Source organism: Arthrobacter sp. M2012083 (genome assembly GCF_000281065.1).
In the GTDB taxonomy this organism is placed as follows: domain Bacteria; phylum Actinomycetota; class Actinomycetes; order Actinomycetales; family Micrococcaceae; genus Arthrobacter.
In genome coordinates this window covers 57672-105935 of sequence record NZ_AKKK01000066.1, presented here as the reverse complement: position 1 = coordinate 105935, position 48264 = coordinate 57672, and the positions used below count along the sequence as shown (strand labels likewise).

Below are 48264 nucleotides of genomic sequence, written 5' to 3'. Positions count from 1 at the left end.
AAGAAGCCCCCCGCCACTCCCTGAGGAAGTGGCGGGGCTCTTCTGTGCCCACTTGCTTATGAACCTTTTTGGGGACGCGAGGGTAGTGGCGCCGGCCGGACCTTGCGGTAGCCCTCACGCATTGGAGGGCGGTCGGTGGGCAGCTCCTGGATCATTTCTTTGAGCGCACCAATTCCGTACTCCAGTTGCGGGTCCGTACCGGCTGCGTAAGCGTGCGGCGGAAACAGTACCTCAATGTCCGGCTCCACCCCGCGGTTTTCAACGTCCCAACCAATCCCGCCACTGAACCAAGTGGCGTATCGAGGCTGGGTGACCCCTGTGCCATCGGCTAGTGAGAAGCGGTTGTCAATACCCACTACGCCACCCCAGGTCCGCGTACCAATGACAGGGCCAATTCCCCGCAACTTGGACACTTGGGTGATGATGTCGCCGTCGGATCCCGCGAATTCATCCGCCAGGATGATCACCGGTCCACGTGGCGCGTGGTGAGGGTATGTCCTCGGCTTTTCGCCGCGCGGCATACTCCAGCCTGTGACCTTGCGTCCGATCAGTTCGGCAACCAACTGGGATGTATGTCCGCCGCGGTTGCGCCGCACATCCACAATCAGACCGTCCAATGCAGTCTCTGTATCCAGGTCGCGGTGAAGCTGCGCCCAACCGTTGGCCATCATGTCCGGGACATGCAGGTAACCGAAGGTGCCGTCCGAGGCCTCACGGACTGTCCGCCGGTTGGCCCGGACCCAGTCCTGGTACCGCAACCGCTCCTCGTCGCGGACAGGAACCACGGCAACGCGCCGCTGGACACCGGCAGCCCCACCATGTCCATCCCCGTTCAAGAGGGTCAGCTCCACCGTCCTGCCTGCGGAACCCACCAGTTGCATGGCCGGCGTCAAGACCGCGGAAAGCTCGACGCCGTCGATCGCCAAGAGCACGTCACCCGCCTTGGCGTCCACGCCAGGACGGGTTAGGGGCGAAGTGGCCAGCGGATCCGACGACTCACCTGCGAGGATCCGGGTAATTTCCCAACCGTTGGTGCCGAGCTGGAACTCAGCTCCAAGCCTGCCCTGGCCGTTTCGTCCGGGCTCCGTTACAGCGGCCGGCTTGACGTAGGCATGCGACGTTCCCAGCTCGCCGTGGATTTCCCACAGGAGGTCAACCAGGTCATCGTGGGAACCGAGCCTGTCCACGATGGGACGGTAGCGCTTGTACACGGAGTCCCAATCCTGTCCTGCCATGTCGGCGGTCCAGAAGAAGTCCCGCTGCAGCCTCCAGGCCTCGTCGAATGCCTGGCCCCAAGCGGCCACGGGGTCCAGGATGACGCGGACCCTGTTGAGTTCCACCTTCACTAGTTCTGCAGAGTCCTCCTCCACCTTGTTATCAGCGGGAATGGACGTGATTTGCTTGTCGTGAACGTAGATGATGCGGCTAAGGTCCCCCGACAAACGGTAACTGTCCACTGCCTTGACGAGCGTGGCCTGCTTGCGTTTGGCAAGGTCGTAGCGGACCAGGGACGGCGCCGTCTTCTTGTCCTGGAGGGTGCCTCGCCCATCGCCCATGACACCTGAAAGTTCAGTATCGAGCCACAACAGTGCACCGTCACCAACGGCAAGGTCTGAATAGTTCCCCTGAGGTACGGGGACAGTGATCACCCTGTGGGCAAGCCCCTCCGGGTCAACACGCACGACCGGCGCTTCGCCGTCGTCGAACGTTGTCGCGGCGGGTGATGCGTCCTCCAGCGTGTCCACGGAAGGGCCAAACGGTGAGGGCGTGTCCGCTGCCAAGGCAACCAGGTACGGCTTGATGGGGCTCGGGAAGGACAGGTCGAACGAATGACCGTCGTACACAGGATCGAAGCTCCTGTTGGACAGGAACGCCAGGAATTTTCCGTCAGGGGTGAACCTCGGAGACTCGTCGCAGAACCGGCCGTCGGTGACGTCGATGATTCCTGACTCAGGCTCTGCCGGGCGGGCGATCCTGAGCTTGCTCCGCGAACCGAAGGACGTTACCGGCTCCGACCAGACGAGCCACTGGGAGTCGCTGGACCACGACAATTCGTCGATGCTGCCGTCACCGACGCTCACAAGCCGGGTCAGATTTCCGGCAGTGGTGTCCGCAACGAAGACATCGCCGAAGGACGTGCCGACGGCAAGCCAGCGGCCATCCGGGCTGGCTTCCAGAGCACTCGTCCGGGTAGGTGCAGGAAATTCAATGCGGAGATCAGCGGATTCTTCCGCTTGAGCGGGAACTGTAGTTGCCGCCGCACCACCCACGGTATCTGCGGATGGCTCGCCCTTGACCGTCTCCACCGCTGTTGTCCGGGCCTGGTCTTCGGACGCCCGAGTGGCGCTGGTACTCACCTGCGCCGAAGCGGCCCCCTGTCCCAGAACGTTCGACGCCGAGACCGGCTTGGGAAGCGGAGCTGATTCTTCGATGGCAGGAGCGGGTTGTTCCACAACAATTTTGGGAATCTCCACCACGGCCGAAAGGCGGGCGGCGATGCGCTTGATATACAGCGCTTCCACTCCCCCGTGGTCGGCGACGTACGCTATACGACCGTCAGTAAGTGGCCGGGGCAGGCGGGCACGGACTCCCGGGGTCGCTTCAACCACACGGGAAGGTCCGTCCTTGTGCCGGAGCCAGTGGATAGTGCCGTGTGATTCCACTGCGCTGGCAGTTCCGGGAACGTTGGGGAAGACATCCCCCAAATGGGCAGAAGCCTTGAGCGGTGCGGGACGACGTCCCGGTGAGGCCGACCCAAGGGTGATGGTCAATTTGACCGACTCAGCATCTGCGTCCAGTGAAGGGAGCATCCAGATCTCGCCTGCCGACTCAAAGACCACCCGTGTGCCATCCGTGCTTGCGTGCCGGACGTAGAAGTCCTCATGGTCCGTGTGCCGGCGCAGTCCGGAACCATCAGGAAGAACGGAATAAAGGTTTCCGTAGCCCTCGTGGTCCGACAGGAAGGCAATCCGTCCCTGAATCCACATTGGGCCGGTGAGGTTTCCATCGATCTCCGCCGCCAGCCGCTCGAACTCTCCGTTGCCGTCGGCGTCGATCCAAAGCTTCCCGGCAGTTCCACCGCGGTAGCGCTTCCACCAGGCGGGCTCGCGTGAGAGGACGCTTGCCAGGACTACCGGCTTTTCGTCACCGATTTCCGGACCAAAGGCAACAGCCTCCACCGGGCCGAACGGAAGTTCGACGGCGGCGCCGCCGTCCATCGGAAGGCTGTAGGCGTGCGTGTGACGGCTTTCGGCTTGTTGGAAGGCGCTCGTTACCACCACGTTCCCTGACGGAGTGAAGCCTTTGACCTTAGTGGTGCTGTGCCCGAAGTAACTCAGCTGCCTGTACCCGCCGCCGTCGACGTTGGCCGTGACCACCTCCGGTGACGTGCCCACCACCGTGGTCCACACCAGCCCCTTGCCGTCCGGCGTGAACCTTGGATTCCTTGCCGGCAGTTGCTGGGAGGATACCCGCCACGCGCGGCCTCCTGAAAGGGGTGCGATCCAGATGTCGTCTTCGGCCACAAAAGTGACCAGATCGCCGTGCACATGCGGGAAACGGAGGTAGCTGGAGGAGGTCATTGTTCGATCATAGTCAAGAGGCACCCTTCAGTTGCGGCATCCGGTGTCGTTTCCACCACAAGCGTTCGCCATGGTGAGATGGGTCATGAGAATCGTGATGTCCGGAGCTTCGGGAATGATCGGGACGGCCCTGTCCGAGCAGCTGATTGCTGACGGCGATGAGGTCATCCGGCTGGTGCGGCGCCCAGCCACGTCGGCACTTGAATGGACGTGGGACCCAGCCAAGGGCGAGCTGGACGAGGCTGTCCTGGACGGTGCCGACGCCGTGGTCAACCTCTCAGGCGCAGGCATAGGCGACCGTCCATGGACAAAACATCGGATCCAGGTCCTCACGGAATCCCGCCTCCGGACCACTCAAACCCTGACCGCCGCCATGCGACGACTCGGCAAACCCCCCGCCACATTCATCAGCCAATCCGCTTCCGGCTACTACGGTGCCTCACGCGATGGGACGCTGAGTGAGGACTCCGGTCCCGGCGACGGCGTGTTAGGCCGCCTGTCCGTTGAATGGGAGCGCACGGCACGGACTGCTCCGGCCGGGGTTCGGGTGGTGACGCCCCGGACAGGCGTCGTGCTCAGCACCTCCGGTGGCGCGCTCGGGCCGCTGCTTCCCTTGTTGAAGCTCGGCCTGGGTGGACCTTTTGGGAACGGCCGTCAGTATTGGCCGTGGATCACTTTGGCCGACGAAGCCAGGGCCCTTGCGTACCTTCTTACGGCACCAATTGACGGTCCGGTGAATGTCTGCGCCCCGGAGAGCGCGGATGTGAACACGATCGTTGCGAGCCTCGCCAAGGCCTTCAAGAGGCCGGCCTTCTTCCGAGTACCCCGGCCCGCCCTGCGACTGGTTCTGGGAGGTCTGGCAGATGAACTCGTGATGGCCAATCAGCGGATGGTCCCCGAGCGGTTGCAGGAGGCCGGCTTCCAATGGCTGCATCCCTCCCTCCCTGATGCCATGTCGTGGCTGCGCCAGGAAAAGGCCCGCTGAACATGTGCTTGGCCTTCAGTGGCCGTCACCGGGCCGGACCGGCGTCGAGAATTCCGGAAATCCGCCAGCGCCCGTCCGAACGAACCAGGTCCAGCCGAAGCTGCTGCGGTGTCCCGGCGCCCCCGGTCCTGACAACTGCCCCTGATGCAAGGCGTTCCTCATAGCCGGACGTGGTGGCCGTAACCTGCACCAGCACATGATCTGGCTGGGAGGCTCCTTCCACGGTCAAGCCTGTCAACGCGGTATGGAGTCCAACAAACGCTGATCCGGAGTCCCGCAGGTAATCTCCCACCTGCTTGTCGGTCGCTTCGGCCTGCGAACCAGGCGCGTTAACCAAATCCAAAAGGCCGAGGCGCCGTTCTCCCAAGGCAAGGTCCCGTACGGCTGACAGTGCAGTCACGGCCACTAAGGGATCCTCTGATTGGAGCCCTGCGGCAAGTGCAGCCGGCAGATCCGGTGCCTCAGCTGGATCCAGGCCGTGTGGAAGTTCCGCCGGCTCGCCGGGGTCGGCAACGCCGCTTTCCATCGCCGCTTGCTGCACCATCGCCGTCGTCGTGCTGCTCTGCTGCCACAGAATCCATAATCCAGTGCCAATTAGCGCGCCAATCAGCGCCACAAGAAGTAAGCGACGGCCAAGCCCACCACCGCGCCTACGGCTCATCCGACGCACACGTTCAATTGTGGGCACCGTTCGCCCGGGCAGGAACGGCAGCGATCTCAACCAGATCTTCAACCATCGCGTTGTCCGGCCTAAGGAACGGGTTGCGCGGCGCGGTGAACGTCCCAATATCTCGCGCCGCGTCAGCAGTTCAGGAATAACGGAAGAATGCACGGCACCGGATAAGTCCAAGGCCTCGGGAGCGGCACTCCTGAAAATCGCCGTGCCCAGCTCCCTGGCTGAGGGACGCTTCCGGGGATCTGCGCTGAGAGCAGCTTCCAAAGCCGCGGCCAGGGCTTTGGGTACCTCGGGAACGAGCAGTGACAGGGGTGGACGATCCTGTTCCTGCTCCGGCGTGGTCCCGGTCAGGCAGTACCAGCCGACCGCGCCGAGGGCATAGACGTCCCGCTGCGGTTGGATGGTGTTCCGGGAAATATCGCCGTTCAGCAACGGTTCAGATACTGGTTCCATGAATCCGGGCGTTCCGACGCCGAGATGTGGTGTGTCGCCTACCTTGGCGGCGACGCCAAAGTCCGCCAGCAATGGCATCCCAACGGCTGTAAACAAGACGTTTCCGGGTGATACATCTCCGTGCTCCGTGCCGTTGCCATGCAGATAGTCCAGTGCTTGGGCTATGGGAGTCAAGACAGTGACGGCTTCTCCGACGGTGAGCTTCCCCCTCGCGGTCATCAGGTTGGCGAGTGAGCCTCCCGCTGCATAGTCCATGACGATCCCCAGTGTTCCCTCAGCCGCGCCACCCAGGCCGATGATGTCGTGAACACCTATGAGGTGCTTGTGCTTGAGTTCCGAAAGGAGCCTCATCTCGCGGTTTGCGTCCGCAAGGACTCCGGCTTGTGACGTTGCCAGGCCACCAGCGGCACCGGCTGTGGCACATTTGACCGCGAACCGGGCACCGTCCTTATCCCTCGTGGCAAGCCAAACGGTGGAACTACCGCCGTGGCCTAGTAGGCGGGATATCGCGTAGCCCGGAATGTGGGGAGCCACGGCTGCGGGAGTGTCCAGAGTTTCCATAAACAAGGTGTACCCGACTGCCGGATTTTCCGCAGAAGTTATCCACAGGCAGTGTCGTGACCACCCCCTGCTTCAACGGGCCGGGATGCGACTGAGAGCTTCACCACAAAACCATGGCCAGCCTCCTGCTGGGTCTAAGCTTGAACCCATGACTCTTGAGTTTTCACAACTGGGTCTTGCCCCGGATTTCGTGGATTACATGCAGGGCTGGGACCTGCAACGCGAAATCCACAACAAAGTTGTTGCGGGCGAGAAGAACAGCACCGTCTTGATCCTTGAGCACGCCGCCGTCTACACGGCCGGCAAACTCACGGAGGATCACGAGCGACCCTTCGACGGCACTCCCGTTGTTCCCGTGGACCGCGGAGGGAAGCTGACGTGGCATGGCCCAGGGCAGCTCATCGCTTATCCGATCCTCAAACTCAAGAACCGTGCCGGTATCCGGGATTATGTGGAACGGCTTGAGGCCATCATGATCGCCGTCATGCAGGACTACGGCATCAAGGCCGTCACCGTGAAGGGCCGGGCCGGAGTCTGGATCCTTGCCGATGACAAGGGACCCGACCGCAAGATTGCCGCGATCGGCATTCGTGTCCTGGACGGCGTCACCATGCACGGCGTGGCCATCAACTGCAGCAATGACCTCGCGCCCTATGCGCAGATCATCGCCTGTGGCATCACCGACGCCAGCGTCACCACCATGTCGCTGGAAACCGGCCGGACCATCAATCCCGCCGACATCGTTGACCGCTTCGTTGAAGAATTCAGCAAGCACGAAGAAGCACTCGTTTCCACACCCGAAGGAGCACTCCAGTGACCTTGGCACCTGAAGGCCGTAAGTTGCTGCGCGTTGAGCAGCGTAACTCGGCGGTCCCGGTTGAACGTAAGCCTGAATGGATCAAGGCCAAGGTCCAGATGGGGCCGGAGTTCGTCCAGCTCAAGAACCTGGTGAAGAAGGAAGGCCTGCACACGGTGTGTGAAGAGGCCGGTTGCCCGAACATTTTTGAGTGCTGGGAAGACAAGGAAGCGACGTTCCTGATCGGCGGGTCCGAGTGCACCCGGCGCTGTGATTTCTGCCAGATCGATACCGGTAAGCCTTCCCCGGTGGATATGTTCGAGCCCACCAAGGTGGCCCGGAGCGTCCAGGCGATGCAGCTACGCTACGCGACCGTGACCGGGGTGGCCCGTGATGACCTGGCCGATGAGGGCGTGTGGTTGTACGCCGAAACGGTCCGGAAGATCCACGAACTGAACCCGGGCACCGGGGTGGAGCTGCTGATCCCGGACTTCTCCGGCAAACCTGAGCACATCGCGGCGATCTGTGATTCAAAGCCGGAGGTGTTCGCGCACAACGTCGAGACCGTGCCGAGGATTTTCAAGCGGATCCGTCCGGCGTTCCGGTATGAGCGGTCTTTGGATGTGATCACGCAGGGCCGGGATCTGGGCATGGTGACCAAGTCCAACCTGATCCTGGGCATGGGTGAGACCCGCGAGGAAATTTCCGAAGCGCTCCGGGACCTGCACCAGGCCGGGTGTGACCTGATCACGATCACCCAGTACCTGCGTCCGTCCGAGCGGCACTTGCCGGTGGACCGGTGGGTCAAGCCGCAGGAGTTCGTGGACCTCCAGAACGAGGCCGAGGAGATCGGTTTCCTGGGTGTCATGTCGGGTCCGTTGGTGCGGTCCTCGTACCGGGCCGGGCGTTTGTGGGCCACCGCGATGCGGAAGAAGGGCTGGGAAATCCCGGCCGCCCTGTCCCACATCGAGTCCTCCGGCACCACCCGCCAGGAAGCCTCCACCATCCTCGCCGCCCACGGCTAACCACCCCACACAGCATCACCAAGAAGCACCACCAATCAGTACTGAAGGACCGGATGCCCCCCGCGTAACGGCGTCCGGTCCTTCTGCGTACATCACGTAGAATTAAGGCACTATGGCGAACTCCTCTGATTCCAGCAATTCGACCCCCTCGGCCGACGCACCCAAGCGTGGGCTGTTCCAGCGCAAGCCCAAGGAAGCGAAGGCCAAGAAGCCGAGCCAGCTGAAGCAGATCGCTGAAGTCTTCAAGATGACCCGGCGAAATGATCCACAGGTTGTCTGGATCATGGTGCTGGCATTCCTTGCAGTGGTTGCCGTAGCCTTCCTCATTGGCTTCTTGCTGGAGAACTGGGTTACGGGCCTGATCATTGGTATCCCGCTGGGCCTGCTCGCCGCCGTCTTTATTCTTTCCCGCAGAGCTGAGAAGGCCGCCTTCGCGCAGATTGAGAACCAGCCCGGCGCTTCCGGCGCAGCTCTTGGTACGCTGCGCCGTGGTTGGGTGACCCAGGACCAGCCTGTTGCCGTCAACCCCCGCACCCAGGATGCTGTGTTCATGGCCATTGGCCGCCCCGGCGTCGTCCTGGTCAGTGAAGGTCCTACGCACCGGGTCAAGCCTTTGGTGGACGCTGAACGCAAGCGCCTTGCGCGCATCCTGCCCAACGTAACCATCCATGTTCTGGAATCCGGTCGCGGCGAAGGCCAGGTGCCCCTGAACAAGTTGGCCAAGACCATGGGCAAGCTGAAGAACGAACTCACCAAAGTGGAGGTCAATGCAGTCTCCAAGCGCATCAACTCCCTTGGAAACCGTCTGCCGATCCCCAAGGGCATCGATCCCTACAAGGCCCGCCCGGACCGTAAGGCCGCACGCGGACGCTAATTCCGAAGAGAAAACCGCCCCTGTCGTTTGTTGGAGACAGGGGCGGTTTTTCGTTTGATTGCGCGAAAGGCAGAGAAAGTTCTCAGTGCGAAGGACAACTACATCCTGATGAGGATGGTGTTCATCGCTTTGTCGTGCAGGCCTCGGTGGTCGGGATCGAAGACGACCGCAGGGATGACGAGGCACAGAAGGAGGGTCCGCACCACGGCGGCCAACGGACCCGCGGGGCCGCCACCCAGTCGAACCACGTGGATTCCGGCAATCCTGTGACCGATGCTGTAACCCAACGTTCCAATCAGCAGGATCTGTTCCGCGGCAAAAATGGCCAATGTTGCCCATGGGTTGCCACCAAAGGCGAAATTGCTGATCACCAAGGCGATCGTCCAGTCCACCATGATGCCCAGGATGCGCCTTCCGGCGCGTGCCATGGAGCCGGGCCCGGACTCGGGCAACCCGAGCCGTTCACCAGGATATTTGGAGATTCCGGAAGTGTCCGGGCCGCTCAGCCAAGAGCCAATGTCTTTACGATCTACCACCCTCCAAGCCTAACGGCTGGCATGCCTGGTGATCGACCGCACGCGGATCGAACCTGGCCGCTTAGCGACCGGATCTTCGCCCCGGTGTTCGCCCATCGGACCGACATGGACCGGACACCGGGAAGCCGACTACCGTTTACACGACAGATGATTCTGTAACCTGCCGGAAACAATACTGACACCCCCGGGAAATCCCATCTCCCTATGGTGGTATGAGTTGCCAGCCACCATGGCACGGGGAACTTTTTGTGTCTCCGGACCCTTGGAATGGGCTGCACCACGCGGCCTTCCGGGCCTGTTACTTGATATGCATAAGGAGCATAGATGTTCAAGACTGCGGACGAAGTCCTCAAGTTCATCAAAGACGAAGACGTCAAATTCGTCGATATCCGCTTCACCGACCTCCCTGGTGTCCAGCAGCACTTCAACGTGCCGGCCAAGAGTGTCGACCTCGATTTCTTCGTCCACGGCCAGCTCTTCGACGGATCTTCCATCCGCGGCTTCCAGGGCATCGCCGAGTCGGACATGCAGCTCATCCCGGATGTGACCTCGGCCTTCATCGACACGTTCCGCATCGAGAAGACGCTTGCGCTGAACTTCTCCATCGTGAACCCCCGCACGGGTGACCCCTACCACCGCGACCCCCGCGGCGTGGCGGAGAAGGCTGAAGCGTACCTGGCATCCACCGGTATCGCAGACACCGCATTCTTCGCTCCCGAAGCCGAGTTCTTCGTCTTCGACAACGTCCAGTACGAGTCCTCTCCGCAGGGCAGCTTCTACAAGATCGACTCTGAGGAAGCCCACTGGAACACTGGCCGCAAGGAAGAGGGCGGAAACCTCGGTTACAAGACCCCCGTCAAGGGCGGTTACTTCCCGGTCTCCCCCACCGACAAGCAGGCCGACCTGCGCGATGCCATGTGCATCGAACTGGACAAGGCCGGCCTTGAGGTCGAGCGCTCCCACCACGAAGTTGGATCCGCCGGCCAGGCTGAGATCAACTACAAGTTCACCACGCTGACCGCGGCTGCTGATGACCTGCAGAAGTTCAAGTACATCATCAAGAACACCGCAGATGCCTGGGGCAAGTCCGTCACCTTCATGCCGAAGCCTGTCTTCGGAGACAACGGCTCGGGCATGCACTGCCACCAGTCGCTGTGGAGCAACGGCGACCCCCTGTTCTATGACGAGAAGGGCTACGCAGGCCTCTCCGACACCGCTCGCTGGTACATCGGCGGCCTGCTGAAGCACTCTTCGGCAGTCCTCGCCTTCACCAACCCGACGGTCAACTCCTACCGCCGCCTGGTCAAGGGCTTCGAAGCTCCCGTGAACATGGTCTACTCGCAGGGCAACCGCTCCGCCGGTATCCGTATCCCGATCACGGGCACCAACCCGAAGGCCAAGCGCATCGAGTTTCGCGCTCCGGACCCCTCGTCCAACCCGTACCTGGCCTTCGCCGCCCAGCTGATGGCCGGCATCGACGGCATCCGCAACCGCATTGAACCCCCGGCTCCCATCGACAAGGACCTCTACGAGCTCCCGGCCGAGGAAGCCAAGGACATCCCCAAGGCTCCGGGCTCCCTGGAAGAAGCTCTTGAGGCCCTGCGCGAGGACAACGAGTTCCTGCAGGCCGGCGGCGTCTTCACCCAGGACCTCATCGACACTTGGATTGAGTACAAGTACGAGAATGAGATCCGCCCGCTGTCACTGCGCCCGAACCCGTACGAGTTCGAGCTCTACTACGGCGTCTAATTTCGACACGTAACAAAGAGGCCAGCCTCGGTCCGTTCGGACTGAGGCTGGCCTCTTTTTTGCGGGTGCGAACTACTCGGACTTGCTTTGGTCGCGGTCCCTGAGGTTTTTGGTAATCTCATCCAGCTTGTCCTTGACGAAACTGGCGGCCTCCGAAAGCCCCTTTTCCGCGCTGCCCAACGGGTCCAGCTGAAGGTACACGTTCTTGTCGATAGGCAGGTCGTATTCGTCCTTCAGATGAGTACCACCGGCGACCCCGTCGAGGGACAGGTATACAAGGGCCTCGGTCCTTGCTATGCCCGCGATTGTACCGAAGACGACCGTGAAGTCATTGGGCTGAAAGCTCACAGAATGGCCCACGTGACGCCGGTCCAGTTCTCCGGCAGGAATGGCCTTCTCGGACGGATTTCCGTTGTATTCCATGTACTTCCCCTATGCGTTGAGATCAGATACATAAGAAGTCTATAAGGATACTTAGAGTCGTGGGTGGGCAGATACCGCCAAGGCCCCCACGTAACGGGTGCCCCGCTACCGGTTTCCGTATTTTTTATGTACTGCCTGCTTGCTCACGCCCAGGCACAGCGCAATCGCCTCGGGTCCCGGCGATCAGGCGAAGGCCTTGTACATGGTCCGCTGCGGACCCGCATTTCCGCCCAGATACCGCCCCGAGTCCACGAATCCCGATTTCGAGTAGGCTGCCATCGCGGCCGGATTGAGTTCGTTGACGGAAAGCACGACGCCGGCCTGCCCGCCGCCGAGCCTGGCCGTCAGCTTGCGCGCTTCTTCCACTGCGGCCCGCGCCGCCAAGGTACCGAGGCCACGCCCTTGGCTTCTTGAGTCGATAAGGAAGCCTCTCAACAACCACACCGACTCGTCATCGGGCCAGCCTGCCAGCGTCGCCGCGCCGCACTGGAGGGTCAACACACCAACAGCTACTCCCCCTGACTCAATAACGTACGGGAGCCGTGATTCTTCTTCCAAGGAAATCAGCATCATACGTAGGGGATCCCCAACGAAATCCCGCTGTTTGGCTTCAACGGCCAACTCCGCTACCGCGCCAAGCTGAATGGCGCGGGCGTCGTCGTCGAGCATTTTGAGGGGGATGAGCCAGATGTCACCTCGCTCGTGACGACTACCCTCGGTCAATGGTTCTTCTTCTGATTCATCTTCAAGCATTCCCGGCATTTCCCACGCCTCAGTGGCCGTAGAACTCGTTCTCAAAAACACCCCTGGCCCGACGGCTAAGCCGCAAGTAGTCCTCTTCGAAGTGTCCCGCGTTCCCGGGTTCATATCCACACCAGCGTGCCACAGCCTCAAGGTCTTTCCTCGATGATGGAAGGAGATCCGAGGCACGCCCCGTGACGATGACGTTTGCGGAGCGAATGCGGCTGGCGAGTCGCCACGCCTCCCTCAGCAAGGCAGCGTCGTCTTCAGCGATAAATTCCAACTTCTCCGCCGCGGCCAAGGCATCCAGGGTTGACGTTGTCCGCAGCTCGGGATGTTCTCCGGCGTGCTGGAGTTGAATCAGCTGCACCAACCATTCAACGTCGCTCAAACCGCCCCGGCCAAGCTTGACGTGCCGGGCCGGGTCAGCACCACGAGGCAGGCGCTCCGACTCCACGCGGGCCTTAACGCGGCGGATCTCCCGGACATCCTGCTCCGCGAGTTGCTCCGGGTACCGGATGGGGTCAATGAGACGTACAAAGTCGGCAGCAAGCTCGTCTGAGCCGGCCATCGGGCGGGCACGCAGAAGCGCCTGCGCCTCCCAAATCAGCGACCATCGTCGGTAGTACTCCGCATACGACTCCAGCGACCGCACCATGGCACCGTTTTTGCCCTCCGGCCGGAGGTCGGCATCCACCATGAGCACTCGTTCGGCCATGATCGCCGGCTTGAGGGGCTGGGTGAGGAAGCTGGAAACCTTGGCTACTATCGCCGTCGCCTGCTCTTGGGCCTCAGCATCGGTGAAACCCGGACGGGCACGGTGCACGTAGATGACGTCCGCGTCCGAGCCGTAGCCGATCTCGCGGCCACCCTGCCGCCCCATCGCCACCACCAGGACATCGGTTTTCAAGGGGCCCGCCGCTGCAACCACGGACTCCGCTACGTGCAGCGCCCCGAGAACCGCTGCCCGGTCCGTCTCGGCCAGGGCCAGTCCGACGGCGTCCTGGTCCAGCAGTCCAGCGCTATCCGCGATCGCGGTGCGCAGGATCTCACGACGCCGGATCAGCCGGATCAGCCTCATGGCACTCTCGGGATCCGCATGGCGGGAAAGCTTGGACCTGATTTCCTGCCACTGGGCTTCGAAGGGAACAGGCGTCAGTTCCTTGTCGCTGCCTAACCAGGCAACGGACTCCGGTGAAACTTCCAACAAGTCCGAGATCAGGCGGGAATTAGCCAGCACCTGGCAAAGTCGCTCGGCTGCCGCTTGGGAATCGCGGAGGAGCCCCAAGTACCAGTGGGTGGTTCCGAGGGCTTCGCTAACCCTGCGGAAGGCCAGCAGTCCGGCGTCGGGATCCACGCCCTCGGCGAGCCATCCCAAGAGGATCGGCAGGAGCTGCCTCTGCAGTGCGGCTCTCCGGCTGACACCCGCGGTCAGCGCTTCGATATGCCGCATGGCGCCTTGGGGATCCAGATAACCAAGTGCGGCGAGGCGACCCTGGGCGGCTTCCGGGCTGAGCTTCGCGTCTTCGCTGCTCAGCTTCGCGGCAGTGTTGAGCAACGGCCGGTAGAAGATCCGCTCGTGAAGCTCACGAACGGATTTCTTGGTCTTTTGCCAGGTGGCCATCAGCTGGTCAGGATGTGGACGCTCCAGGGAAAACGGACCGAGGACGGCCTTGGCGAGGAAGCGCTGGGCATCCTCAGCCACAGGCATGAGGTGGGTCCGACGCAACTGGAAAAGCTGAATCCTGTGTTCCAACAGGCGCAGGTAGCGGTAGGCGTTGTCGAAGGCCGCCGCGTCTGTGCGACCGATATAACCGCCGGCAGATAATGCCGCAATGGCAGAAGTGGTGTCTCTGCACCGCAGTGACTCATCAGACTTTCCATGCACCAGTTGCAGCAACTGGACCGTGAATTCAACGTCGCGGAGCCCGCCGCGTCCCAGCTTGATTTGGCGCTGTTCCTCGGCGGCCGGGATGTAATCGGTCACCCTGCGGCGCATGGCCTGGACCGACTCCACAAAACCCTCACGTCCTGCGGATGCCCAGACAAGCGGTTCAACGGCCTTCTCGTAGCGCTGGCCCAGTTCCCGGTCGCCGGCAATAGTCCTTGCCTTCAGCAGTGCCTGGAATTCCCAACTTTCGGCCCACCGGGCGTAATAGCTCAAATGTGAGGGAAGGGTACGAACCAAGGGGCCGGATTTACCCTCCGGACGGAGATTGGCATCAACTTCCCACAACCCGGGTTCGGGCGCGGAGGACGAAATCGCCCTGGAAATGCCGGAGGCGAGGGCCGTACCGATCGTGGAGGCGAGGGCGTCGTCCAACTCCCCTGACTCGATGACATAGATGACGTCGACGTCGGAAATGTAGTTCAGCTCACGGGCGCCACACTTACCCATACCAATGACGGCAAGCCCAACATCGGCGATCTCCGCGGCGTCGAACTGGGCTGCTGCTTCGGCCCGGGAGACCGCCAGGGCGGCTTCAATGGCAGCACCGGCGAGGTCGGCCAACTCGGCACCGACTGCAGGCATGAAGTCCGTTGGTGATGCAGCGCAAATGTCCTTGATGGCGAGCTCAGTCAAACCTCGGCGGTAAGCGCTCCGCAAGGCCGCGTACGCCGGGAGACCGGTGATTCCGGCAACCGGGCGCTGAGCACCCGGTTCGGCTTTCACAGAGCGAAGCAGCAAAGCCCGCAGCTCCTCGTGGGAAGCTTGGAGCGGCTCCGGACTGACCCGGACATTGAAAACATCCAGATGTTCCGGGCGCCTCATGAGGAACTCCCCCAAAGCCTCCGAGGCACCCAGGAGCCGGTACATGGGCTCGCTGGTGTCCGGGTCAGCCGCGGCCAGCTTTTTCAGCTCCGGGTTTTTTTCAATGAGCCGGACCAGTGACTGGAGAGCCGTGTCCGGACTCGCTGACAAGGACAACCCGGCGAACAGGGCATCCTCGTCGATCCCGTCAAGTTCCGGAGCACCAAGGAACCGTTCGCCCTTTTCGAGGTCACTGAATCCGGCTGAGATGAGCCGACGCGCAAGGCTCATTGGCCCGGCCTAGAGAATGCCGAGGTTGCGCTGCAACTCATACGGGGTGACCTGGAGGCGGTAGTCCTGCCACTCCGCACGCTTGTTGCGCAGGAAGTGCTCGAACACCTGCTCTCCCAGGATCTGGGCTACCAGCTCGGATTCCTCCATGGCACGGATGGCATCGTGGAGGCTCGCAGGCAATGGCGCATGTCCCATGGCCCTGCGCTCCGCAGTGGTCAATGACCACACGTCGTCTTCGGCGGCGGCCGGAAGTTCGTAGCCTTCCTCGATGCCCTTCAAGCCGGCGCCGAGCAGCACGGCGTAGGCCAGGTAGGGGTTGGTTGCGCTGTCGATGCCCCGGTATTCGATGCGTGCCGACTGGCCCTTGCCGGGCTTGTACAGCGGGACACGCACCAATGCTGAGCGGTTGTTGTGGCCCCAGCTCAAGTAGCTGGGGGCCTCGCCGCCGCCCCAGAGGCGCTTGTAGGAGTTGACGAACTGGTTGGTGACGGCCGTGAACTCGGGAGCGTGCTTGAGGATTCCGGCAATGAACTGCCGCGCCGTCTTGGACAACTGGAACTCGGCCCCGGCTTCGAAGAACGCGTTGGTGTCGCCTTCGAAGAGCGAGAAGTGGGTATGCATGCCTGAACCGGGGTGGTCCGTGAACGGCTTGGGCATGAACGTCGCGTAGGTGCCTTGCTGGAGGGCGACTTCCTTGATGACCGTGCGGAAAGTCATGATGTTATCCGCGGTCTGAAGGGCATCTGCATAACGGAGGTCAATCTCGTTTTGGCCCGGGCCACCCTCGTGATGGCTGAACTCCACCGAGATGCCCACGGATTCGAGCATGGTCACGGCGGTGCGGCGGAAGTCCTGAGCTACGCCGCCCGGTACGTGGTCAAAGTAGCCGCCTTCGTCCACAGGAATCGGAGCGCCGTCCGGGCCCAGGTCTTTGGACTTCAAGAGGTAGAACTCGATCTCGGGGTGGGTGTAGCAGGTGAAGCCCATGTCAGCGGCCTTCGCAAGGGTCCGTTTGAGGACGTTGCGGGGGTCGGCGGCAGACGGTTCACCATCTGGAGTGAGGACGTCACAGAACATGCGCGACGTCTGCTCGGTCTCTCCACGCCACGGCAGGATCTGGAAGGTGGAAGGGTCCGGCTGCGCGAGCATGTCCGACTCGAACACGCGGGCAAGGCCCTCGATGGCCGAACCGTCAAAGCCAAGGCCCTCTTCAAAGGCGCCTTCAACTTCGGCAGGCGCCAGCGCCACCGATTTCAAGGACCCCACGACGTCGGTGAACCACAAGCGTACGAAGCGCACGTCACGCTCTTCGATCGTTCGCAGGACGAACTCTTGCTGGCGGTCCATAGGGCCTCTTTTCCGATTCAGTGTCCATGCCGCTGGTTTCAATGGAGAGAAGCCACGGCAGCTCAGCCTTCACTCTACTAAGAGTTCCGTGCTAATGCCGCAGCAGTAGCTGCGCGTAACACAGCGTTTACATAAAGTGACGCCGGGCACACTGGTGGCAGCCGCCGTCGGCACCGCTTAGGCTCTATCCATGGCCCCGAGCAACCTCCCTGAGTCCACCACGCCCGCCGAAGTTCCCGCACCTTACGGCAGCGGCCCCGCAGCAACGGCCCCAGCGCAATCGGCGGCAGGCAGGAAGCCCATCAGCCGGGTCCGGATACACCATCTTCAGCAGGCCAAGGACAACGGCGAGCACTTCGCCATGCTGACGGCATATGAGCAGTACACCGCCGAGATTTTTGACCAGGCGGGAATCGAAGTCCTCCTGGTGGGTGACTCCGCTTCCAACAACGTGTTCGGCAACGAGACGAGCCTTCCTGTCACAGTGGATGAACTTCTTCCCCTGACCCGGGCAGTCAGCAGGGCGGCCAAGCGGGCGCTGATCGTGGCGGACCTGCCTTTCGGGAGCTATGAAGTATCGCCTGGTCAGGCAGTGGCCACAGGCGTCCGGTTCCTCAAGGAGGGACTGGCGCACGCCGTCAAAATCGAAGGGACCGCGTACTACGCGGACACCGTCAAGGCCATGGTCCAGGCAGGCATTCCCGTCATGGCCCACATCGGCTTTACCCCGCAAAGCGAACATTCCCTCGGTGGATACCGCGTGCAAGGCCGCGGCGACGACGCTCAGCGGCTCGTTGATGACGCCGTGGCCCTGCAGGATGCAGGCGCCTTCAGTGTCCTCATGGAAATGGTCCCTGCCGAAACCGCGGCCGTCGTCGACGCCGCCTTGCGGGTCCCGACTGTCGGCATCGGCGCCGGCAAGAGCACCACGGGACAGGTCCTTGTGTGGCAGGACATGGCCGGCTTGCGCGGCGGCAAAATGGCCAAATTCGTCAAGCAATACGCAGACCTTCGCACCACTCTGAGTGATGCCGCCGCCGCTTACGGGGAGGATGTCCGGTCCGGTCAGTTCCCCGGACCGGAGCACTCATTCTAAGAAGCGTCCTGGCTAGTCGTCGTCCTGGGCATCCCAGGCGTCATTGCGTGCTTTGACCTTTTCCAAGGCATGCTCGGCTTCTTCCCTGGTTTTATAGGGGCCAATGAGCTGGGTCCAATCGGACAAGGCGTCCTCTTCGATCTCGTGCGTCTTGACGTTGTACCAGTACTCCGTCACGTCTCCTCCTCAGTCTTCGGGCCCTTCGACGCGTAACGTTGGCGGGGTCACAGGAACCCGGCCACACTTTGTTACTTACGTCTCTTGTGTGCCTTATATGATCAATCTATGCCTTCTCTTGCTTCGACTGCACCCATTGGCGCCCTCACCCCGGGAACCATCACCCCTGAACGACCCGTCCCGGCGTCGATTCCCAGGCCGGAGTATGTCGGCAAGAAGGCACCCGCCAAGTTCACGGGCTCCGAGGTGAAGTCAGCCGAGACCATCGAGAAGATCCGGATCGCCGGAAAGATCGCTGCGCAAGCGATCGTCGAGGTCGGCAAACATATCCAGCCCGGCGTCACCACGGACCAACTGGACAAGGTGGGGCACGAGTTCCTCCTGGACCACAACGCGTACCCGTCCACCCTCGGCTACCGGGGCTTTCCCAAGTCCCTGTGTTCATCCCTCAATGAGGTCATTTGCCACGGGATCCCGGACTCGACCGTGGTGCAGGATGGCGACATCCTGAACATTGACATCACTGCCTTCATCAACGGCGTGCATGGGGATACCAACTACACTTTCCTGGTTGGCGACGTGGACGAAGAATCCCGTCTGCTGGTTGAGCGTACGCAGGAGTCGCTCAACCGGGCCATCAAGGCCGTGGCCCCTGGCCGCGAAATCAACGTAATCGGCCGTGCCATCCAGTCCTACGCAAAACGCTTCGGCTATGGCGTAGTCCGGGATTTCACCGGCCACGGCGTGGGCGAGGCCTTTCACACCGGCCTCATCATTCCGCATTACGACGCAGCCCCGGCGTACAACACCGTGATCGAGGCAGGCATGGTCTTCACTATCGAACCCATGCTGACCCTCGGCACCATCGAATGGGAAATGTGGGCCGACGACTGGACGGTTGTCACCAAGGACCACAAACGCACGGCCCAGTTCGAACACACCCTGCTGGTCACCGAGACCGGCGCGGAAATCCTTACCCTTCCCTGAGCTCTCCGGAAGGTCCACGCAGCCCGGGCGGCTGCGCCATGCCCATCCCCTCCTGCCATGATCGGAAATGCATTGTCCAAGAAGGATGAGAAGACCCACAAGAACGCCCCGTTGATCGGTATCGACATCGGTGGTACCGGCATCAAGGGCGGCATCGTCGACCTGAAGAAGGGCAAGTTGATTGGCGACCGCTTCCGCGTTCCCACTCCGCAGCCCGCCACGCCTGAGGCTGTAGCTGAGGTTGTCGCCCAAATCGTTGAGGAACTCTCCAGCCGTCCCGACGCACCGGCAGCGGACTCCCCCGTGGGTGTGACGTTCCCCGGCATCATCCAGCACGGCGTGGTCAACTCCGCGGCCAACGTGGACAAGACCTGGCTGGGTACCAACATCGATGCCGCCTTCACCAAACGCCTCGGCCGTCCCGTAGAGGTCATCAATGATGCCGATGCGGCCGGCCTCGCCGAAGCCCGTTACGGCGCAGGCGAGGGCGTGGACGGCACCGTACTGGTGATCACCCTGGGCACAGGCATCGGATCGGCATTCATCTTCAATGGACAGCTGGTCCCCAATGCCGAGCTCGGTCATCTTGAGGTGGACGGGCACGACGCCGAGACCAAGGCCTCCGCGGTGGCCCGCGAACGCGACGGCCTGAGCTGGGACGAGTACGGGGTCCTGCTGAACCGCTACCTCCAGCACGTGGAGTTCCTGTTCTCCCCCGAACTGTTCATTGTGGGTGGCGGCATTTCCAAGCGCTCCGACGAGTACTTCCCGCACCTAAAGCTGCGGACCAAAATCGTCACGGCAAAGTTGAAGAACGATGCCGGTATTGTGGGCGCGGCACTCGAGGTTGCCTTGCACCACAAGCTCGCAAAGTAGCCGCGGCATGACAAAGGCCGAAATGGCCGACCAGCACGGTGAACGCGGAGTCGCCATCGTTACCGGCGCCAGTCGCGGGATCGGAGCCGCCGTGGCACTTGCCTCGGCGGCTGCCGGCTATCACGTGATGGTCAATTACTCTGCAGACGCTGAAGGGGCACGGAAGGTTGTCAACCGCATTCTGGCCCAAGGCGGCAAGGCACATGCCGTGCAGGCCGACGTCAGCCAACCAGCCGCCGTCGGACGTCTGTTCGACGAAGCCGCTGGTTGGGGCCCTGTGACCGCCGTCATCAACAACGCGGCGATCACTGGAAACTTGATCGGTAGCCTCGTGGAAGTACCAGCCGAAACTGTCCAACGGGTTGTTGATGTCAATGTGGCCGGAATGATCTTCATGTGCCAGGAAGCAGTTCGGCGACTTTCCACGGACAACGGTGGCAGCGGCGGCTCAATCGTTAACATCTCCTCCACAGCCACCAAGGCGGGCTCTCCCGGGACCTGGGTCCACTACGCAGCCACCAAGGGGGCAGTGGATGTGTTGACTGTTGGCCTCGCCGCAGAAGTCGCCAAACAGGGCATCCGCGTCAACGCCGTAGCCCCGGGCAGCACCAATACCGGCCTTCACGCAGCAGCTGGAATGCCGGACCGGGTGGAGAGACTAAACCCGACCATTCCCATGGGCCGCGGCGCGGAACCGGAGGAGGTGGCTGCAGCGGTGATGTGGCTGATGTCGGATGAGGCCGGTTACATTACCGGAGCCGTGCTCCCTGTGTCCGGCGGGCGCTGATCCCGGTCAGGATCGATGCCGGTGGCGGCTGCGGCTTCCCCTCCGCTGCCGCCACCGGAGCTATAGTTGGCTCTTCTCCGAACCCTTGGCTTCCTTGACGCCCGCCTTCGCCGTTTCTGCCTCATGGCGTAGGAGCGAGATGGCTGACTCGAAGTCCTCCAAGGACTCAAACGCCTGATACACGCTGGCAAAACGAAGGTAGGCCACTTCGTCAAGCTTCCGGAGTGGGCCCAGAATCGCCAGGCCCACCTCATGGGCATCGATCTCCGCTGCGCCCGAGGAACGAATATTCTCCTCGACTTCCTGGGCGAGCATTGCAAGATCGTCCTCAGTGACCGGACGTCCCTGGCATGCCTTGCGGACTCCGCTGATGACTTTGATGCGGCTGAAAGGTTCGCCGACTCCGGACCTCTTGATCACCGACAAGCTGGTGGTTTCCACTGTGGTGAAGCGGCGTCCACATTCCGGGCACTGGCGGCGGCGGCGGATGGATGAACCGTCGTCAGCCATTCGGCTGTCGACGACGCGGGAGTCGGGATTCCGGCAGAACGGACAATACACGCTGGGCCTCCCCTGACAGCTCCGGCACGGAACTCGTAGGCGGCAGGACGCCGGATACGCAAAGGTGCCGGAAGATTCACTTCCGGCACCAGTTTACGGTCCGCCACACCGTAATGACAAGCGTGTAATTACTACATGTAGTGGTGTGCACCCTTATATGTAGTGGTTACTGCCCTGACGCGAAGCGGATTCGGACAGCGTCTCCGTGACCCGGAAGGTCCTCTGCACCCGCCAGGCTAACGATGTGTCCGCTGACTTGCTCCAAGGCAGAGCGATCATAGTTGATGACTTGAACCGCGCGGAGGAACGTGGTGACGTTGAGACCTGACGAAAAAGCTGCCGTCCCACTGGTGGGCAGCACGTGGTTGGAACCTGCGCAGTAGTCCCCCAGGCTTACCGGGCTGAAGTCGCCCACGAAGATCGCGCCCGCGTTACGAATCCGCGATGCCACCGTGGCAGCGTCCGCCGTCATGATCTCCAGGTGCTCAGCGGCGTAGGCGTTGCAGACGGCGATTCCCTGCTCAAGATCATCCACCAACACCACACCGGACTGTGGTCCGGACAGCGCTTCAAGAACGCGGGCACTGTGCTTTGTGGCGGCGGCCTGCTGCGCCAGTTCAAGCACGACGGCGTCAGCCAACTCCGCTGAGTCCGTCACCAGGACGGAAGCTGCTTTGGGATCGTGCTCCGCCTGGCTTATGAGGTCGGCGGCTACCAACGGGGCCTGTGCGGTGGAATCGGCAAGGATGGCGATCTCCGTGGTTCCGGCCTCCGAATCGATGCCCACCACACCCTTGACGAGACGCTTGGCTGTGGCCACAAAAATGTTGCCCGGGCCCGTGACAACGTCAACGGGCTCAATAGACAGTTCATCACCTGTGCCAGGGATGCCGTAAGCAAACGAAACAATGGCCTGTGCGCCGCCGATGGCGTACACCTCGTCAATGCCCAGGAGCTTCGCCGCGGCCAGGATGGTGGGGTGCGGGAGGCCCCCAAAGTCTTTCTGCGGCGGGGAGGCAAGCGCAATGGATTCCACGCCGGCGGCAACCGCGGGGACCACGTTCATGATGACAGATGACGCCAAAGGGGCGAGTCCACCGGGAACGTACAGCCCAACACGCCCCACGGGAATCCAATTTTGGCTGACAACGGCGCCGTCACCAAGTTGTACATCAACGTTGGCGGGGCGCTGCTGGTCCGCAAACTGCCGGGCCCGGTTGATGGACTCCTCCAAGGCTGCGCGGACCTTTGGGTCGAGTCCGGCCAACGCCTGGGTGAGCGCCTCAGCCGGGACCCTGGGGTGGGACTGTTCCACGCCGTCGAACCTCCTGGCCAGTTCGCCCAGGGCGGCAAAGCCACGGCTACGGACGTCGGAAATGATGTCCAGGACCTTCTGTTCGGCGTCCGCCATCGTCTGATGCTGCGCCCTTGGCACAGCTGCGCGCAGCTCAGCCAGGGAAAGGTGGCGGCCCCGGAAATCGATGCTCCGGAAGTTGAGGGCGTCAGTGGGGAGGGCGGAAGTATCCGAGGAAGTGGTCACTCCGCTATTTTACGGGCTTCTTCGACAGAACCCCGAACAGCGCCAGTACGAACGTGATAAAGGCGATGGCAGCGGGCCACAGGACCAGCACAGCATAGGAGCGCAACGTGAAGCCAAACCCGGGGCCAAGGGCCGGGTCCGGGGCCGGCCCCAGCAACTGGGCGGCAAGCAGCCCCGCCAACCAAGCGAAAAGCGCGCCCAAAGCACCCCCAAGGAGAGCGAAGGCAAAGCGCCGTGTGGCACCAACGCCGTTTAGCTTTCCGTCCAGCATGACGCCGGTGAGGCACCCTGCCAACAGCATCAGGGCTGCGAGGACCAAGTCCCGGGGCAACCAGGAATCAGGATTCGCCGCATTCGCCAAATCCGGATTGCCCGAGACAAGGTTCAGTCCGCCCGGAGCAAGGAGCCACCAGAGGAGTCCAGCCACCACACCCACAGCCGCCGGAAGGACCAGCCAAAGGACGTCCTTGGAGCGCCGCGGTTTGGAGGCAGGCAACTGTTCTGCGACGGCGGTGACGTGCACGGTGGAATCGGTCATGCAACTCACATTAACAAAGGTTCACGCCGACCCGACAAAAATGTGGGGCTCGCAGTCCGGGAGGAATACTCTGAAGGAGAGATCCATGGCCCCGATTCAGGAGTAAAACCGACGTGCCCAGCGAACCATCCGGCTTCGAGCAGACATTCAGGGAGATGTTCCGTCGGCACGCCGCTGGAGTCGCCATCATCACTGCAAATCTCAACGGCAGGCCCTTCGGCTTCACTGCCACGTCTGTGGCCTCGCTGTCTGCCGAGCCGCCCCGATTTACCTTCAACATGGCCAGGAGCTCCAGTTCCTGGCCCGCTGTGGCCAACGCGGAGTACATCGGAGTCCATATGCTGGGGCTTGAAAACCAGGCCCTCGCCAATCGCTTCGCGCGGACACGCGATCGATTCGAAGGCGACCATTGGGAGCCCGGCCCCCACGACGTGCCCATTCTCAAGGACGTCAGCGGCTGGCTTGTGGGTAGGATCCAGATGCGCCTGTCTTTCGAGAACAACGCTGTGGTGGTGGTCGAGGTCATAGATGGCCAGGTGGGCGAGGACGGCACTCCCCTGCTGTACCACAGCGGCGGATACAGCAAGCCCGCGCCGCTCGATTACGAAATCTGACCGAGCAGCCGCGAGCCTGCTAGTTATCCAGGCAGGCAGGACCCAGCAGGACCTTCAAGTCACCAAAAAGCGAAGGACTGGGGTTGACCCGCATATGAACGGGCAAGCCCATGACCTCCACCTTCGTGTCGCCCATCAGCTTGAGCCGGACTTCTGAATTTCCGCGGTGGGTTCGCAGCACGTCACGCAGGTCGGTCACCACTGCCTCGGTGGCCTTGAACGTGGGAATCGTGATGACGACGGGACCGTTCACGCTTTCACTGAGATCCGGCACGGAAAGCTCCATGCAGTTCAAAGTGACCGCTCCGTCATCCCGGCGCTGCAGGCGGCCCTTGACCACCACGATCAAGTCCTCAGCCAGGACCGAAGCGATGGGCCCGTACACCTGGCCAAAGAACATGACCTCCATGGAAGCGCCGAGGTCTTCGATTTCCGCCCGGGCATAGGCGTTTCCGCTGGCCTTGGCGATCCTGCGGCTCAGTGAGGTGATCATCCCCGCAATGGTGACTATTGCGCCGTCGTGCGGTCCATCCTCGGCGATGATCGACGTAATGGACTGTTCGGCGTGTTGGCTGAGGACGCCTTCCAATCCCTGCAGGGGATGGTCAGAAACGTAAAGGCCAAGCATGTCCCGTTCAAAGGAGAGTTTGTCCTTCTTCTCCCACTCAGGCAGGTCGGGGATTTCCGTCGTCAACGACGCTTCAGGCTCCTGGTCTTCAAAGCCCGCGAAAAGGTCGAACTGGCCAATGGCCTCGTTGCGCTTGAGCGTGATCACGGAGTCGATTGCTTCTTCATGGATCATCGCCAAAGCACGCCGATGGTGGCCCAGTGAATCGAACGCTCCGGCCTTGATCAACGATTCGATGGTGCGCTTGTTACACACCACGGCAGGCACCTTCAAGAGGAAGTCCTTGAACGAGGTGTATTTGCCCTCGGAAGTGCGGGCGGCCACCATGGCATCCACCACGTTGACGCCGACATTGCGGATGGCTCCCATGCCGAACCGGATATCCGTTCCCACAGGGGTGAAGTTCAGCGAGGATTCGTTGACGTCCGGCGGGAGGACCGTGATGCCCATTCGACGGCACTCGTTGAGGTAGATGGCGGACTTGTCCTTGTCATCACCCACGGACGTCAGCAGGGCGGCCATGTACTCCGGCGCGTAGTGCGCCTTCAAGTAGGCCGTCCAATAGGAGATCACGCCGTAGGCTGCCGAGTGGGCCTTGTTGAAGGCGTAGTCGGAGAACGGGAGCAGAATGTCCCAGAGCGTCTTCACGGCGGCCATTGAGTAGCCATTGTCCTGCATGCCTTGGGAGAAGCCAGCGAACTGCTTGTCCAGCTCGGACTTCTTCTTCTTACCCATGGCGCGGCGGAGGATATCGGCTTGGCCGAGCGAGTAGCCGGCCAGCTTCTGGGCCACGGCCATAACCTGCTCCTGATACACGATCAGGCCAAAGGTGCCGCCCAGGATTTCCTTCAGTGGCTCTTCCAGCTCCGGGTGGATGGGGATTACTTCCTGGATCCCGTTTTTGCGCAGGGCGTAGTCGGTGTGGGCGTTGGCGCCCATGGGTCCCGGCCGATACAGCGCAAGAACAGCGGAGATGTCTTCGAAGTTGTCGGGCTTCATCAGCTTGAGCAGGGACCGCATGGGCCCGCCGTCGAGCTGGAACACGCCCAAGGTGTCACCGCGCGCCAGGAGCTCGTAGGACGCAGCGTCGTCGAGCTCCAGGTTTTCCAGATCCAGGTCAACGCCGCGGTTCATCTTGATGTTTTCCAGGGCATCCGAAATGATCGTCAGGTTTCGGAGACCCAGGAAGTCCATCTTGATCAGGCCGAGGCCTTCGGACGTCGGATAGTCGAACTGGGTGATGACCTGGCCGTCCTGGAAACGGCGCATGATGGGAATGACATCGATGATGGGGTCCGAGGACATGATGACACCAGCCGCGTGAACACCCCACTGGCGCTTCAGTCCCTCGATGCCCAGCGCCGTCTCGAAGACCTTGGCGGCCTCCGGATCCGTGGCGATCAGCTGGCGGAAATCCCCTGCTTCGCTGTAACGCTTGGATTCCGGGTTCTGAATGTCCGCCAAGGGAATGTCCTTGGCCATGACGGCAGGAGGAAGTGCCTTGGTCAGCGTCTCGCCCATGCTGAACGGGTAACCAAGCACGCGCGAGGAGTCCTTGAGCGCCTGCTTGGTCTTGATGGTTCCGTACGTGACGATCATGGCCACACGCTCGTCGCCGTACTTCTTGGTGACGTAGTCGATCACCTCGGAGCGGCGGCGATCATCGAAGTCGACGTCGAAGTCGGGCATGGAAACGCGGTCCGGGTTGAGGAAGCGTTCAAAGATCAGGCCGTGCTGTAGGGGGTCGAGGTCGGTGATGCGCATGGCGTACGCCACCATGGAGCCTGCACCGGATCCACGCCCGGGACCCACGCGGATCCCGTTGTTCTTGGCCCAGTTGATGAAGTCGGCAACCACCAGGAAGTACCCGGGGAATCCCATGGACGTAATGACGCCAAGCTCGTAGTCCGCCTGCTTGCGAACCTTATCGGGAATGCCCTGGGGATAGCGGTACTTCAGGCCGGCATCCACTTCCTTGACCAGCCAGGAGGTCTCGTCCTCCCCCGGAGGACAAGGGAAGCGCGGCATGTAGTTGGCACCGGTGTTGAAAGAAACCTCGCAGCGCTCGGCTATGAGCAGCGTGTTGTCGCAGGCCTCAGGGTGATCGCGGAAAAGTTCCCGCATTTCCTGCGGAGATTTCAGGTAGTAGCCGCTGCCCGAGAAAGCGAAGCGTGAGCCGCCATTGTCGTACGTAGGTTCCAGGAGCGTGGACCCGGATTGGATCGCCAACAAGGCCTCGTGGGCCTTTGCGTCGTGTTCATGCGTGTAGTGGAGGTCGTTGGTGGCCACCAGCGGGAGGTTGAGCTCCTTGGCAAGGCGCAAGAGGTCGCCCGTGACGCGCCGTTCAATGTCCAGCCCGTGGTCCATCAATTCACAGAAGTAGTTCTCCGCTCCAAAAATATCGCGGAACTCCGCTGCGGCTTCCACAGCCTCACGGTAAAGACCAAGCCGCAACTTGGTCTGGACTTCCCCGGAAGGGCAACCCGTGGTGGCGATCAGGCCTTCGGAGTAGGTGTTGAGTAGTTCCCGGTCCAGCCGGGGCCACTTGCCAAAAACAGAATCCAGTGACGCGATGGATGAGGCCCTGAACAGGTTCCTCATGCCTACGTTGTTGTAACTCAACAGCGTCATGTGGGTATATGAGCCACCACCTGAGACATCGTCCTTGCGCTGGCTTTCATCGCCCCAGCGCACGCGTTCCTTGTCCCCGCGGGCAGTACCAGGGGTGACGTACGCTTCGACGCCGATGATCGGCTTGATGCCCTTGTCCGTGGCCTTGCGCCAGAAATCGAAAGCACCGAACAAATAACCGTGGTCCGTGGTGGCCAGGGCGGGCATCCCCAGGCGTTCGGTTTCATCAAACAGCTCACCGAGCCGGGCAGCTCCATCCAGCATGGAGTATTCGGTGTGGGTGTGCAGATGGACGAACGAATCATTGCTGGAAGTCACCACGACAGTCTACCGTCCCGGGTCTGACAGAAGTCGGACCCGGGCGGTGAAGTCCGTCTATGCGGTGCCAGTCGCCAGTAAATCCAAGGCGTACTGGAGATCGGCCGGGTAGTCGCTGCTGACTTCAACCCAATCGCCCGTGCGGGGGTGGGTGAATCCCAGCTGGCGGGCGTGCAACCATTGCCGGGTGAGGCCGAGGTTCGCAGCGAGACGAGGGTCTGCCCCATAGGTGAGGTCTCCGGCACACGGATGCCGAAGCGCAGAGAAGTGGACGCGGATCTGATGCGTCCGGCCGGTCTCCAAATGGACCTCCACCAAGGTCGCCTTGCCAAAAGCTTCCAGGACCTCGTAATGGGTCACCGACGGCCGGCCGTCCTCGATGACGGCGAACCGCCAGTCATGGCCCGGGTGACGCCCGATCGGCGCGTCTATGGTGCCCTCCAGCGGATCAGGCAGTCCCTGGACGACCGCGTGATAAACCTTCTCCACGGTACGTTCCTTGAACGCCCGCTTCAGGACGGTGTAGGCGTGCTCGGTCTTGGCCACGACCATCACGCCGGAAGTACCGACGTCGAGCCTGTGAACGATTCCCGCCCGCTCAGGTGCCCCCGAGGTTGAAATACGGTATCCGGCGCCGGCGAGACCCCCCACTACGGTGGGGCCCACCCAGCCGGGCGAGGGATGGGCAGCGACCCCCACAGGCTTGTCGATGACAACGAATTCCTCGTCGTCCAGCAGGATCTTCAGGCCTTCCACAACTTCCTCCACGACTTCCAAGGGATCCGGACGCTCGGGAACCGTGACATCAATCAACGCGCCGGCAACGAGTTTTGCCGATTTGCCCAGTGCCACTCCGCCGCTTGTGACGTTGCCCTCTGAAATCAGCAACGCCGCCGCGGACCGGGAAATGTCCAGGAGCTGCGCCAGCCCTGCGTCAACACGAACGCCGGCCAGCTCTTCGGGGACCACTACAGATTCACTCACCAGCAGGCTCCCCCGTGGTCCCGCCCGCAGGCTTCGCATCTTTGGCAGGCTTGGGCGCGGCCACATGCCGCGTTCCGTCCATGCCGACGCCTCGCAGCGTCAGGAGGCAAATAATAACGACGCCGGACACCACCGCCGAGTCGGCGATGTTGAAGATGGCGAAGTTAGGCAATTGGATGAAGTCCACCACGTGCCCCATGGCGAAGGACGGCTCTCGGAACAGACGGTCGGTTAAGTTGCCGAGGGCCCCTCCCAGCAACAGTCCCAGGGAAAGCGCCCACCACGCAGAACCCAACTTTCGCAATTGGAAGAGGATCGCCACGGAAACAGCTGCCATGACGATCGTGAAGATCCACGTCACGTTCTCGCCGATGGAAAAAGCCGCCCCGGAATTACGGATGTAGTACCAGTGCAGCAACGGAGGCAGCACAGGAATGCGCTCACCCTCCGTCATGGTGCTGGTCACCCAGAGCTTGGTGAGCTGGTCAAATACGTAGGCGAACACGGCGAAGCCGGCAAAGAGCCAAAGCATGGCAGGACGCCACTTACGGCGCCCGGCAGGCGCCGATTGTGCGGCATCAGCGGTGAAGTCGTCGGTCATAGTGCTTTCATTCGGGAAGCGTGGCGGGCTGCTGTCAGTCTTTAACAGCAAAAGCCGGCGGCCGAGGAGTCCTCAGCCACCGGCTTTCAGAATACTTGCTAAACGTCGGCGGTTGCTTCGCCAACCTCAGGTGCGGCGACAGAACCACGGGCGTCGAGGTCGCGGAGCTGACCCTCGATGTAAGCCTTCAGGCGTGAACGGTAGTCGCGCTCGAAGCCGCGGAGCTGCTCAACCTTCCGCTCAAGAACGGAGCGCTGCTGCTCAAGGGCACCAAGGATCTTGCGGGACTTCTCCTGGGCGTCGTTGACAAGGCTGGACGCCTCGATCTGAGCCTCGGCAATGATCTTTTCTTTCTGCTGCGCACCGTCTGAAACGTGCTTGTCGTGCATCTGCTGTGCCATGGCAAGCAGGCCTGCAGCAGACTCAGCAGAAGAGGTGACGCCGTTGCTGGCAGCGGGTGCCTTCGGAGCTGCGGCAGCGGCGGCAGCTTGCTCGGCTTCCTTCTTCTTGGCAGCTTCGGCAGCCTTGGCTTCGGCTTCCGCCTTCGCCTCGGCTTCCTTGTCCACCTTGACCGGGGCCGGAACCTTCTCTACGACCGGGGCTGCAGCAGTTGCAGCGGGAACAGCCGATCCAGCTTCGCCGAGCTTCTTGCGAAGTTCGTCGTTCTCCTGGTTCAAGCGGCGAAGCTCCACCACGATCTCGTCGAGGAAGTCATCGACCTCATCCTGGTCGTAGCCTTCGCGGAACTTGGTCGGCTGAAAGCGCTTGTTGACAACGTCTTCTGGCGTCAAAGCCATCTGGTCACCTCGTTGGTCTAGTTAGTCAGTAGGCCTTCCGGCCGTTCAAAACTACGGTACCTAAATATCATCTTGTTCCTCCAATTCAACACCATCGTGTTGATTTGGAGAATTTGCGGCCTATGGACCATCGGTGGCCCGGGTTCCGCGGAGCAGCTACGCCAGGCTGCTGGTCACTGCCATGGCAATGCTGACGGCAATAATCAGGATAAGGAAGCCCAAATCCAGCGATATTCCGCCCAGTTGGAGCGGTGGTATGAGTCTCCGGAGCCTGCCTAGCGGAGGATCCGTCACGGAGTACACCACATGGGCTGTAACCAACGCCACACCCCTTGGCCGCCACTGGCGGGCGAACATCTGGACCCATTCGAAGATGAGTCGGATGATCAGGGCAATGAAGAACAGCAACAACACAATATAGATAAGGCCGAAAACAATGCCCACGAGTTAGCTCAGATCTCCCACTTGTTCCGGAATGCGGATCGGTCCCTACTATTGCAACACAGATGCCAGGCAGGTTGACCCGCCTGGCATCCGCAATAAGACTGTTGTCAGCTCTGGTTGAAGAAACTGGCCTGCGTTTCGCTGGCCTTCTTGTCATCTCCGATGACCTCAACGTACGACGGCGACAACAGGAAGACTTTGTTGGTCACCCTCTCGATGCTGCCGTGCAGGCCAAAAACAAGGCCGGCAGAGAAGTCCACGAGTCGCTTGGCGTCGGCCTCACCCATGTCGGTGACATTCATGATCACAGGAATGCCATCCCTGAAACTCTCACCGATGACCTTGGCATCGTTGTATGAACGCGGGTGAACGGTGGTGATCTGCCTCAGGCCCGAGGCATCTTCGCGGCTGGACGCCGCACGCTTGATGGGTGTCACGGGTGCGCGGTATTCCTCTTCGGCATCAACAGTGGGCATTTCACGGACAACTTCCCGGACGGGAGCAGGCGCACGGCGCTCTTCCCGTTCCTGTGCCTGGGGGCGTTCTTCATCGTGGTGCGTGGCGACGGACTGCTCAGATTCGTAGTGTTCATCGCCGTCGGCGAGCCCAAGATAGATCATTGTCTTGCGCAGAGCGCCAGCCATGGTGCACTCCTATCAGTTCTGCAGTAGGCGGGCCGCCATGACTTGACATTATTGGAACCCCGGCCCGTCATTCCAATACTTTGACGCTACCCCACGGCCGGACGGGAACCGAGAATATCGGAGCCAATTCTCAGGTGTGTCGCCCCGAACTTCACCGCTGCTTCCAGATCCTGGCTCATCCCCGCAGAAATACCTGTTGCGGCGGGATGAATGGCGCAGAGTGCCTGGGAAATCCCGGCGAGCTTTTCAAATGCGGCGTTCGGATCGGCCCCCAGCGGCGCCACGGCCATCAGCCCGGCCAACCGCAGCCCTTCCGCTGATTGTATTTTTCCTGCGAGGACCTCAACGTCGGAAGGGTTGGCACCGCCGCGGTGCGCGCCGGCGTCGTCGTCCAAACTGACCTGGATGAAGCAGTCGAGGTCGCTTCGCCCCGTGGCATCCTTTTCACGGGCGATGGCCTTGGCCAAAGCGTCAACAACCGCCGCGCGGTCTATGGACTGGACCGACGAGGCGTACTTGGCCACGGACTTCGCCTTATTGCTCTGAAGCTGTCCGATGAAATGCCATTTGACATCAACGTTTGCGAGCTCAGCACTCTTGGCGGCGGCTTCCTGGTCGCGGTTTTCGCCGACGTCCGTAACGCCGAGGGCCACCAGGCGACGGACGTCCGCCGCGGGATGGAACTTGGTGACCACAATCAGCTGCGGTGAATCAGTCCGCCCAGCAGCGTGGACGGCCGAATCAATCCGTTGCCGGACCAGGCCGAGCCGGTCAGCAAGCTCAGTGGTACGCGCGTCGCCGCCCGAATCCTGCCGCTGTTCATTGCCATACCCAAGGCTAGTCATGCGTCCACACCAAACCTGCGAATCGACCGGTTCGGGAGTCCCGCCGGTAGGAGAATAGGGAGTCGTTTTCGAGGGTGCATTCTCCGGAATACTCCACAGTCACGTCGAGTGCAGCCAATTGGGTCCGGACACCAGCCGGCAGGTCCAGTGCCGGCGTTCCCCACGAGGTGGAAGACCATGTGCCGGGAACTTTTGCTGCGACGTCGGCCCTCAGCTGGTCCGGGACCTCATAACAGGATCCGCAGATGGACGGGCCGAGCCAAGCGCTGATGTTGGCAGCTCCCAGCCGTCGCATTTCTTCGACAGTGGCAGGCACAACGGCCGCAGCCACACCGGGACGCCCGGCGTGGGCAGCTGCTATGACAGGATTGTCGTCGGAGTCACTCCCCACGAGCACAACGGGGACACAATCAGCAACCATGACAGCCAGAGGCTGTGGCCTACGCGGGATTGGTGTAGGTGTCTGCGAGCTGGACGATCCAGCGGCGGAGACCATCGCATCAGCAGTTGGTCCGGGACCGTGAGCCGCAATGAACTCAACGTGGTTGCCGTGGACTTGATCCATATATTGGAACCGCCCTGCAACCGGACCGCTGGCACTCAGCCCGGAAGCCTCTTCCAACCGGGCGCGACGGGCCATCACGTCCGGGGGATGATCCCCCACATGGAGAGCCAGGTTCCCGGCGCCTGCATCCGTGAAGGCTACAGAAACGCCGGGCCGTACTTCATTTCGCCACCAAAACACCTGGTACTGACTCTCCGAACGTGGCTTACTTCAGGAAGTCGGGAACGTCGAGGTCATCCGAGCGGCTGCCCGAAAGGTCGGGTTCAACTACCGCAGGCAGGTCGACGTCGAAGCCGGAGTCTGCGGGCAGAGCGGAGGGACGCTGCTGGCCCCAGTTGCTCAACCCTGCCGCGCCGATGCCCGCCGTAGCGTGCTGCGGGGCGGCGCTGGAGGGCGCGCTGCTCGGAGCAGCCGGACGGTCCGAGGGCACGGGGTTCTGGGCCGGACGGGACTGGTCCATGGAAGGCGAAGTCGCCTTGACGTCGTCGAAGCCTGCAGCAATGACAGTCACGCGTGCTTCGTCGCCGAGGGCGTCGTCAATGACGGCACCGAAGATGATGTTCGCCTCGGGGTGGGCCACTTCCTGCACAAGGCGGGCAGCTTCGTTGATCTCGAACAGCCCGAGATCGGAGCCGCCCTGGATGGAAAGAAGGACACCGTGGGCACCGTCGATGGAGGCCTCCAGGAGCGGGGAGGCGATGGCCAGTTCGGCGGCCTTGACGGCGCGGTCTTCACCACGGGCGGAACCGATACCCATGAGGGCCGATCCTGCGCCCTGCATCACTGACTTGACGTCCGCGAAGTCGAGGTTGATCAGGCCCGGGGTCGTAATAAGGTCCGTGATGCCCTGGACACCGGAAAGGAGCACCTGGTCCGCGGAGCGGAAAGCGTCCAGGACGGAGACATTGCGATCACTGATGGACAGGAGGCGATCGTTGGGGATGACGATCAAAGTGTCGACTTCGTCGCGGAGGGCGTCAATGCCGGCCTCGGCAGAGCCGGCACGGCGTCGGCCTTCGAAGGTGAACGGACGGGTCACGACGCCAATGGTCAGCGCACCGAGGGAGCGGGCGATGCGCGCGACCACGGGTGCGCCACCGGTTCCGGTGCCACCACCCTCGCCTGCAGTAACGAAGACCATGTCAGCACCACGGAGAACTTCTTCGATCTCGTCGGCATGGTCTTCTGCTGCCTGCTTGCCGACCTCCGGGTTTGCCCCGGCGCCGAGCCCGCGGGTGAGTTCACGTCCGACGTCGAGCTTGACGTCGGCGTCGCTCATGAGCAGCGCCTGCGCGTCGGTGTTGATGGCGATGAACTCGACGCCCCGGAGGCCGACCTCGATCATGCGGTTGACTGCGTTCACGCCACCGCCGCCGATGCCGACGACCTTGATGACGGCCAAGTAATTCTGCGGTGCTGCCACGTTTCGTGCCCCTTGCTTGTGTCCTATAGCGAAACTGATCGAGTCCAACTTGAATCCTTGGACCTTAACCCTCTAGTTGAAGGTTATAGTTATGTCAAGTAACTCTACTGCGACGGTATTTCCTCTGGTTCCCACATGCAATCTCCGCTTGCGCGTGTCGTGTGATTGTCGTGAAATAAGGCCACCGCCGGCCGCAGGTTACATTCTCAATACTGCTTATTTCGTAAATGGATGCCGGGGAACACTGACGTCGTAGACACTGACCGGAACCTTTGGGTCCGCCGGCATCCTCAGGAGCGCTTCAAGCGCCTTCGACTTTAGTTCCCTATCCTCGGCATTGCCCCACACTACCGTTTTTCCGTCCACCAGTTTCAGCTCGACGGCATCCGCTGATGCTGCAGAAGCCGTGGACATCCTGGCCAGGATATCGGCGGGCAAGGTGTCCAGCACAGCAGCAATCGCCTTGAACAACCCGGTGTTGGTAGTGCCGACTCCCGCATCGATCAACGGCAGTGCAACTGCCGTCAAGTCCTTCGTTGCTCCGAGCTGCACACCGTCCACATCCACCATGACGTAGGAGTCCCCCTGCTTTAGCAGTGCCACCGGGACGCGTTCGTCCACGTGCACCAGCAGCTCCGATGGCGGCCGCGCTTCCATGGTGGCCGCCCTGACCTGGACCAGCGGTTTCAGGAGCTCGTTGATCTCCTGCTCGCTGACCTGTGGCAACGGTTTTCCTTCGAGGCCGGAGAGTGCTTTCTGCACTGCGTCCGGCGTCAGCAACGTCGTGCCATCCACGGTAATTGTCCGGACTGCAAGCACGGGCGAGAATATCGCTCCTGCGATCAAAGCCCCGACCACAACGGCCACCATCGAAAGCGTCCAGAGCACGAGCCGCCGTTGGCGGCGCTTCTTCGGTTCAGGAAAGGCAATGACGTTGTCCGCCGGCAGAGCCTTGCCGTCTTTGGAGCCCCCGCCAGCCGCCTTCGAGGCACCGCCTGCGGACTTGGCAGTGGTTGCCGGCTTCTCCGAGGTATGTGCTTCCGGTTCAACGGACCGCTGCGCACTAATGACCTCCGCCGAGTCGCCCCGGGGCCGGCCAGCCTTGCTTGGGCGCACGTCCGTAGCCGGTTTGAAGGTGGGCTTGCGGGTGCTAGCCACCCAACGCCTCCACAATCGACGGCCCGTAGGCAGTGACGTCGCCGGCGCCCACCGTCAGCACCACATCGCCGTCGCTTGCTACGGCTGCCACGGCGTCTACGGCTTCATCGGCGGAAACCAGCCGTCCGTTCACCAGATGCTCGGTGATCAGCGTGCTTGTCACACCAGGAATGGGGTCCTCGCGGGCTGGATAGATGTCCAGGACCAGGGCGGTGTCCGCCAGGTCCAGCGCGGCCGCGAACTCCTGTGAGAACTCACGGGTGCGCGAAAACAGGTGCGGCTGGAAGAGGACGTGCACCTTGTTGCCGGCGGCGACGGAACGGGCCGCCGATAAAGCTGCACGGACCTCCGTGGGATGGTGGGCATAGTCGTCATAGACCCGCACCCCCCTGCCCTGTCCCTTTAGCTCAAAGCGCCGGGACGCGCCCGTAAAGTGGCCGAGCGCCGCCGCTGCAGCCCCAGGTTCCACGCCGAGTTCGACGGCGACGGCGAACGCAGCTGCCGCGTTCAGGGCATTGTGCCGCCCCGGTACCTGAAGGTCGAGTTTGTTGACGTCGCCGTTATAGGCCACGGATACGTTGCCCGGGCCGCCATCATGAAGCCGGATGTCCGCGTTGTCGGATGTGCCGTACGTCAGCACCCGCGTGGTCCCCTGGGACGCTGTGCGTTCGGCCAAGGCCCGGGCACCGGCGTCGTCGGCACATGCCAGCAGGACGCCATCGGCAGGAAGGAGTGCGGCAAAGGCATCGAAGGAGGCGAAGACGGCTTCCGGCGTCCCATAGTGATCCAAGTGATCGGCCTCGACGTTGGTGACCACAGCAATCAAGGGCCGGTAGTTGAGGAATGAACCGTCCGATTCATCGGCCTCTGCAACGAAAATATCGGATGCCCCGTGTGCCGCATTAACGCCAAGGGCCGGAACATTCGCGCCGATGGCAAAGGAGGGATCCAAGCCCGCTTCCTTGAGCAGGACGGCAACCATGGAAGTCGTGGTGGATTTGCCGTGGGTTCCCGCGACGGTTACTACCCGGTGCCCGGCCATGGTGGCGGCCAGCGCCTCTGAGCGGTGCAGCACGGGCAGCCCGGCATCACGCGCCGCCACCAGCTCCGGGTTGTCCGCACGGATGGCTGAGCCGGCCACAACCGTCTGGGCATCGCCCAGGTTTCCGGCGTCGTAGCCCACGGCGATGCGCGCTCCTGCCGAGGAGAGGTCCCGCATGACCGGCAAGTCCTTGACATCCGTGCCGCTGACCGGGACACCCCGTGACACCATGATGCGTGCGACGGCGGACATCCCCACTCCCCCGATGCCGATGAAGTGAACGCGTCCGAGGGACTCTAGGCGGGCGATGCTGGTGGTCATGCGGATACCGCTTCCAAGACAAGATCAGCCATGCGCTGATCGGCGTTTCTGATACCGAGGGCCTCGGATTTACGGGCCATGTCGCTGAGCCTGCTGCTATCTGTCAAAAGCGGAATCACTTCGCTTCGCAGCCATTCCGGACTGAGGTCCTTGTCATCCACCATCATGGCGCCCCCGGCGGCAACCAAAGGGGCTGCGTTCAGTGCCTGTTCTCCGTTGCCAATGGGCAGGGGCACAAAAACTGCGGGGACTCCCACCGCCGCTACCTCGCTGACGGTTCCGGCCCCGGCACGGGCAAGGAGGACATCGGCAGCGGCGTAGACGTTCTCCATACCGTCCACGTACTCAACCTGCCGATAGCCATCCGCAGTGAGAAGTCCGCCGTCGCTATTCTTGACGGCTTTGCCGATGCCCGTAATGTGCAGCGTCTGTACGCCTGCAGCCGCCAGCGCGGGAAGCGCGGCAGTGATGGCACGGTTGATACTCAACGCCCCTGACGAGCCGCCTGTGACGATCAGCGCAGGGCGGTGGGCATCCAAGCCAAGCGCAGCCTTTGCGGCAGGGGCAGCAGTAGTCCTGTGAAGTTGCGAGATGGCCCGGCGCATAGGCATGCCTACGTGGCGTGCCCCCCTCAAACGGGTACCGGCAAATGCCACGGCAACATGGTTGCTGAACCGGGCGCCGACCCGGTTGGCCAGGCCGGCCTTCATGTTGGCCTCATGGATGACGATGGGAATCCTGAGTTTCCTGGCGGCAAGGTACATCGGTGTGCAGACGTACCCGCCCACACCCACCAACACGTCCGCGCGGGATTCTTCCAGGATGCGCCGGGCCTGCCGGACCGCGCCGCTCAAACGAGATGGCAACTTAACGAGGTCAGCTGAGGGCCTGCGCGGAAACGGAACACGGTCAATGGTGGCAAGTTCATACCCGGCTGCGGGGACGAGGCGGGTTTCCATGCCCGACGGCGTACCGACAGCAAGGATGGCAGCCTCCGGTCGCTTGTCCCTGATGGCACCGGCAATGGCCAGCAACGGGCTGACGTGACCGGCAGTTCCGCCGCCGGCAAGGACGACGGACAAAGGCTTGGACGCGTTGTCGGAATCAAAAGTCATGAAGTGCTAGGTACGCTTTCGTGCTGTCTTGGACATGAGGCGCGGCAGGAATCCTGAACGCTGCTGCGCTGGCAGTTGGCCGCGGGCCAAAGACAACACTACGCCCACGCCGCAGAGGGACATGATCAGCGCGGAGCCGCCGTAGGAGATGAAAGGAAGCGGCACGCCCACCACGGGAAGGAGCTGGGTCACCACGGCCATGTTCATGCTTGCCTGGCCGAGCAGCCACACCATGATTCCACCGGCAAGGGTGCGCTGGAAAGGATCAGTCTGCCTGACCACCACACGGAAGATGGCAATACCAAGAATCGCGAAGAGGACCAGGACCACGATGGTCCCCACGAGGCCGAGTTCCTCGCCGATAATGGCAAAGATGAAGTCGTTGTGGGCTTCCGGAAGCCAGTTGTACTTCTGCCGGCTTTGTCCGAGGCCCAGCCCGGTCCAGCTCCCCTGCGCAAGGCCGTACATGCCGTTGGTGGATTGGAAGTCGAAATCAAACTGCTCGGTGCACTGCTGGGAGGCAGTTCCCAGCCACGACGTGATGCGGCAGATGCGGTTGGAGCTGCTGATGGTCCCCAGGACGGCACCGACTGCGCCCACTGCACCGGCGATGGCCAGCATGCGGCCCGGTACGCCGGCGAAGTAGAGCCCGGCAGCGGTGATCGCCGCGATGACGATGACTGTTCCGAGGTCGTTTCCCAACATCACCAACGCGATGACGAGGCCTGCGCCTGGAACCACGGGAATGATGACGTGCATCCAGCGGTGAAGGAGCTTCTGCTTCCGGGCGAGGACGGCAGCGATCCAGACGCAGAGGATCAGCTTTGCCATCTCGGAGGGCTGGAGGGTTACACCGCCGATGTCGATCCAGTTCTTGTTGCCGTTAACGGTGTTGCCCATGACCTGCACCAAGGCCAGCAGAACAATCACGGCCCCCAGCGCCCACCAGGAGAGTTTCTTCATCCAGTTCACGTTGGTCCGTGAGATGACGTACATCGCAATAAGTCCAACGACGCCGAAGACCGCCTGCTTGAGGGCATCGGCGTAGGGTGATTTGCCTTCGGAGATGGCTTCAACGCTGGAGGCGGACAACACCATCATGATGCCGATGGCCGTCAACGCGAGAGCACAGCCGAGGATCAGGTAATACGTGGAGCTGTTGGGGGCTTTGCCCTTGCCTTCAAGGCTCTCCCAGAAGCCGCGCAGGTGTCCGCGGAGCCCCTTGGGCCGGCTGTCGTCAACAGACGCGGCCTTGGACATCCCGTCCCGGGGTTCTTTGCCGCGGGTGCGGGTGGGCGTGCTGACCATTGTTACTCCTCGGTGGTCGGTGCCTGCCCTTCCACAAGCTCGCGAACTGCCAGGACGAAAGCGTCGCCACGGTGAGCGTAGGAAGAGAACTGATCCATGGATGCAGCCGCCGGCGCCATCAGGACGGTATCGCCCGGCGTTGCCACTCCGGCGGCCGATGCTACGGCCTGGGCCATGATGGTCTCACCGTAGATTGGCGGAGCGGCGTCTCCGGCTGCGGTCTGCACTCCTTCAGTGTCGCCCTTGGGGGGCGCGATCACGGGGACATCCGGTGCGTGTCGTTGGAGGGCTGCCTCCAACGCCTCTGTGTCGGTGCCAATGAGCACCACGGCCTTCAGGCGAGGTGCGTGCTCTTTGACGAGGTCGTCGTAGTTGACGCCCTTGGACAGGCCCCCGGCGATCCAGACAACCTGTTGGAAAGCCGAGAGGGCTGCGGATGCCGCGTGCGGATTGGTTGCCTTGGAGTCGTTGATCCACAGGACGTCGTTGTGGCTGGCCACCAACTGGATGCGGTGGGCGCCTGGAAGATAGTTGACCAGACCCTGTTTCACCGAGGCCGGATCAATCCCGTAGGCGCGGACGAGGGCCGCGGCTGCGAGGGCGTTGGCCACCATGTGCCGTGGTGCCACCGGTCCAAGATCGGACATCGCAGCAAGTTCCGCCGCGGAATCCTTGCGCTCAGCTATGAAGGCCCGGTCGACTAAGAGGCCGTCCACCACACCCAGCATGCTCACAGCCGGTGTATTCGTGGTGAAGCCGATGGCCCGGCACCCTTCAACGACGTCGGCGTTTTCCACCATTCGCTCAGTCTCGATTTGTTCCGCGTTATAGATCGCGGCCCTCTGAGTGTTCTCGTACACCTTGGCTTTGTCCGCGAGGTACGAGGCATAGGAGCCGTGCCAATCGACGTGGTCCTCGGCAACATTCAGGCAAACACTTGCCACTGGAGACAACGAGTGGCTCCAGTGCAGCTGGAAGCTGGAGAGCTCAACAGCGAAAGCGTCATAGTCCACGGGATCCCGGAGCGCGTCAAGAATGGGAGTGCCGACGTTTCCCACTGCAATCGCCTTAAGTCCGGCTGCCTGCAGCATGGATTCAGCCATGCCCACCGTGGTGGTCTTGCCGTTGGTGCCGGTAATCGTCAGCCAGTCCGCCGTCTTGCGTCCTGCCCGCTCCCTAAGACGCCACGCGAGCTCCACGTCGCCCCAGACAGCGATGTGCTTTCGCTTCGCCGCGGCAAGCATGGCTTGGTCAGGGCGCCAACCTGGAGAGGTCACCACAAGCTCGGGCAACGTTCCGTCGATCAACGGGAGTGCCTTAACGGCTTCCTCCCCCAACAGCACATCCACCGCCCCCACAATTTTCAGGGTGTCGGCTTGGGCTTTGGCCTTTGCAGTGGTGGCGGCGTCAACCACCACTACCTTTGCGCCAAGTTCGATCAGGGTGTCTGCAGCTGAGAAGCCGGAGACGCCAATACCCGTCACCACGACGCGCAGACCGGCCCAGTCAGCATCCCAGCTGGTGAGCTCGTTGAGCCTGTCGGCGTTCGACGGCGTCGTATCCGGGTTTTCGTTCACAGCAGCACCACCCATTCAGCATAGAAAATTCCAAGGCCGGCAGCCACGAAGAGCCCTGCGAGGATCCAGAACCGGACCACAACGGTAACTTCATCCCAGCCCTTCAGTTCAAAGTGGTGCTGTAGCGGTGCCATCTTGAAGACGCGCTTTCCACCACTGAGCTTGAAGAAGCCCACTTGGATGATGACAGAGAGCGTGATCAGGACGAAGAGGCCACCGATGAAGGCAAGCAGGAGTTCGGTGCGGGACAGGATGGCAAAGGCCGCAACGGCACCACCTATGGCCAGGGATCCTGTGTCACCCATGAAGATCTTGGCCGGTGATGTATTCCACCACAGGAATCCCACCAAGGCAGCACTGAGGATAGCCGCCAGCAGGGCAAGGTCCATGGGGTCGCGTACCTGGTAGCAACCGCTGCCGGCTTCCCGTGGTGATCCGCATGCCTGGTTGTTCTGCCAGATTCCCATAATGGTGTAGGCGCCGAAGACCATGATGGATGCTCCGGCAGCCAATCCGTCCAGGCCATCAGTCAAGTTCACGCCGTTGGTAGCCGCGGTAATGATCAAATTGGACCAGAGCACGAAAAGGATGGCTCCCACCACGGTGCCGCCGAAAGCGAGGTCCAGCCAAGGGATATCCCGGACCAGGGAAATCTGGGTGGATGCAGGACGCAGGCCGTCCTCGTTGGGGAACTGGAGAACCAGGACCGCGAAGATGATGCCAACGGCCGCCTGGAGGATCAGCTTGGCGCGTGCATTGAGGCCTAGGCTGCGCTTGTTGGAGATCTTGATGAAATCATCGAGGAAGCCTACGAAGCCCATGCCCACCATGAGGAACAGCAGAAGCAGCCCGGATGCCGATGGCCCGGCGGAGTCCGGGTTCATCATCCACATGATCAGGTGTGTCACGAAGTAGCTGATGAGTACCGCGGCCACCACCACGGTTCCGCCCATGGTGGGGGTGCCGCGCTTGGTGTGGTGGGAAGTGGGACCGTCGTCGCGGATGAATTGTCCGTAACTCTTGGCCACCAGGAACCTGATGAAAAGGGGCGTCCCTATCAGGGCCACCAGAAGGGCGACGCCGGCGCCGATCAAAAGTGCAATCACAGCAGCTCGTTCCCTTCGCTTGCGGCAGCTTCGGCCGCGTTGTCTCCGGTGGGCTCGGCCCGTGGAGGTAATGCTATCCGATCACCCAAATGCCGTAGTCCCACGCCGTTGGAGGACTTGAAGAGCACCAGGTCTCCGGGTTTCAGCTCGTTGTGAAGCAGCTCATAGGCTTCTTCCACAGTCTCCGTAAACGAACACTCGTCGCCCCAGGAACCTTCCTGGATAGCGGAGATGTAGAGGGCACGGGCTTCGCGTCCCACTACCAGCAGCCTGGAGATGTTCAGCCGCACCACCTGGGTACCTACGGCGGTGTGCTCGCGGATGGAGTCCTCCCCCAGCTCGAGCATCGCACCGAGGACCGCCCACGTCCTTCTGCCTTGTCCGAGGTCAGCCAGCGTGCGCAAGGCTGCCCGCATCGACTCCGGGTTGGCGTTGTAAGCGTCGTTGATGATGGTGACGCCGTCTTCACGTTCAGTACGCTCCATCCGCCAGCGGCTGGCCGCCGACTGGGAGCTAAGCGAGGAGGCGATATCGGCGGCCGGCATGCCGGCGGCGAACGCGGCAGCGGCTGCTGCCAACAGATTGGTGACGTGGTGGCCACCGATCAGGCGGCTTCGTACCTCAACGGAAGGGCCGCCGTCGGGAAGCACCAGATCAAACTCAGGGTAGCCGTGGTCGTTGACTACAACGTTGCGGGCTTCCACCTCTTCGGTGGTAGCGGGCGAAGCCGTGAAGCCCAGAACCTTGGCTTTGGTCCGGGCGCGCATGGCAGCAACCCGGCCATCGTCGAGGTTGATCACGGCTGTACCGTGCTCGCCAAGGGCTTCCACGAGTTCGCCCTTGGTCTTGGCGATGTTCTCCACACCGCCGAACTCGCCGGCGTGAGCGGTGCCGACAACCAGGACCACGCCGATGTCCGGCTTGACCATCTCTGCCAGGTATTTAATGTGGCCCAGGCCCGTGGCGCCCATCTCGATCACCAGGAAGCGGGTGCTGGCGTCAGCGGCAAATACCGTCAACGGGACGCCCACCTCGCCGTTGTAGGAGCCTTGGGGAGCCACAGTGGCTCCGGCGGTGGACAGCACACCGGCAAGGAGGTCCTTGGTGGTGGTTTTGCCCGCTGATCCTGTGATGCCAATGACCGTAAAGTCCTCGCCGCGGCTCTGACGCTCAGCACGGATGCGGCGGACGGCCTCCGCGGCCAACGCGCCCATGGCCAGGACAGCATCGTCAACCACGACGCCGGGATAGGGGCGGCCGTCAGCATCGGTCACTTCGCGTTCACCGAGAACCATCACGGCGCCGCGTTCAAAAGCGGCGTCGACGAAATCGTGACCATCGGCATGCTCGCCGGGCTTGGCCACGTACAGCGATCCGGGCGTCGCTTCCCGTGAATCAGTGACGACGGAAGTGGGCACGACGTCCGGAGCTCCGGTCAATCGGCCATGGGTGAGGTCGGCGATCTCCGCCGCAGTAAGTGCAATCATCTCGGTTTAGGACTCTATCCGCTGGTCCGCTGAAACGCTGAATCCCTTGGATGTCAAGGCGGCCCGCAATTCGACCCTGTCGTCCAGGGCGAGGTTCACTCCCTTGACCTCTTGCCACACCTCGTGGCCGCGCCCGGCGATGAGGATAGTGTCCTTGCTGGTTGCCATGTCAACCGCCAGTTTGATGGCTGCATCCCTCGGGTAGGACTCGATGATTTCGCTGTTCAGGTTTTCGGAGTTCCGGGCTGCGTGCGCGCCCTGCAGGACCTCGGCCCGGATCGCTGCTGCGTCCTCGTCGTGGGGATCGTCATCGCTGATGATCACGATGTCGGCGAGCCGGGCGGCGATGGCCCCCATTGTGGGCCGCTTACCCTGGTCGCGTTGACCCGTTGCCCCGAAGACCACGATCACGCGGGATCCCTCGAGGGGTGAACGGACGGCTTGCAGGGCACGGGACAAAGCGTCCGGATTGTGGGCAAAATCAACAACGGAGGCCGGCTCCGCAGAGACAAGCTGCATGCGTCCGGGCACTGCGACAGTGAACGGATCGTGCGCATCCAAGGCAGCCTGGAGGGTTTCTTCGTCCACGCCGGATGCCAGGACCATGACCATGGCCAGGGCTGCATTTGCCACGTTGAAATCTCCCGGCAGTCCGGTGTGGACGCGCAGGCTTCTTCCGTCAACGTGCCTGAGTTCGAATTCCGAGCCCAGGCCACGCGCGGTGATGGATGCAACGTTCCAGTCGGCGTTTACGCTGCCGCCATCGATGGGCTTGGTTGCGAGGGTGGTGACCGGGATGTCGGTGGTATCCGCCAGCTTGCGTCCCCAGTCGTCGTCCACCGTGACTACAGCGTGCCTGGCCCTACCTGAGGTGAAAAGTTCAGCCTTGGTTCGGAAATACTCGTCCATGCTGCCATGCAGGTCCAGGTGGTCCTGGGTGAGATTGGTGAAACCTGCGACGTCGAACATCACCCCGTCCACGCGGTGGAATGAGATGGCATGGGACGAGACCTCCATGGATGCCGCGTCCAGGCCCCGTTCGCGCATCAGGGCCAACAGTGCGTGGACATCGGTGGATTCCGGTGTCGTCAGGAGGCTGGGGATCGGCTCCCCGCCTGCGACGATTTCAATGGTTCCGATGAGTCCGGGCTTCTTACCCAGGGCGCGCAACAACGAGTTGATGAAGTAGGTGGTGGTGGTCTTCCCATTGGTTCCGGTGACGCCGAACAGCGTCGGGAAGCCGGCATCCGCAGGCTGGCTACGATAGATCAATGCTGCCAAGCGCCCGACGGCGGTTCGCGGCTCCTGGACGACAAGTACCGGCACGGGCTGCTCACCCGCAAGCGCAAGCTGGCGCGCTCCGGCGTCGTCCGTCACCACCGCAACCGCGCCAGCCTCGACTGCCTGCGGAACGAAGTCGGCACCGTGGCGGGAGGCTCCGGGCAAGGCCATATAGAGGTCGCCTGCTTCGACGGCCCTGGAGTTGAGGGTAATGCCTGTCACTCCCCTGTCCTGGGTGGCATCCGGAGCGGCGACACCCAGTGCGTCCGCGATGACTGCCAACGGCACTGCCGCCACGGATGCGGGACGAAAGCCGGACTGGCCGGCATCCGGCGTAGTGGCGCTGATAGCTGCCTCGTTGTGCTCTGACACGTGGTTCTCCGTTGGTACTCGTGGAACGACCGGCCTGGGGCCAGCGGCGCCCGGGCCGTTAGTGGTGGATCGATTTTTGGCCGAACAGACGCCCAAAAAGCTTACTTGACGAACTGGGGCAACCGCGCGGGCGTTCCGGTGGACGGAGCCACGTTGTAGGTCCGGAGGACCTGCGACATCACTGAACGGAAAACGGGGCCGTTCGTGACTCCATAGATGTTTCCCTTGGGGCGCTGAAGCACCACTTCCACGATGAACCTGGGGTCATCCATCGGTGCCATGCCCACCATCGAGGCTGTAAAGCCGTCGAATCCCGGCAACCCGTCCTCGCGGGGGGCTTGGGACGTTCCCGTCTTGGCGCCGACGCGGTAGCCGTCAATGGCTGCGTCCTTGATCTGGCCCTCAGTCACGGCACTTTCCAGGATGTCCCGGACCTGCTGGGCTGTTTCCTTGGATACCACTTGGCGGGAGTCCTTGGCCGGAACCTTTTGCTCCTCGCCCTCCGGAGTGATGTAGCTGTCAATCAGCCTGGGCTGGAGCATCACGCCATCGTTGGCAATGCTTTGGAAGGCGCGCACAGTCTGGAGTGTTGATTGCGAGACGCCTTGCCCGAACAGCACGGTGTACTGCTGGCGGTCGTCCCACTGCTCGGGCTTGGCCAGGATGCCTGTGGCTTCCGCGGGCAGGCCGATGTCCGTTTGCTCGCCGATGCCGAATTTCTTCAGCCAGTCGTACCGTTGCTCCTTGGTGAGCCGGCTGCCCGCCATCACCGTTCCGGTGTTCATGGACCAGCCGAGGATACCGGCGAGGGTACGCTCTTCAGTGCCGTGCTCGAATGCATCGGTGAACGTCTGCCCATCGATGGTGTAGGCCGCGGGGGTAGTGAAGTGGTCCAAGGGAAATGACTTCCCCTCCTCGATCACGGCTGCGGCAGTGATCATCTTCTGCACGGAACCGGGCTCGTAGGCGGCCGTCACGGACCTGACACCGCGGTCCTTGGCATCAACCTTCCCGGGGTCATTGGGGTCCGGCGAATTGGTATCTGCCAAGGCAATGAGATTGCCTGTCTTGGTGTCGATCACGATGATGGAACCCCACTCGGCATTCATCTTGTTGACTTGGCTTTGGATTGCCTGCTGCGCAAAATACTGGATGTCCGTGTTGAGGGTCAGCTTAACGTCGCTTCCATCAACAGCCGGGGTGAGTTCATCTGTTGCCACCGGAATCCTGAGTCCATCAGCACCGATCTCAAAGACACGTTTACCTTCGACGCCGCGAAGAATCTCGTCCTGGGTTTGTTCGATGCCCGCTTGCCCGTTGGTGCCATCCTTCAGGAAACCAACCACGCCTCCGGCAACGCTGCCGTTGGGATAAACGCGCTTGCTGACGCCTTCCGCACTAAGGCCCGGGATATAAAGCTTGGAAATCCGGTCTTCCAATTCCGGCTTGACGTCCTTTGCCACCATGAAGTACTGCTTATCTCCGGTCAAGGATTCACGGATAGTACTCTCATCCGCTCCCAGAAGCCCGGCCAGGTCTGAGATCCCCTGATCACGGGTGATCTCATCCAGCTTCTCGGTCTTCTCATTGAAGCGGTGGAAAGTTTCCGTGCTCGTATTCACGGTCTGGTCCACCACGATGTTGTACCGGATCACGCTGCTGGCCAGCACCGTCCCGTTCGCATCCACAATCTGCCCCCGCTCGGCAGGGAGCACTTGAGGAGTGAGGCGGCTCGCCAAGGCAGCTTCAGCCATCCCGCCCATATCCAGGCCTTGAACCATGAACAGCTTGCCGCCCACCACCAGGAGCAAGGTCAGCATGATGCCGAGGCCAACGCGCAACCGCTTTCTTGCCGCCGGCGTCTTCGTTTTTTTCGATGTGCCGGGGTTCTTTGCCACGTTGATTCCTTGCTGCTGGCCTTGCTTCGGTGGACTGACGGTCTACTGCCCTGGTGCCTTTTGCTGGGGAGCCGGTACCGATCCCCCGTGGAGCTCTACGGGCGGTTTCGCTGCCGGAGACGCCGGGATTGCCGCTGGGGTCGGGGGCGTTGCGGCCGGGGCCGACTGAGTTGCATCCGATTTGCGGTTTTCCAACGGGTCCTTGGTAGTCACCGATGGAACAACATCAATCAACCCTTCAACAGCCGGAGCAGCAAGCAGGGCTCCCGGGTTATCTCCCTTAACCGCCGGTGATGCCTTACCGGTCACAGCCATGGTGTTCAGATCGATCTGGCCCTTAACGGTGGAAGCAACCATTCCCAATTCTGCAGCCTTGGCAGCGAGGTTCTGCGGAGCTTCGAAGTTCTGCTTCTTCTGCGTCAGGTCCTGGTTCTCCTTGTTCAGCGTGGCAGCTTCGGCTTTCAACTGCACCAACTGGTACTGCGCTGTGGACACGGAGATGTTCAGCACCAGGACAGTCAGCAGCGCAGCGGCCATCGCCACGAAGCACAGGACCACGAATGGCGTCCTTCGCTTTCCCGGTGCAGTGCGTACCACTGATAGAGGAGTGCGCGCCTTGCGGGCAGTGTCAGGCTTTCCCGCTGGGACCGGAAGCGCACGTGCAGTGCTGCCGACCGTGGAGGGCAAAGTCTTCGCTGCGGCGTTGCTCATGCGTCTCTCCTCTGTTTGATACGCTCCACTGCCCTCAACCGGGCAGACGCCGCGCGGGGGTTTTCAGCGATTTCTGCTGCTGTAGGCACTTCCGTGCCCTTGGTGATGGTCTTCAATTCGGGTTTGTGTTCTTCAAGCTCAACCGGGAAACCGAGTGGTGCCGACGATTTGGAACCGGATTGGAAAACGGACTTCACGATCTTGTCCTCTAGGGAGTGATAGGACATGACCACGATCCGACCACCCATGGCCGTCGCGGCAACCGCGGCCGGCACGGCCCGTTCCAAGACATCGAGTTCCTCGTTGACTTCGATCCTGAGAGCCTGGAACGTGCGTTTGGCCGGATGACCGCCGCTCTTGGCAGCAGCGGCGGGGACAACGCTGCGGATTTGCTCCACAAGTTCCCCAGTAGTAGCGAATGGCTTCTCCGCGCGGGCGTTGACGATCCGGTTGGCTATCCGTCCGGCGAACTTCTCCTCGCCCCATTTCCTGATGATGCGCACCAGTTCGTCTTCGCTGTAGTTGTTGACCACATCAGCTGCCGTTTGGCCGCGGCTGGTATCCATCCGCATATCCAAGGGAGCGTCATACGAGTAAGCGAATCCACGTTCACGCTCATCCAACTGCAGGGACGAGACTCCAAGGTCCATGAGAATGCCATGAACTTCCGGTATGCCCAGGTCCAGCAGGACGTCCTCAATCTCGTCGTACACCGCGTGGACGAGATCGGTGCGGTCAGAAAAGGGTTCCAAGCGGGCTCCGGCCAAGGCCAGGGCTTCCTCGTCGCGGTCGATGCCAACGAGGTGGAGGTCAGGGAAGCGCTGCAACATGGCCTCGGAGTGGCCCCCCATGCCAAGGGTTGCATCGATGGCGACAGGTCTTTCCCCGCGTTTCCTCGCGGCTTCAAAACCGGGAGCGAGCAAGTTGATGCAGCGGTCTTTCAGGACGGGCACGTGGCGCTCCGATGTGGGCTTTGCCGCGTCCTGCTCTTCCACGCTGCCTCCTCTTTCCTCAATCGCTTGCATGCTGATTCTTGAAT

41 protein-coding genes are annotated in these 48264 nt (G+C 62.0%); 10 read left to right on the top strand and 31 right to left on the bottom strand.

The features are described from left to right. Positions 1–56: 56 nt before the first annotated feature. Positions 57–3581 (bottom strand): S41 family peptidase, encoded by a 3525-nt coding sequence (locus A477_RS0121295; RefSeq protein WP_017200876.1) that lies wholly within the window; start codon positions 3579–3581, stop codon positions 57–59. A gap of 85 nt (positions 3582–3666) precedes the next feature. Between A477_RS0121295 and A477_RS0121290 the strand changes: the two genes are divergently transcribed. Continuing rightward, positions 3667–4566 (top strand): TIGR01777 family oxidoreductase, encoded by a 900-nt coding sequence (locus A477_RS0121290; RefSeq protein ID WP_017200875.1) that lies wholly within the window; start codon positions 3667–3669, stop codon positions 4564–4566. Positions 4567–4591: 25 nt separating this feature from the next. On the opposite strand, the gene A477_RS0121285 is transcribed toward A477_RS0121290, so the two are convergent. After that, entirely contained in the window at positions 4592–6256 is a 1665-nt protein-coding gene (locus A477_RS0121285) for a serine/threonine-protein kinase (RefSeq protein ID WP_017200874.1), read from the bottom strand. Between the two features lie 148 nt (positions 6257–6404). Here A477_RS0121285 and lipB point away from each other — a divergent pair, with 148 nt between their 5' ends. The 3 genes from lipB to A477_RS0121270 all read left to right on the top strand — a co-directional run bounded on the left by lipB (position 6405) and on the right by A477_RS0121270 (position 8951). Next, the gene (lipB, locus tag A477_RS0121280) at positions 6405–7073 is read left to right on the top strand and encodes a lipoyl(octanoyl) transferase LipB (protein ID WP_026005827.1); all 669 of its coding nucleotides are present in this window, start codon (positions 6405–6407) and stop codon (positions 7071–7073) included. Further along, on the top strand, positions 7070–8077 hold the full coding sequence (gene lipA, locus A477_RS0121275; RefSeq protein WP_017200872.1) for a lipoyl synthase: 1008 nt from the start codon (positions 7070–7072) through the stop codon (positions 8075–8077). Before lipB ends, lipA begins: the two co-directional genes overlap by 4 nt. Positions 8078–8189: 112 nt before the next feature. Then, complete coding sequence (locus A477_RS0121270) at positions 8190–8951, top strand: DUF4191 domain-containing protein (protein ID WP_017200871.1); 762 nt, start codon at positions 8190–8192, stop codon at positions 8949–8951. Between the two features lie 98 nt (positions 8952–9049). Here A477_RS0121270 and A477_RS0121265 read toward each other — a convergent pair whose 3' ends face one another. Beyond that, the gene (locus A477_RS0121265) at positions 9050–9487 is read right to left on the bottom strand and encodes an RDD family protein (RefSeq protein WP_017200870.1); all 438 of its coding nucleotides are present in this window, start codon (positions 9485–9487) and stop codon (positions 9050–9052) included. Positions 9488–9811: 324 nt separating this feature from the next. Here A477_RS0121265 and glnA (A477_RS0121260) point away from each other — a divergent pair, with 324 nt between their 5' ends. Continuing rightward, entirely contained in the window at positions 9812–11236 is a 1425-nt protein-coding gene (gene glnA, locus A477_RS0121260; RefSeq protein WP_017200869.1) for a type I glutamate--ammonia ligase, read from the top strand. Positions 11237–11308: 72 nt separating this feature from the next. On the opposite strand, the gene A477_RS0121255 is transcribed toward glnA (A477_RS0121260), so the two are convergent. The 4 genes from A477_RS0121255 to glnA (A477_RS0121240) all read right to left on the bottom strand — a co-directional run bounded on the left by A477_RS0121255 (position 11309) and on the right by glnA (A477_RS0121240) (position 16793). After that, positions 11309–11659, bottom strand: coding sequence for a hypothetical protein (locus A477_RS0121255; protein ID WP_017200868.1), 351 nt, complete (start codon positions 11657–11659; stop codon positions 11309–11311). Positions 11660–11842: 183 nt separating this feature from the next. Then, positions 11843–12412 carry a GNAT family N-acetyltransferase gene (locus A477_RS0121250; RefSeq protein WP_044569434.1) on the bottom strand — a complete coding sequence of 190 codons (570 nt, stop codon included), beginning with the start codon at positions 12410–12412 and terminating at the stop codon, positions 11843–11845. A gap of 19 nt (positions 12413–12431) precedes the next feature. Next, positions 12432–15443: a bifunctional [glutamine synthetase] adenylyltransferase/[glutamine synthetase]-adenylyl-L-tyrosine phosphorylase gene (locus A477_RS0121245; RefSeq protein ID WP_017200866.1), complete on the bottom strand. Its 3012-nt coding sequence runs from the start codon at positions 15441–15443 to the stop codon at positions 12432–12434. A 9-nt stretch (positions 15444–15452) separates the two neighbouring features. Next, positions 15453–16793 carry a type I glutamate--ammonia ligase gene (glnA, locus tag A477_RS0121240; protein WP_017200865.1) on the bottom strand — a complete coding sequence of 447 codons (1341 nt, stop codon included), beginning with the start codon at positions 16791–16793 and terminating at the stop codon, positions 15453–15455. Between the two features lie 190 nt (positions 16794–16983). Here glnA (A477_RS0121240) and panB point away from each other — a divergent pair, with 190 nt between their 5' ends. Further along, positions 16984–17889, top strand: a complete 906-nt coding sequence (panB, locus tag A477_RS0121235; protein WP_017200864.1) for a 3-methyl-2-oxobutanoate hydroxymethyltransferase — start codon at positions 16984–16986, stop codon at positions 17887–17889. A 12-nt stretch (positions 17890–17901) separates the two neighbouring features. Here the strand turns inward: panB and A477_RS23395 are convergent, their stop codons facing one another. After that, a complete protein-coding gene (locus A477_RS23395; protein WP_017200863.1) occupies positions 17902–18066 on the bottom strand; it encodes an SPOR domain-containing protein in 165 nt (54 codons plus the stop codon). Positions 18067–18174: 108 nt separating this feature from the next. Between A477_RS23395 and map the strand changes: the two genes are divergently transcribed. The 3 genes from map (at position 18175) to A477_RS0121215 (ending at position 20716) form a co-directional block, all read left to right on the top strand. Beyond that, positions 18175–19053: a type I methionyl aminopeptidase gene (map, locus tag A477_RS0121225; protein WP_017200862.1), complete on the top strand. Its 879-nt coding sequence runs from the start codon at positions 18175–18177 to the stop codon at positions 19051–19053. Between the two features lie 72 nt (positions 19054–19125). Then, positions 19126–19929, top strand: coding sequence for a polyphosphate--glucose phosphotransferase (gene ppgK, locus A477_RS0121220; protein WP_026005825.1), 804 nt, complete (start codon positions 19126–19128; stop codon positions 19927–19929). A 7-nt stretch (positions 19930–19936) separates the two neighbouring features. Continuing rightward, positions 19937–20716, top strand: a complete 780-nt coding sequence (locus A477_RS0121215; protein ID WP_017200860.1) for an SDR family oxidoreductase — start codon at positions 19937–19939, stop codon at positions 20714–20716. 60 nt (positions 20717–20776) lie between these two features. Here the strand turns inward: A477_RS0121215 and nrdR are convergent, their stop codons facing one another. The 3 genes from nrdR to A477_RS0121200 all read right to left on the bottom strand — a co-directional run bounded on the left by nrdR (position 20777) and on the right by A477_RS0121200 (position 23355). Next, positions 20777–21277 (bottom strand): transcriptional regulator NrdR, encoded by a 501-nt coding sequence (nrdR, locus tag A477_RS0121210; RefSeq protein ID WP_026005824.1) that lies wholly within the window; start codon positions 21275–21277, stop codon positions 20777–20779. A 166-nt stretch (positions 21278–21443) separates the two neighbouring features. Continuing rightward, entirely contained in the window at positions 21444–22817 is a 1374-nt protein-coding gene (gene hisD, locus A477_RS0121205) for a histidinol dehydrogenase (RefSeq protein ID WP_017200858.1), read from the bottom strand. Positions 22818–22821: 4 nt separating this feature from the next. Next, positions 22822–23355 (bottom strand): hypothetical protein, encoded by a 534-nt coding sequence (locus A477_RS0121200; protein ID WP_017200857.1) that lies wholly within the window; start codon positions 23353–23355, stop codon positions 22822–22824. Between the two features lie 113 nt (positions 23356–23468). Here A477_RS0121200 and A477_RS0121190 point away from each other — a divergent pair, with 113 nt between their 5' ends. Next, positions 23469–23969 carry a flavin reductase family protein gene (locus A477_RS0121190; RefSeq protein ID WP_017200855.1) on the top strand — a complete coding sequence of 167 codons (501 nt, stop codon included), beginning with the start codon at positions 23469–23471 and terminating at the stop codon, positions 23967–23969. 19 nt (positions 23970–23988) lie between these two features. Here A477_RS0121190 and dnaE read toward each other — a convergent pair whose 3' ends face one another. From dnaE to rsmH, 20 genes are all read right to left on the bottom strand, one after another. After that, complete coding sequence (gene dnaE / locus A477_RS0121185; RefSeq protein ID WP_026005822.1) at positions 23989–27546, bottom strand: DNA polymerase III subunit alpha; 3558 nt, start codon at positions 27544–27546, stop codon at positions 23989–23991. Between the two features lie 57 nt (positions 27547–27603). Further along, positions 27604–28530 (bottom strand): RluA family pseudouridine synthase, encoded by a 927-nt coding sequence (locus A477_RS0121180; protein WP_017200853.1) that lies wholly within the window; start codon positions 28528–28530, stop codon positions 27604–27606. Next, on the bottom strand, positions 28523–29131 hold the full coding sequence (gene lspA / locus A477_RS0121175) for a signal peptidase II (RefSeq protein WP_017200852.1): 609 nt from the start codon (positions 29129–29131) through the stop codon (positions 28523–28525). Before lspA ends, A477_RS0121180 begins: the two co-directional genes overlap by 8 nt. A gap of 98 nt (positions 29132–29229) precedes the next feature. Then, complete coding sequence (locus A477_RS0121170; RefSeq protein ID WP_017200851.1) at positions 29230–29928, bottom strand: DivIVA domain-containing protein; 699 nt, start codon at positions 29926–29928, stop codon at positions 29230–29232. A 156-nt stretch (positions 29929–30084) separates the two neighbouring features. Next, positions 30085–30372, bottom strand: a complete 288-nt coding sequence (locus A477_RS0121165; protein WP_017200850.1) for a YggT family protein — start codon at positions 30370–30372, stop codon at positions 30085–30087. Between the two features lie 107 nt (positions 30373–30479). Beyond that, entirely contained in the window at positions 30480–31016 is a 537-nt protein-coding gene (locus tag A477_RS0121160; RefSeq protein ID WP_011774422.1) for a cell division protein SepF, read from the bottom strand. Between the two features lie 86 nt (positions 31017–31102). Then, positions 31103–31861 carry a YggS family pyridoxal phosphate-dependent enzyme gene (locus A477_RS0121155; RefSeq protein WP_017200849.1) on the bottom strand — a complete coding sequence of 253 codons (759 nt, stop codon included), beginning with the start codon at positions 31859–31861 and terminating at the stop codon, positions 31103–31105. Then, on the bottom strand, positions 31854–32606 hold the full coding sequence (locus A477_RS0121150) for a purine nucleoside phosphorylase YfiH/LACC1 family protein (protein ID WP_017200848.1): 753 nt from the start codon (positions 32604–32606) through the stop codon (positions 31854–31856). Before A477_RS0121150 ends, A477_RS0121155 begins: the two co-directional genes overlap by 8 nt. A gap of 25 nt (positions 32607–32631) precedes the next feature. Next, positions 32632–33849: a cell division protein FtsZ gene (gene ftsZ / locus A477_RS0121145; RefSeq protein WP_017200847.1), complete on the bottom strand. Its 1218-nt coding sequence runs from the start codon at positions 33847–33849 to the stop codon at positions 32632–32634. A gap of 216 nt (positions 33850–34065) precedes the next feature. Continuing rightward, entirely contained in the window at positions 34066–35007 is a 942-nt protein-coding gene (locus A477_RS0121140; RefSeq protein ID WP_017200846.1) for a cell division protein FtsQ/DivIB, read from the bottom strand. Then, positions 35000–36370 carry a UDP-N-acetylmuramate--L-alanine ligase gene (gene murC, locus A477_RS0121135; RefSeq protein ID WP_017200845.1) on the bottom strand — a complete coding sequence of 457 codons (1371 nt, stop codon included), beginning with the start codon at positions 36368–36370 and terminating at the stop codon, positions 35000–35002. The genes A477_RS0121140 and murC overlap by 8 nt, the downstream gene beginning before the upstream one ends. After that, positions 36367–37485 (bottom strand): undecaprenyldiphospho-muramoylpentapeptide beta-N-acetylglucosaminyltransferase, encoded by a 1119-nt coding sequence (gene murG, locus A477_RS0121130; RefSeq protein WP_017200844.1) that lies wholly within the window; start codon positions 37483–37485, stop codon positions 36367–36369. The genes murC and murG overlap by 4 nt, the downstream gene beginning before the upstream one ends. Positions 37486–37491: 6 nt before the next feature. Beyond that, positions 37492–38793 carry a putative lipid II flippase FtsW gene (ftsW, locus tag A477_RS0121125; protein WP_017200843.1) on the bottom strand — a complete coding sequence of 434 codons (1302 nt, stop codon included), beginning with the start codon at positions 38791–38793 and terminating at the stop codon, positions 37492–37494. A 2-nt stretch (positions 38794–38795) separates the two neighbouring features. Beyond that, positions 38796–40385: a UDP-N-acetylmuramoyl-L-alanine--D-glutamate ligase gene (gene murD, locus A477_RS0121120; protein ID WP_017200842.1), complete on the bottom strand. Its 1590-nt coding sequence runs from the start codon at positions 40383–40385 to the stop codon at positions 38796–38798. Continuing rightward, positions 40367–41476: a phospho-N-acetylmuramoyl-pentapeptide-transferase gene (gene mraY / locus A477_RS0121115; protein WP_011774413.1), complete on the bottom strand. Its 1110-nt coding sequence runs from the start codon at positions 41474–41476 to the stop codon at positions 40367–40369. Before mraY ends, murD begins: the two co-directional genes overlap by 19 nt. After that, entirely contained in the window at positions 41473–42963 is a 1491-nt protein-coding gene (locus A477_RS0121110) for a UDP-N-acetylmuramoyl-tripeptide--D-alanyl-D-alanine ligase (RefSeq protein WP_017200841.1), read from the bottom strand. Before A477_RS0121110 ends, mraY begins: the two co-directional genes overlap by 4 nt. A gap of 6 nt (positions 42964–42969) precedes the next feature. After that, positions 42970–44616 (bottom strand): UDP-N-acetylmuramoyl-L-alanyl-D-glutamate--2,6-diaminopimelate ligase, encoded by a 1647-nt coding sequence (locus A477_RS0121105; protein WP_017200840.1) that lies wholly within the window; start codon positions 44614–44616, stop codon positions 42970–42972. 101 nt (positions 44617–44717) lie between these two features. Next, positions 44718–46514, bottom strand: a complete 1797-nt coding sequence (locus A477_RS0121100; protein WP_017200839.1) for a peptidoglycan D,D-transpeptidase FtsI family protein — start codon at positions 46512–46514, stop codon at positions 44718–44720. 42 nt (positions 46515–46556) lie between these two features. Then, a complete protein-coding gene (ftsL, locus tag A477_RS0121095) occupies positions 46557–47225 on the bottom strand; it encodes a cell division protein FtsL (protein WP_017200838.1) in 669 nt (222 codons plus the stop codon). Then, positions 47222–48250: a 16S rRNA (cytosine(1402)-N(4))-methyltransferase RsmH gene (gene rsmH / locus A477_RS0121090; RefSeq protein WP_192812033.1), complete on the bottom strand. Its 1029-nt coding sequence runs from the start codon at positions 48248–48250 to the stop codon at positions 47222–47224. The genes ftsL and rsmH overlap by 4 nt, the downstream gene beginning before the upstream one ends. Positions 48251–48264 lie beyond the last annotated feature (14 nt).

Bases quoted from the DNA above. Each gene is read 5' to 3' on its own strand.
- A477_RS0121295 (WP_017200876.1), bottom strand. From the start codon at position 3,581: ATGACCTCCTCCAGCTACCTCCGTTTCCCGCATGTGCACGGCGATCTG.
- A477_RS0121290 (WP_017200875.1), top strand. From the start codon at position 3,667: ATGAGAATCGTGATGTCCGGAGCTTCGGGAATGATCGGGACGGCCCTG.
- A477_RS0121285 (WP_017200874.1), bottom strand. From the start codon at position 6,256: ATGGAAACTCTGGACACTCCCGCAGCCGTGGCTCCCCACATTCCGGGC.
- lipB (WP_026005827.1), top strand. From the start codon at position 6,405: ATGACTCTTGAGTTTTCACAACTGGGTCTTGCCCCGGATTTCGTGGAT.
- A477_RS0121270 (WP_017200871.1), top strand. From the start codon at position 8,190: ATGGCGAACTCCTCTGATTCCAGCAATTCGACCCCCTCGGCCGACGCA.
- glnA (WP_017200869.1), top strand. From the start codon at position 9,812: ATGTTCAAGACTGCGGACGAAGTCCTCAAGTTCATCAAAGACGAAGAC.
- A477_RS0121255 (WP_017200868.1), bottom strand. From the start codon at position 11,659: ATGGAATACAACGGAAATCCGTCCGAGAAGGCCATTCCTGCCGGAGAA.
- A477_RS0121250 (WP_044569434.1), bottom strand. From the start codon at position 12,412: ATGCTTGAAGATGAATCAGAAGAAGAACCATTGACCGAGGGTAGTCGT.
- A477_RS0121245 (WP_017200866.1), bottom strand. From the start codon at position 15,443: ATGAGCCTTGCGCGTCGGCTCATCTCAGCCGGATTCAGTGACCTCGAA.
- glnA (WP_017200865.1), bottom strand. From the start codon at position 16,793: ATGGACCGCCAGCAAGAGTTCGTCCTGCGAACGATCGAAGAGCGTGAC.
- panB (WP_017200864.1), top strand. From the start codon at position 16,984: ATGGCCCCGAGCAACCTCCCTGAGTCCACCACGCCCGCCGAAGTTCCC.
- map (WP_017200862.1), top strand. From the start codon at position 18,175: ATGCCTTCTCTTGCTTCGACTGCACCCATTGGCGCCCTCACCCCGGGA.
- A477_RS0121215 (WP_017200860.1), top strand. From the start codon at position 19,937: ATGACAAAGGCCGAAATGGCCGACCAGCACGGTGAACGCGGAGTCGCC.
- A477_RS0121200 (WP_017200857.1), bottom strand. From the start codon at position 23,355: ATGACCGATTCCACCGTGCACGTCACCGCCGTCGCAGAACAGTTGCCT.
- lspA (WP_017200852.1), bottom strand. From the start codon at position 29,131: ATGACCGACGACTTCACCGCTGATGCCGCACAATCGGCGCCTGCCGGG.
- A477_RS0121170 (WP_017200851.1), bottom strand. From the start codon at position 29,928: ATGGCTTTGACGCCAGAAGACGTTGTCAACAAGCGCTTTCAGCCGACC.
- A477_RS0121160 (WP_011774422.1), bottom strand. From the start codon at position 31,016: ATGGCTGGCGCTCTGCGCAAGACAATGATCTATCTTGGGCTCGCCGAC.
- A477_RS0121155 (WP_017200849.1), bottom strand. From the start codon at position 31,861: ATGACTAGCCTTGGGTATGGCAATGAACAGCGGCAGGATTCGGGCGGC.
- murC (WP_017200845.1), bottom strand. From the start codon at position 36,370: ATGACCACCAGCATCGCCCGCCTAGAGTCCCTCGGACGCGTTCACTTC.
- murG (WP_017200844.1), bottom strand. From the start codon at position 37,485: ATGACTTTTGATTCCGACAACGCGTCCAAGCCTTTGTCCGTCGTCCTT.
- ftsW (WP_017200843.1), bottom strand. From the start codon at position 38,793: ATGGTCAGCACGCCCACCCGCACCCGCGGCAAAGAACCCCGGGACGGG.
- murD (WP_017200842.1), bottom strand. From the start codon at position 40,385: ATGGGTGGTGCTGCTGTGAACGAAAACCCGGATACGACGCCGTCGAAC.
- A477_RS0121110 (WP_017200841.1), bottom strand. From the start codon at position 42,963: ATGATTGCACTTACTGCGGCGGAGATCGCCGACCTCACCCATGGCCGA.
- ftsL (WP_017200838.1), bottom strand. From the start codon at position 47,225: ATGAGCAACGCCGCAGCGAAGACTTTGCCCTCCACGGTCGGCAGCACT.
- rsmH (WP_192812033.1), bottom strand. From the start codon at position 48,250: ATGCAAGCGATTGAGGAAAGAGGAGGCAGCGTGGAAGAGCAGGACGCG.